Source organism: Mesorhizobium sp. M1406, from assembly GCF_040317555.1.
Classification (GTDB): Bacteria; Pseudomonadota; Alphaproteobacteria; order Rhizobiales; family Rhizobiaceae; genus Mesorhizobium.
On sequence record NZ_JAMYKW010000005.1, the window covers coordinates 54,161 to 111,408 of the forward strand.

The 57,248-nt window shown below is 62.0% G+C and carries 50 protein-coding genes and 1 pseudogene (2 of these 51 running past the window's edge); 19 read left to right on the forward strand and 32 right to left on the reverse strand.

Going from position 1 to position 57,248, the window contains the following annotated elements:
- The 7 genes from NKH03_RS06730 to NKH03_RS06760 all read right to left on the reverse strand — a co-directional run.
- On the reverse strand, positions 1–5 hold the 5' portion of the coding sequence (locus NKH03_RS06730) for a helix-turn-helix domain-containing protein (protein ID WP_095521503.1). 256 nt of this gene lie to the left of the window's left edge; 5 of the gene's 261 nt are visible here — the first part of the coding sequence; its start codon is at positions 3–5; its stop codon lies beyond the left edge, outside the window.
- A 193-nt stretch (positions 6–198) separates the two neighbouring features.
- Entirely contained in the window at positions 199–525 is a 327-nt protein-coding gene (locus NKH03_RS06735; RefSeq protein ID WP_352967754.1) for a DUF736 domain-containing protein, read from the reverse strand.
- 572 nt (positions 526–1,097) lie between these two features.
- A complete protein-coding gene (locus NKH03_RS06740; RefSeq protein ID WP_352967756.1) occupies positions 1,098–1,541 on the reverse strand; it encodes a hypothetical protein in 444 nt (147 codons plus the stop codon).
- A 210-nt stretch (positions 1,542–1,751) separates the two neighbouring features.
- Positions 1,752–2,684 carry a DUF2493 domain-containing protein gene (locus NKH03_RS06745; protein ID WP_352967757.1) on the reverse strand — a complete coding sequence of 311 codons (933 nt, stop codon included), beginning with the start codon at positions 2,682–2,684 and terminating at the stop codon, positions 1,752–1,754.
- A gap of 355 nt (positions 2,685–3,039) precedes the next feature.
- Positions 3,040–4,077, reverse strand: a complete 1,038-nt coding sequence (locus NKH03_RS06750; RefSeq protein WP_352967759.1) for a DUF7146 domain-containing protein — start codon at positions 4,075–4,077, stop codon at positions 3,040–3,042.
- A 64-nt stretch (positions 4,078–4,141) separates the two neighbouring features.
- Positions 4,142–6,229 carry a ParB/RepB/Spo0J family partition protein gene (locus tag NKH03_RS06755; RefSeq protein WP_352967760.1) on the reverse strand — a complete coding sequence of 696 codons (2,088 nt, stop codon included), beginning with the start codon at positions 6,227–6,229 and terminating at the stop codon, positions 4,142–4,144.
- 166 nt (positions 6,230–6,395) lie between these two features.
- Positions 6,396–7,592, reverse strand: coding sequence for a DUF932 domain-containing protein (locus NKH03_RS06760; protein ID WP_352967762.1), 1,197 nt, complete (start codon positions 7,590–7,592; stop codon positions 6,396–6,398).
- Positions 7,593–7,848: 256 nt separating this feature from the next.
- Here NKH03_RS06760 and NKH03_RS06765 point away from each other — a divergent pair, with 256 nt between their 5' ends.
- Complete coding sequence (locus tag NKH03_RS06765) at positions 7,849–8,442, forward strand: SOS response-associated peptidase (protein WP_352967763.1); 594 nt, start codon at positions 7,849–7,851, stop codon at positions 8,440–8,442.
- 153 nt (positions 8,443–8,595) lie between these two features.
- Here NKH03_RS06765 and NKH03_RS06770 read toward each other — a convergent pair whose 3' ends face one another.
- From NKH03_RS06770 to NKH03_RS06790, 5 genes are all read right to left on the reverse strand, one after another.
- Positions 8,596–9,438, reverse strand: coding sequence for a hypothetical protein (locus tag NKH03_RS06770; protein WP_352967764.1), 843 nt, complete (start codon positions 9,436–9,438; stop codon positions 8,596–8,598).
- Positions 9,439–9,494: 56 nt separating this feature from the next.
- Positions 9,495–12,884 carry a hypothetical protein gene (locus tag NKH03_RS06775; protein WP_352967766.1) on the reverse strand — a complete coding sequence of 1,130 codons (3,390 nt, stop codon included), beginning with the start codon at positions 12,882–12,884 and terminating at the stop codon, positions 9,495–9,497.
- A 271-nt stretch (positions 12,885–13,155) separates the two neighbouring features.
- The gene (locus NKH03_RS06780) at positions 13,156–16,422 is read right to left on the reverse strand and encodes an error-prone DNA polymerase (protein ID WP_352967767.1); all 3,267 of its coding nucleotides are present in this window, start codon (positions 16,420–16,422) and stop codon (positions 13,156–13,158) included.
- On the reverse strand, positions 16,419–17,939 hold the full coding sequence (locus NKH03_RS06785) for a Y-family DNA polymerase (protein ID WP_352967769.1): 1,521 nt from the start codon (positions 17,937–17,939) through the stop codon (positions 16,419–16,421). The genes NKH03_RS06780 and NKH03_RS06785 overlap by 4 nt, the downstream gene beginning before the upstream one ends.
- On the reverse strand, positions 17,854–18,615 hold the full coding sequence (locus tag NKH03_RS06790) for an ImuA family protein (protein ID WP_352967771.1): 762 nt from the start codon (positions 18,613–18,615) through the stop codon (positions 17,854–17,856). Before NKH03_RS06790 ends, NKH03_RS06785 begins: the two co-directional genes overlap by 86 nt.
- A gap of 266 nt (positions 18,616–18,881) precedes the next feature.
- Here NKH03_RS06790 and dinB point away from each other — a divergent pair, with 266 nt between their 5' ends.
- Positions 18,882–19,922: a DNA polymerase IV gene (gene dinB, locus NKH03_RS06795; RefSeq protein ID WP_502913492.1), complete on the forward strand. Its 1,041-nt coding sequence runs from the start codon at positions 18,882–18,884 to the stop codon at positions 19,920–19,922.
- A gap of 12 nt (positions 19,923–19,934) precedes the next feature.
- Here dinB and ligD read toward each other — a convergent pair whose 3' ends face one another.
- The gene (gene ligD, locus NKH03_RS06800) at positions 19,935–21,872 is read right to left on the reverse strand and encodes a DNA ligase D (RefSeq protein WP_352967772.1); all 1,938 of its coding nucleotides are present in this window, start codon (positions 21,870–21,872) and stop codon (positions 19,935–19,937) included.
- Positions 21,873–22,003: 131 nt separating this feature from the next.
- On the opposite strand from ligD, the gene NKH03_RS06805 reads away from it, so the two are divergent.
- From NKH03_RS06805 to NKH03_RS06845, 9 genes are all read left to right on the forward strand, one after another.
- Positions 22,004–22,189: a DUF3606 domain-containing protein gene (locus tag NKH03_RS06805; protein ID WP_352967774.1), complete on the forward strand. Its 186-nt coding sequence runs from the start codon at positions 22,004–22,006 to the stop codon at positions 22,187–22,189.
- 19 nt (positions 22,190–22,208) lie between these two features.
- On the forward strand, positions 22,209–22,985 hold the full coding sequence (gene xth / locus NKH03_RS06810) for an exodeoxyribonuclease III (RefSeq protein ID WP_352967776.1): 777 nt from the start codon (positions 22,209–22,211) through the stop codon (positions 22,983–22,985).
- A gap of 347 nt (positions 22,986–23,332) precedes the next feature.
- A complete protein-coding gene (locus NKH03_RS06815; RefSeq protein ID WP_352967777.1) occupies positions 23,333–23,581 on the forward strand; it encodes a helix-turn-helix domain-containing protein in 249 nt (82 codons plus the stop codon).
- 16 nt (positions 23,582–23,597) lie between these two features.
- Positions 23,598–24,014, forward strand: coding sequence for a very short patch repair endonuclease (locus tag NKH03_RS06820; protein ID WP_352967778.1), 417 nt, complete (start codon positions 23,598–23,600; stop codon positions 24,012–24,014).
- The gene (locus NKH03_RS06825; RefSeq protein ID WP_352967779.1) at positions 24,001–25,494 is read left to right on the forward strand and encodes a DNA cytosine methyltransferase; all 1,494 of its coding nucleotides are present in this window, start codon (positions 24,001–24,003) and stop codon (positions 25,492–25,494) included. Before NKH03_RS06820 ends, NKH03_RS06825 begins: the two co-directional genes overlap by 14 nt.
- Positions 25,491–27,032, forward strand: a complete 1,542-nt coding sequence (locus NKH03_RS06830) for an ATP-binding protein (protein WP_352967780.1) — start codon at positions 25,491–25,493, stop codon at positions 27,030–27,032. The genes NKH03_RS06825 and NKH03_RS06830 overlap by 4 nt, the downstream gene beginning before the upstream one ends.
- A gap of 1 nt (position 27,033) precedes the next feature.
- Complete coding sequence (locus NKH03_RS06835) at positions 27,034–29,928, forward strand: Z1 domain-containing protein (protein ID WP_352967906.1); 2,895 nt, start codon at positions 27,034–27,036, stop codon at positions 29,926–29,928.
- Positions 29,925–30,926 (forward strand): PD-(D/E)XK motif protein, encoded by a 1,002-nt coding sequence (locus NKH03_RS06840; RefSeq protein ID WP_352967781.1) that lies wholly within the window; start codon positions 29,925–29,927, stop codon positions 30,924–30,926. The genes NKH03_RS06835 and NKH03_RS06840 overlap by 4 nt, the downstream gene beginning before the upstream one ends.
- Entirely contained in the window at positions 30,866–32,989 is a 2,124-nt protein-coding gene (locus tag NKH03_RS06845; RefSeq protein ID WP_352967782.1) for an AIPR family protein, read from the forward strand. Before NKH03_RS06840 ends, NKH03_RS06845 begins: the two co-directional genes overlap by 61 nt.
- A 20-nt stretch (positions 32,990–33,009) precedes the next feature.
- On the opposite strand, the gene NKH03_RS06850 is transcribed toward NKH03_RS06845, so the two are convergent.
- The 3 genes from NKH03_RS06850 to NKH03_RS06860 form a co-directional block, all read right to left on the reverse strand.
- On the reverse strand, positions 33,010–35,652 hold the full coding sequence (locus NKH03_RS06850; protein WP_352967783.1) for a hypothetical protein: 2,643 nt from the start codon (positions 35,650–35,652) through the stop codon (positions 33,010–33,012).
- Positions 35,653–35,714: 62 nt separating this feature from the next.
- Positions 35,715–36,527, reverse strand: coding sequence for a hypothetical protein (locus tag NKH03_RS06855; RefSeq protein WP_352967785.1), 813 nt, complete (start codon positions 36,525–36,527; stop codon positions 35,715–35,717).
- A gap of 418 nt (positions 36,528–36,945) precedes the next feature.
- Complete coding sequence (locus NKH03_RS06860; protein ID WP_352967786.1) at positions 36,946–38,016, reverse strand: site-specific integrase; 1,071 nt, start codon at positions 38,014–38,016, stop codon at positions 36,946–36,948.
- Positions 38,017–38,171: 155 nt separating this feature from the next.
- Here NKH03_RS06860 and dusA point away from each other — a divergent pair, with 155 nt between their 5' ends.
- The gene (gene dusA, locus NKH03_RS06865) at positions 38,172–39,164 is read left to right on the forward strand and encodes a tRNA dihydrouridine(20/20a) synthase DusA (RefSeq protein WP_352967908.1); all 993 of its coding nucleotides are present in this window, start codon (positions 38,172–38,174) and stop codon (positions 39,162–39,164) included.
- Positions 39,165–39,180: 16 nt separating this feature from the next.
- Here dusA and NKH03_RS06870 read toward each other — a convergent pair whose 3' ends face one another.
- Both NKH03_RS06870 and NKH03_RS06875 read right to left on the reverse strand, forming a co-directional pair.
- Entirely contained in the window at positions 39,181–39,885 is a 705-nt protein-coding gene (locus tag NKH03_RS06870; RefSeq protein WP_352967787.1) for a TIGR02281 family clan AA aspartic protease, read from the reverse strand.
- A 7-nt stretch (positions 39,886–39,892) separates the two neighbouring features.
- A complete protein-coding gene (locus tag NKH03_RS06875) occupies positions 39,893–40,126 on the reverse strand; it encodes a DUF1289 domain-containing protein (protein ID WP_352967789.1) in 234 nt (77 codons plus the stop codon).
- 196 nt (positions 40,127–40,322) lie between these two features.
- Here NKH03_RS06875 and NKH03_RS06880 point away from each other — a divergent pair, with 196 nt between their 5' ends.
- Positions 40,323–41,321 carry a nicotinate-nucleotide--dimethylbenzimidazole phosphoribosyltransferase gene (locus NKH03_RS06880; RefSeq protein ID WP_352967909.1) on the forward strand — a complete coding sequence of 333 codons (999 nt, stop codon included), beginning with the start codon at positions 40,323–40,325 and terminating at the stop codon, positions 41,319–41,321.
- Positions 41,322–41,355: 34 nt separating this feature from the next.
- Here NKH03_RS06880 and NKH03_RS06885 read toward each other — a convergent pair whose 3' ends face one another.
- On the reverse strand, positions 41,356–42,879 hold the full coding sequence (locus NKH03_RS06885; protein WP_352967790.1) for a sensor histidine kinase: 1,524 nt from the start codon (positions 42,877–42,879) through the stop codon (positions 41,356–41,358).
- Positions 42,880–42,953: 74 nt separating this feature from the next.
- Between NKH03_RS06885 and NKH03_RS06890 the strand changes: the two genes are divergently transcribed.
- From NKH03_RS06890 to NKH03_RS06905, 4 genes are all read left to right on the forward strand, one after another.
- On the forward strand, positions 42,954–43,574 hold the full coding sequence (locus tag NKH03_RS06890) for a thermonuclease family protein (RefSeq protein WP_352967791.1): 621 nt from the start codon (positions 42,954–42,956) through the stop codon (positions 43,572–43,574).
- 44 nt (positions 43,575–43,618) lie between these two features.
- Entirely contained in the window at positions 43,619–44,230 is a 612-nt protein-coding gene (locus NKH03_RS06895; protein WP_352967792.1) for a glutathione S-transferase, read from the forward strand.
- Positions 44,170–44,850 carry a uracil-DNA glycosylase family protein gene (locus NKH03_RS06900; protein WP_352967793.1) on the forward strand — a complete coding sequence of 227 codons (681 nt, stop codon included), beginning with the start codon at positions 44,170–44,172 and terminating at the stop codon, positions 44,848–44,850. Before NKH03_RS06895 ends, NKH03_RS06900 begins: the two co-directional genes overlap by 61 nt.
- A gap of 205 nt (positions 44,851–45,055) precedes the next feature.
- Positions 45,056–45,547 carry an Lrp/AsnC family transcriptional regulator gene (locus NKH03_RS06905; RefSeq protein WP_006205209.1) on the forward strand — a complete coding sequence of 164 codons (492 nt, stop codon included), beginning with the start codon at positions 45,056–45,058 and terminating at the stop codon, positions 45,545–45,547.
- A 27-nt stretch (positions 45,548–45,574) separates the two neighbouring features.
- Here NKH03_RS06905 and NKH03_RS06910 read toward each other — a convergent pair whose 3' ends face one another.
- Entirely contained in the window at positions 45,575–46,141 is a 567-nt protein-coding gene (locus NKH03_RS06910) for a DUF3299 domain-containing protein (protein WP_352967794.1), read from the reverse strand.
- A 310-nt stretch (positions 46,142–46,451) separates the two neighbouring features.
- Here NKH03_RS06910 and NKH03_RS06915 point away from each other — a divergent pair, with 310 nt between their 5' ends.
- Positions 46,452–47,804, forward strand: coding sequence for a DUF7986 domain-containing protein (locus tag NKH03_RS06915; RefSeq protein WP_352967796.1), 1,353 nt, complete (start codon positions 46,452–46,454; stop codon positions 47,802–47,804).
- 39 nt (positions 47,805–47,843) lie between these two features.
- On the opposite strand, the gene NKH03_RS06920 is transcribed toward NKH03_RS06915, so the two are convergent.
- From NKH03_RS06920 to moaA, 12 genes and pseudogenes are all read right to left on the reverse strand, one after another.
- Complete coding sequence (locus NKH03_RS06920) at positions 47,844–48,425, reverse strand: GNAT family N-acetyltransferase (protein WP_352967797.1); 582 nt, start codon at positions 48,423–48,425, stop codon at positions 47,844–47,846.
- On the reverse strand, positions 48,385–49,089 hold the full coding sequence (locus NKH03_RS06925; RefSeq protein WP_352967910.1) for a DNA alkylation repair protein: 705 nt from the start codon (positions 49,087–49,089) through the stop codon (positions 48,385–48,387). Before NKH03_RS06925 ends, NKH03_RS06920 begins: the two co-directional genes overlap by 41 nt.
- A 12-nt stretch (positions 49,090–49,101) precedes the next feature.
- Positions 49,102–49,971, reverse strand: coding sequence for an NAD(P)-dependent oxidoreductase (locus NKH03_RS06930; protein ID WP_352967799.1), 870 nt, complete (start codon positions 49,969–49,971; stop codon positions 49,102–49,104).
- Positions 49,972–50,082: 111 nt separating this feature from the next.
- Positions 50,083–50,904: an ABC transporter permease gene (locus tag NKH03_RS06935; protein WP_352967800.1), complete on the reverse strand. Its 822-nt coding sequence runs from the start codon at positions 50,902–50,904 to the stop codon at positions 50,083–50,085.
- Positions 50,901–51,620, reverse strand: coding sequence for an ABC transporter permease (locus NKH03_RS06940; RefSeq protein WP_352873070.1), 720 nt, complete (start codon positions 51,618–51,620; stop codon positions 50,901–50,903). The genes NKH03_RS06935 and NKH03_RS06940 overlap by 4 nt, the downstream gene beginning before the upstream one ends.
- 80 nt (positions 51,621–51,700) lie before the next feature.
- On the reverse strand, positions 51,701–52,486 hold the full coding sequence (locus NKH03_RS06945) for an ABC transporter substrate-binding protein (protein ID WP_023759175.1): 786 nt from the start codon (positions 52,484–52,486) through the stop codon (positions 51,701–51,703).
- A gap of 156 nt (positions 52,487–52,642) precedes the next feature.
- Positions 52,643–53,152, reverse strand: a complete 510-nt coding sequence (gene mobB, locus NKH03_RS06950; protein ID WP_352967911.1) for a molybdopterin-guanine dinucleotide biosynthesis protein B — start codon at positions 53,150–53,152, stop codon at positions 52,643–52,645.
- 9 nt (positions 53,153–53,161) lie between these two features.
- Positions 53,162–53,728 (reverse strand): annotated as a pseudogene (mobA, locus tag NKH03_RS06955) (molybdenum cofactor guanylyltransferase MobA); the annotation flags it as partial.
- Entirely contained in the window at positions 53,628–54,650 is a 1,023-nt protein-coding gene (locus NKH03_RS06960) for a DMT family transporter (RefSeq protein ID WP_352967801.1), read from the reverse strand. The pseudogene mobA and the gene NKH03_RS06960, both read right to left, overlap by 101 nt.
- Positions 54,651–54,772: 122 nt before the next feature.
- Entirely contained in the window at positions 54,773–55,132 is a 360-nt protein-coding gene (locus tag NKH03_RS06965) for a hypothetical protein (RefSeq protein ID WP_352873068.1), read from the reverse strand.
- Positions 55,133–55,284: 152 nt separating this feature from the next.
- Positions 55,285–55,758: a hypothetical protein gene (locus NKH03_RS06970; RefSeq protein ID WP_352873067.1), complete on the reverse strand. Its 474-nt coding sequence runs from the start codon at positions 55,756–55,758 to the stop codon at positions 55,285–55,287.
- Between the two features lie 57 nt (positions 55,759–55,815).
- Positions 55,816–56,811: a GTP 3',8-cyclase MoaA gene (moaA, locus tag NKH03_RS06975; protein WP_352873066.1), complete on the reverse strand. Its 996-nt coding sequence runs from the start codon at positions 56,809–56,811 to the stop codon at positions 55,816–55,818.
- Between the two features lie 200 nt (positions 56,812–57,011).
- Here moaA and NKH03_RS06980 point away from each other — a divergent pair, with 200 nt between their 5' ends.
- Positions 57,012–57,248, forward strand: partial view of a gamma-butyrobetaine hydroxylase family protein gene (locus NKH03_RS06980; protein WP_352967803.1) — the 5' portion only. 117 nt of this gene lie beyond the right edge of the window; only the first 237 of its 354 coding nucleotides appear in the window; the start codon lies at positions 57,012–57,014; the stop codon falls past the right edge of the window.

Below are 57,248 nucleotides of genomic sequence, written 5' to 3' on the forward strand. Positions count from 1 at the left end.
ATCATGCACTCGATCACCGCCATAAGGCGCGGCGCAGAAGCCAGAACTACGACTATAATAGTCGCTCTAAGACCGATTGCCACCCATAATCGTCAGCTCAAGGCGTTTCCGAAAGCGGACTTCATGCCGACTGATTCGGTCGTTCTTGGCCTAAGTGGGCCCCGCCCGGCCTAGTCGGGCGGGGCACTTGGCCCTTGCTCAGTCGCCATTGCGGCGGGTCGGGCGGGACCAGATGAGGCTGTAACCCTCGCCTTCCTCGTCGTCGAAGAGGTTGGCGTAAATCGGGGCGGTGAACGAGGGATCGTCGAGCTTGAGGCCTAGGTAGGCGCGGCCCTCGTTGGACTGCTTGCTCCAGGCGGCCCCGATCTCGATCCGGCCGACGAACACGCGGTGGCTGGGAGCATTCTCGCCGCTGGCGCGGGCGTCTGGAGCGATGCGGACGTTCTTGGCCTGAAGGGAAAGGGTGACGATCTCGCCGCTGAACTCGTTGGTGCCGGACTTCTTGAAGGTGCCGATGGTGGCCATGGTAGTTCTCCTTGGTTTCTTGCTCGAGCCCGCACCATTGCGGTCTCGATGGCGATCGGCCGGCCGGAGGCGATCGGCGGCGCACCCCGCAGGCGCTCCGACAGCAAAGGAGAACTATCTTGTCTCGCGAGGAATCCCGGCGCAGCCGGGAGGGGAAGATAGTTTGACGGCGCTGTTGCGCCTTAGGCGATCGAGGCGAAGCCGGCCTTCGGCCAGATCAAGCCATAAGAGAGACCGTATTGGAGCGGTCGTACGGGCAGAACACGGCAAGGAGAACGCGGCTGGCGCCGGCACCATCCGGTTCGGACCACAGGCTCAGCGCGCCCCGCTCTCTTCCCGGGATCAGTATGAATGTCAGCTGTCTCGTCGCTCCGGCAGTGCAGGAACGTCCCAACCATTTGTCGCCCAGATGGCTATGCCGGGACCGGGGGGCTACTGGACTGGGCTCCACAGGTGTTTCGCTCTCCGGCTCGCATGCTCGTGCTGAGAACTCACCCCCAATCCAGTAGCAACCCATTGCCGATGGAAGGCGAAGCCACGGGCCTGGTCTGGTCCCGACCACACCCATGCGGTCACGAGGCACTCGCAACGCCCCGTCCGGCTGGTCCGGGCGGGGCCATCATGGTCAGGCGCATGAACGCGGTGACGCCGACCGCCGCCGCTCCGCCGACAGCGAAAGCGAACTGCCAGGTGTCAGAGGGCATTGTGAGCTTCACGATGCCTAAGGTCGCGTGATAGCCGGCGACGACCGCGGGGGCGACGAAGGCAAGGACGACAACGAGTTTTGTCCAGGCGGGTCGCGCGACGAGGAGCAGGAGTTGGAAGAGCCCGAAGGTTATCGCAGCAGCCATGGCGCCGACGATGACGGCGCCAAGGATGCCAGCTCCGGTGTCATGGGCCCAGGTGCCGATGGCCATGCCGGCGAACAGCGGCAGCGCGAATACGGCGAGATTGAACAACAGCCAGCACAGCGCGGCTATACCGGCAAGTGTGGCGAGAATGGCGATGATGATCATGGTGGTGATCTCCGTGCAGAGTTTGGACGGGACGCGCCAACCACCACCACCACGGCGCAGACATCAGTCTAGACCAATTCGCCCGATCAGGGGAGCCTTGATTGCTTAAGGAAGATGGTGGTTGTTGTAATCGCGGGGCATCGGGCCGCCGGTGACGAGGCCTGCGGAATCGCCGGGTCGAGTGCGGCACCCGCGATCGTAAGGTGGCGCTCATGCGCCACCCCGATCGCGGAAATCATACGCGTTGATGCCGAGCTTCCTCGCCTTGTCGGCGAAGTTATCCTGGATGCCGGTACCAGGAAACACGATGACGCCGATCGGAAGGATATCGAGGATCGCATCGTTTCGCTTGAACGGCGCTGCCCGGCCATGCTTGTCCCAGTCCGGGGCGAATCCGACCTGAGGAACCTTGCGATTGTCGGCCCATTTTGCTGCAATCAGTTCCGCGCCCTTTGGCGACTTGCCGTGGATCAGCACCATGTCGGGGTGCTTGGCGTGGACCCTGTCAAGCGCGTCCCAGACGAGGTGGTAGTCGTTGAAATCGAGGCCGCCGGTCAAGGCGATCTTAGGACCGGCGGGCAGCATTACCTCGGTATCGGCCTTGCGCCGCGCGGCGAGGAAATCGCGGCTGTCGATCATTGCCGCGGTCAGATGCCGGTGGTTGACCATCGATCCGGTGCGCGGACGCCAGGCCGAGCCGGTGTGCTGCTCATAGTGTTCGGAAGCTTGGTCCCGCATCAATTCGAAGGCGTCGCGCCGCTCGATCATGGTCTGGCCCTGAGCGGTGAGGTTTTCGAGTTCGACCGCTTTGATCTCGGTGCCGTCCTGTTCCCGCTGCATGCGGCGCTGGGCCTGCTCGTTGTCATCCAATTGTCGCTCGATCCGCAGCACGGCGCGGTGGAAGACATTGGTGACGGACCAGAGCAGATCGTCGAGGTCGGGCTCGAGGCGTGTGTCGCCGAGAGTGGCGATGAGGGCATCGAAGATGTCCGCAACGGCTCCGGAGACATGGTTGCCGTCGGGAAGTGGTCGCGGATCGGGCTCGTCGGCGTAAGGGCGCCAGCCATAGAGCTGGAGTTCGGTGAGGACGTGATCGGTGGGCGACGCTGCGTGGTGCGGTTCGGACTCGTCGTGTGCGCTCATGGGATACTCCCGTCGGTGGGACCGCGACCCTCGCGGCCTTCATGGCGACGAAAGCTCACGGGCGGGATGGCCCGGCACCCGGAGCGACGCGGAGGGCCGGAGCGGCCGCGGAGGATGGCAGAGGCCGACTATTTTGCATCGCGATGGAAAGGCGGCAGATCCGGGGTCCCTGCGCGACTTGTCGCGTGGGGTGGTCAGCCGCCGCCGGAAAATAGTCGGCCGGCGCCATTGCCTGGCCGGACCGTTTGTGGGCCCGATCGCCCTCTCGAAGGCCGGGTCGTGGCTCACTCCGGCGGTGGATCCGGTTCGCGTGACACCGGCCCCATGACCGCACTGCGCCGCGCTCCATCCCGGCTCAGGCCACACGTTCGAGGAAACGATAGCGATCCCGGCGAACGAGCTGGTCCGCGATCGATTTGCGAAGCGTGGCGAGGCCCAAGCAGCGGAGATCCTCGTTGAAGTCCTCCATCCTCGGCGAGAGGACGATCGCCTCGATCCCGGCATCGGTCGCCCGCTCGATCAGGTTGTCGCGGGCACCGTCACCGGCGGAATCGTTGTCGCGGATGATGTAGAGGCGGTTCAGCGTCGGCGGGAACAGGATGGCAGCGAGATGCGCCGCCGAGAGAGCTGCCGCCATGGCCATGTCGGGCAGGGCACATCTCAGCGAAAGCGTGGTCTCGATGCCTTCGCCCGCTGCCATGACGTTGCCGGGCACTCCGAAGCGGACGGCGTTGCCCAACAGATCGCCCATGGCCCGGCGCGGTGTGTCGACGGGTGCCTTGCCCAGACCGTCCGGCGCAAGCCAGGTGCGGTGCGCGCCGGTCAGCCGCCCATCGAGACTAGTGACCGAACCGATCATCGCCGGCCAGGTTTCGGTCGGTCCATCGTCGTCAGGGCGATAGTAGCAGCGCGGATGAAACCGGAGCGATCCGGTTCCGTGCAAAGTCGTAATGCCACGTTGACGGAGATACGTTTCCACGATGGTGCCGCTGATCGGCCGCGACATGCCAAACAGCCGGCGGGCGGCCTCCGTCGACCCAGCCGGCGAACGTGCACGCTGAGGGGCTGAAGGCTCCGGAGGCGTTGGGTCATGCGACAGACCGAGGAAGCCCCGGGCTTCCTTGGCGACATCTGCGAAATTTTTTAGGCCAAGCGCCTCGCGCACCACATCGAGCAGATCGCCATGCTCGCCGGTAGCGGCGTCGGTCCAGCGTCCGGCCGAACCTCTTGCGGCGTCTACAAGTCGGACGAACATGGAGCGACCAGGTGTGTTGCGCACATCGCCAACAGTCCAATAGTTCCCTTGGCGGCGGCCATTGGAGAGATAATACCGGCAGACCGCCTCGGCACGGTCGGCGAGGTGGCGTGCCAGTTCATGCGGCGGTTCGCGCATGGTGACCTCCTTCAAAAAGAAAGGCCCGCCGTTGCCGGCGGGCCAGTTGTAGGGTCATGGGAGGCTATTCGGCGGCGTTAGTCATTGCCGCGACATCGTCATCATCGGCGATGCCGTCGTCATCGGCCATGGCCGTTTCGTCCGCCACATCCGCCGTTTCTACGACGGGCAGTTCCACGTCCGACATGTCAGCGACTGTCTCTCGGCCCGGCGTACGGAGCGGCTCGGGCAACCAGCCCGCGCCGTTGAGCAGCGTGGTCGCTTCTGTTGCCATGTCGCCCTTCTTGAGATGGGCGATCCGGTCGGCAGCGCGCTGACCCTTCGCTTCGGCAACAGCCTGAAGGATGCGCGCCTTGGTGACGCGACCGAGAAAGGCGTCGACGGTCGGCTTCCAGCGTGCGGCCATGTCGAGATCGACGGCCTGGGCCAACTGATCGGCATGGGCGAGGGCCCGCGGCCGACGGTTCCAGGCTTCGCTGACAGCATTGACCGAGAGGCTGACGACATGGGCGAACAAGGCGGCGCGGCTGTCACTGTCCCAGTCGCCAAGTGCGTCCCAGAGCTCAGCCGAGTCCTTCGGCAGGGTATTCGTCCAACTCTCATGCCTGGCCCGGATCGCGTCGGCGGAGACGCTATCATTCAGGCCCGGCGCCTGGGCGCCGAAGCTGACAGTCTTGAGGTCCAGCTCAAGGCAGCTATCTGAGCCATACTGGTAGAAGACCTTGAGCGTCAGGGCATGCAGCGCTGCGCGGAAGGCGACATCTGGATGCTCGCCGAGGGCGTGCCGGAGACCAAGCGTCCGGTGCGCCGTCAGTTCCGTCGTCAGACGGTCCGAGATAGGCGAAAGACCCTCGTCTTCTTCTGGCTCGGCCATGGCGTCGCTGTTGGCATCGTGATCGCCATCGGCATCGCCGCCGCCTGTCTCTCCCTCACCCGTTGCGCCATCGGGGGCGTTCTCGGGTTCGGCTGGTGCTTCATCCTCGGGCCGGACATAACCGCGATCGACGCGCAGACGGCCATCGCTAGCGATGCTGATGAAGGCACCGGCGCGCGTGATTTCTTCGGCAAAGGATAGCGGCCGTTCGTCGAATGCCTCGAGCGCGGTCTCGAGCTCGCCCAGCCGCTCGTCGACCTCGTCGGGCAGTTCGTCCGCGCCTTCATGCTCCGAAACAAGACGATCGAACTCGACCTTGAGCGCGTCGCGCGTGGCTTCTTCCTCGGCCGTGAGCGGCACGGGTTCACCATGGAGTCGCCGCAGCCCATAGGTGTGGCCATATGCGAAGTCGGGCGCGACTTCGGTCCACTTCCAGCCCTCGGCAGCGATGGCCTCGGATTCTACCTTCAGCTTGTCGGCCACCATCTGATCGACGACGGCGACATCCCGCAGCCAGCCGCCATCATCGCCCTCGAAGAGGTCGCGCAGCACGGTGCCGCCCGCCTCGACATAGGCGTCGATGCCGATGAACTGCGCCCGCTTGTCAGTGGCACGGACGGCGCCCTCGGTCAGCATACGCCGGATGGCATAGGCCGATTTGTCGTAGGAGGTTTTCAGGCGTTCGAAGACCTGTTCCTGGCGCGCATGGTCGCCCGACACGGTGAACGCTTCGAGCTGGGCGAGCGTCATGCCGTCTTCGGCATAGATATCAAGCAGCACTGGAGAGACCGAAGCGAGCTTCAAGCGCTGCTTGACGACGTTCACCGAGACGAAGAAGGTCGCAGCGATTTCCTCCTCGGCCTGGCCCTTTTCGCGCAGGGTGAGGAACGCACGGAACTGGTCGAGCGGGTGGAGCGGCGCGCGCTGAACGTTCTCGGCCAGAGAGTCCTCCTCGGCAATGCCGCCCTCGCGGACGACACAGGGGACTGGGGCGGTTTTGGCCAGGCGCTTCTGTTTGACGAGCAGTTCCAGCGCCCGGAAACGCCTGCCGCCGGCCGGCACCTCGAACATGCCGGTCTCCGTGTCGTTTTCATCAGCGACAGCGCGAACGGTGAGGCCCTGAAGGATGCCGCGCCGGGCGATGTCTTCCGCCAGTTCCTCGACCGAAACGCCGGCCTTGATGCGCCGGACGTTCGACTGGCTCAGCACGAGCTGGTTGAAGGGAATGTCGCGCGAGGGCGAAAGGGTGATCGTGGGCTTCTTCTTGGCAGTAGCCATGGGGATTTACTCCGCGACGGGCGGTCGGGAGCCTTTCTCTCGACCTCCAACCCGTCACGAAGATCGGCGCCGCCCTCCCACTCTGAGGACGGCGCCGCAAAACCCGACTATCCGGGAAGGCACAGAGCCGGAGACACGGAAATCCGCATCGCCGGCTTTGCTGAATTCAGGCGGCCCGGTCGAGCAGCTTCTTGGCCTTGCCCTCCAGGTCGAGCCGGGCATCCTGGTGCGGCTTGTCCCGCGCGACGGCGGTGATGCCCTGCACAAAGTCGAAGAGGCTCGCGGGCTTGCGACCTTCTTCGGCGAGCACGGTCTCGATGATCTTTGCTGTGTCCGCCTTGGAGAAGCCGCGCTTGCGGAGAAACTCCGTTCGCTCGTCATCGCTGCGAGCGACGATCTTCTCCCGCGCTGCGCGGATGCCGTTGACGAAGGGCATCGGCGAGGAGTTGGCGAAGCGGGTCAGCGCCGGCGCCGCCTGGTGCGCGAAACGCGAGGCGGCATATTTGGAATGGCGGATGGTGATCTCCTCGAAATCCTCGACGCCCCAAAGATTGCGGTTCTGGCACACGGCACGGAGATAGAAGCTGGCAATGCCAAGCGTCTTCGCCCCGACCTCGGAGTTCCAGCAGTAGAAGCCCCGGAAATAGAGGTCGGGCGAGCCATCAGGCAGTCTGCCTGCCTCGATCGGGTTGAGGTCGTCGACGAGGAAGAGGAACACCTCGCGATCCGAAGCATAGAGCGTGGTGGTGTCCGAGGTGATGTCGACACGGGGATTGTAGATGCCGGTCGACCAATCCAGCACGCCGGGGATCTTCCACCGCGTGTCGCCGGTGCCATTGCCGGCGATCTTCTGCACCGCGGCGACCAATTCGTGGTCATAGATGCGACCATAATCCGGGCCGGTGACGGCGCGGAGTTCGACGCGACCGTCCTCGACTTCAAGCGTCTTGATCTGCTCGGCGCGGTGCGCGGTCAGGCCATATTGCAGATTGATGCCGGCGAGCGGTGCAGGAAGCTGGCGCAGGTAGGTTGCCGGGGCGCCCACGATGCCTGCGAGTTGACCAAAGCTCCAATGCGTCGGTGCCACCGGCCGGTCCGCACCCGGAAGCACCAGGGCAAGCCTCTCCGCGTCGTCGCGCCTCGCCTCGATCCGGATCGCTGCGCTTTCGACAGTTCGGGTCCGGCTGCGCTCGGACCGCCCGTGCACCGACGCCATCAACTCGGACAGGGACAGGTAGCGTTCGTCGGCCGGACGGTTGAACCACTCCGAGGAAACACGCCCGATGCGCTCGCCGCGGCTCGCATCCACCCTGTAGCCGCCGGGTGCGTCACGACCGGCATCGATAGTCACTGAATTGTTCATGGGAATTCTCCATGACGGGCGCCGGAAGCCTCTCTCCCAGCCCTTCGCCGTCATGGCCCTCCAAACCGCCCTCTCACTCTCCCGGCGCGCAAGGCCTGTACGGAGCAGGGGGCTACCCACTGTCGGCGCCGGACCGCGTTAGGGATGGAAGCCCGAAGGGTGAAGACCCGCAGAGCGGAGCTTCAGCGCCAGCCGAGAGCCCGGCCGAAGGGACGCCCATCTCGACTCATTTGCGTTTCGCGATAGAGTGCGCGGCATGTGCAATGCCTACGAACAGCATGTGAAATGGGTCGAATACGTCCAGATGATGCAGGCGCTCGAGCTTGGCATCCCGACGCAACAGACCGAACTCGATCTGCCGGAAAGCGACGACATCCGGATCAACGACATGGCCCCCGTGATGCGCGCTGCCGGCAACGGCATTGAGCTGGTGCCCATGAATTTCAGCTTCCCACCTTCCAATCCGAAGGGTGGCCCAGTCTTCAACTACCGCTCTGACGGAAGGCATTTCGACAAGAGCAACCGATGCCTCATTCCCGCATCGGCCTTCTTCGAATTCACGGGCAAGAAGTACCCGAAAGCAAAACATCGGTTCACGCTGAACGATGCACCATTCATGGCGATCGCCGGCATATGGCGCGAAGGCGCAGATGGCTCCAGCCCGGCCTTCGCCATGCTGACCACCGAACCTGGTCCCGACATTGTTACTTATCATGACCGCCAGGTGGTAGTTCTGCGTCCCACCGACTGGGCGCACTGGATCTACCGGACGAAGACAGAAGGCGAACTGCTGCGCCCCCTACCGGAGGGCTCACTCGCGGTTGAAACCGTTCGACAGGGATCGGACTAGGACGGCGTGGGTAGGCCAAAGGCCGGAATGGGGCTCATTCCGCCCGGCAGCTTTCGTGCCCATTCCGGCCATTGGCGATCACGCGAGGGCAGCTTTTTGGCCCACGTGGACGTGGCTAATGCCTCCAACTAGCTCGATGCAACGCTGTGGACGCTAGTCCTGCGGTATGTCGGGCGGCGGCTCATCCCCGGGATCCGACATCAGCTCGTAGGGCAGGGCCTTCGTGAAGCGGCCCAGGCTGCCGAGGATCGCGAACACCCTGTCGGGGAGCGCATCGATCACCTGGTCCCGCAGGAAACAAATCCAGGGTTCATGGTCGGTCGTCGACCAGACGAAATACTGGTCCCAGCCACGCTCCGCGATCAGGGCCACGAACGTCTGGCGCTGCGGGATCGACCATTCGAAACCGCCATGGAACATCCGGTTCCGGTAGCTGAGCAGAGCGACGATCCAGTCGAGGTCATCAGGGCGAAGGTGAGCAGAGACTCCGGTGGCGTCACAAAGCTGTGGCAGGCCGGAAACGATGTCGACGCCGGCATCACTTTTGCCGAAGTACCATTGGACGTTCCATCTTTCTGGATTGTCCTTGGCCCGGCGCCAGCGCTTGTGATCGGGCGGCGCGATGCCCTTGGCGACGTATTTATCGCCCAAGGCGCGGAAGGCCTGCGCGAAAATAGTCTCGAGCGTCGGGACGATCATGCCGACGGCAGATAGGCTGATTGCTGCGTCGCTATATGTCGACCGCCACATCGCATCGACATGCTCATCGACAACATGATCGTGGTACGGGCCCTGGTAGGTTCGGGCTTCTTCCTCCAGTTCCTTGATGTTGGTGCTGACATGGTCGGCAGATCGTCGGTGCTCTCTCAGGACAGCCCTGATCGCCTCGAGTTGGGCATCCCAGTCGATCGTCGACACGAGACGGTAGAGGTAGTCACGATCATCGAGCAGGTTTTCGAGGCCAGTCTTGAGGCGCTCCGGGTCGGTCGTCATCATCCCTCCAGGTGCAGATCGCTGTGGTGAGCGGTCGCCGCTCCACCGCTGACCGGCCGCTATTCCGCCGCCTTCGGCAACAAGTCGAGACAGCTCGTATCTCCGGCCACCGTCAGGAAATTGATGGCGTCGACCACATTGGAGACTGCCCGCGTGTCGCCGGTCGACAGGCCGGCGACAAAGATTGCTCGCAGGTTTTGCGACCTCACGCCGAGCTCCATCATATCGAGGTGACGGTTCTTGATCAGCGTCGAGATGGTTTCCACGGCCCGGTGTGGGAGCGGGGAGCTGAATTCCGCGATCCGATCCACGAGATGAAAGGTCTGGCCTGGCCCATATCCGGCATTCGACGCCGCGATGGTCTGCTGCATGAGCCAGTCGGGGTCGAGGCCCCGTTGGTAGTAGAATTGGCCGATCGCGCCGATCTCATTCTGAAAGACCGTGCTTTGGGCCGAGGGCTCTGAAGCAGCCAGCAGCCTTCGATCCCAATAGCTCTGCGCTCGAAGGCGCCTCTCCCCTTCGGGCAATGCCAGCTGGGTGCCCAGAAACCACATCGCCTTCCGCCGCGCCTCGATCGGGGCGTCATTCCAGAACTGGGCATAGACGTCTTCAGGGAGGGCATCGACGATGTAGAGGATCACTAGGTAGTGCGTGAACCTCTCGGTGAGATGATCTCGATCGGCACCCGGCACGTTTTCGGCCAGGCGTTGAATCTCGTTCCGATAGCAATCGCTCATTTGAGTGGCTAGCCAGGAAAGGGGACCCGTGCCCATCTGGATGTGCGACAACCATACCGCGTCGCGCAGCTGCGCATCGGGTGTCTCGAAGAAATTCGTTGCATTGGCCTCGAGGAAGTTGGCCGCGAAGTAGCTGAGCCAACCGAGGTAGCGCCCGATGACCGCCCGCGGTATTCGCCCGTCGGCACCGCTCCGGGCGACCTCGGCGTCTAGAATGCTCTTGATCTCCGGCAGAGCGGTGAGAGCGTTGCCCGGATCCTTGCCGACCGCCGTTTCCGGGTTTTTGCTCAGCCAGAAGATGAGCTGAATGCAAAGCTCCAGGGCGGCGCCGCGCGACGTGGACGTGGCGGCGAAATAGACTTGCCGGCGGTAGGTCTCCTCGAAGCTCTCAGAGTCCGCCGGCGACGAGCTCTCGTAGAAGGAGAGGACTTGGGCCCGGACCTCGGATTCGAGGCCAAAGCTGATGCCTTCCTTGCCCAGTTGGAGCCCGACGGAGATCAGTTCGATTGCGGCCTTGCGGGTCCACGACCAGTCGGCGTCATGGCCCTCGCCTTCGTTTCCGGTCAGACCCACGCGAGACACAAGCGTTCCGGTAAGCGCGATGATGCCTCCCCAGCTGACCGCGTTCTTGTTCCGGACGACGGTCGTCAGGGACTCGATGATCCTGCGGATATAGATTGCGGGGACGCCTGAGAATGTGGCGGCCCCTTCGGAGAAGGCCAAGGCATTCTGCTCGGCAGCCTGCCGCAATTGCTGGCTGAGAGCGGTCACCGTGACCTTCTGCGCCTGGGGGGAGGGTCGCCAGTCGGTGAGGAACGAGACGATGTCCTCGATCGAACGGTTCGCGAGGTCGGCCGCGACCGCTGGACTGATATCGGGCTCATGCAACTCGTTCAGCCACGCATCGGGGTCACCGTGACGCTCGACCTCTTGCTGACGGTCCTTGGGAAGCACCTGGCGCCAATGCCATTGCACCTCCCGCAGCACTGATGCCCTGAAGTGGTTTCGTTCCTCATCATTAGGCTCTCGCCCGGTGCTTTTCTTGAACCGCTCCTGCCAGCTCGGCTCGTGCTTTGACGGGACTTTGTCGACCGCCCCCAAGATCCTGGCCTGGGTCTCGTCGGGCAAGCGGTCGAACCAGGCGGCCGCCAGCTCCCCGTACTCCATACTGCACCACGTCTCGCCGATCAGGTCGGCGTCATCGAGACTCGAGGTGGCGAGTGAGGGTGCAGCTGCGGGATCGAGGGAAAGGACGTGGAGCCGCAAACGGGTGAGCAACCGCGAAGGATATTTCGAGATTTCGGCGACGATTGCCTCTAGTCGGTCAGGGTGTGCCGAGGAGATGAGCCGCGCCGATCGGACGATCTCGCCGACCAATGCATCGATGATGCCGTGCTTGGGGCCATGCTCGGAGATGGTCCTACACATGTGGTGGGAATAGTCGCCTGGGGGATCGTCGCTCACCCGTCGTTCGATGCGCAGCGCGGCATCCAGCATCTGGCACAGCACTCCGACAAGGTCGCTGCCCAACCCGGCAGCGCATGCGCGAACATCCTGTGGCAGGAAGTGCTCGAACATGTGCTGGCCGAACAGGGTCGTGGCCCTGCCGTCATCGGGAATGATCCGGTAGAGCGAGCCGAAGAGGCCGAGAGCGGCCTCGTGGCGATCCGCTTTGACGAGATTTTCGAGGATCGTATGGACGGCTGACGAATGGGGCAGTCGCGTGTCTTGGCCGAGCCAGCCCTTTACGATCTCGATGAGGCCCTCGGCCTCGCCGGCTGGCAGGGCTACAATCGCCTCCGCGCCATGCCAATGCACATCCTGGTCTTCGGATCCACCGACTGCACGCAGCGCGGCGACCACCCTCGCTCGAACTGCGGGATCGCTCGAAGCCGCCATCCTCACAAGGTATCGCCCTGCGGGCCAATGCTGCAGGCGCAGCCCGTCATCTATGTCATCGAGGCCGACCCACGACGCGGCGAGCAGCCGGTGCTCGGCAAGGGGATCGAGCCAGTCCGCGGAGTGGATACGCTCGAAGAAGTAGGACAGCAGCGGGAGCGCGCCGGGAATCTCACGCGACAGGGCCTGCACTGCCGCCTTTCGGTCCGGCATTGCGAGAAGCTCGTCGAGGCGTCGGATATAGGCCGAGTACTTGCCCTGCAGCGCGACCATAAGGCCCCGAACTGCCGTGTCGAAAGGCGCCTGCCATTCCGAACGGAACTGAGCGTCCACTTCCAGCGACTGATGCAGTTCTCGCCCGTAATGTGCCTTTGCGTGCGCGGCCATCACGGACTTCCAGGATCGAGCAACATCGCCGTCGGGAGCGAGGCCCAAGGTGGCGCAGATTCGTTCGATCTGTTCGCGATGGCTGTGCTTGGGCGCCAGGGTTGTGACCGCTCGATCTGCCGCCTGTTGGATGTATCCAAGTGACCGCAGCGCGGCGCCGGCCTGGTCGAGACGATTTTGCGCCTCGGGCGAAACCGTTACCGTCAGGTCGGCAGGAGTTGCAAGAAGTTGCCGAAGGATCGCATCGATCTCGCGCATGGCGTGGCCCGCCAGCGGCACCGATACGCGAAGGGGCAGGGTGCCGGCCGCGAGCCGGCAAAAGTCGACGTACCGATCCGCGGTCCGCTTTCCCAGCAGGCGCTGCAGAAGAGAGGCAGTATGGCGCTGCTCCTCGGACATGTCGGGTAAAGCGAGTTCTTCGACCATTCCCGCCTGTCCCGCCCCCGATCGAATTCTTCCTGGCCCGGAAGCTAAGGTCACCGTTTTGGCAGGCGCCATCTCAACTAAGTCGACGATCGGTAGGCCGGTCAACTCGCCGTCGCGGTGATCATGGCTGCGAAACGGTTTTCCGGTACTTTAACTGACCTTACCGGATGCGGGTCGGAGTACAAGGCGGGGGTGATCGAACGTCGGCTTATGGCGTAAGGCCGCCTGCCGCCGCTTTTGCGGTTGCAGCTGGGCACGGACGATGCGAGCGCTATCGAAAGTCGCGTGTCTTCACCTTGATCGGCTCAACCTGCAGCGTTGGATCGACGAGGTCCCCTGGCCGCAGGCCCTTCGGCAAGCTTCGCGGATCGATCCCTGGTCCACCGTGATGGGCTTCATCCCCTCGCCCATGCGGAAGTGGAAAGGGCGCCTCTCGGTTGCCGACGCTGGCGAGTTCACCCGAAAGATCGGTGAGGGAATGGGCGACGAGATGCACCACTTCGCCCTCGCGCTGAATCTTGCCCCGGACAGCGAGCATCGACGACGAGAGCAGCACGCGGCGAAACTTCTCGAACACCTTGACCCAGACCACGACATTGGCGGCGCCGGTCCCGTCTTCCATGGTCAGGAACATGACGCCCTTGGCCGAGCCGGGTCGCTGGCGGACGAGGACCAGGCCGGCGGCTTCCAGCCAGCGGCCATCACGCGCCTGCATCGCCTCGGTGCAGGTGACGATGCGGCGCCGCGCGAGGTCGGCACGGAGGAACGAGAGAGGATGGTTGCGCAGGGTGAGGCCGACATGACCATAGTCCTCGACGACTTCCCGGCCGGCTGTCATCGGCCGCAGCGCCAGAACGGGTTCGTGGATCTCGGACACCGTCTGCCTCTCGCGGGCAGACGCCGCTGCGAAGAGCGGCAGGGGTTCATCCCGCAGCCCCTTGAGCGCCCATAGTGCCTCGCGGCGCGCCAGACCCAGATCGGGACGGAAGGCATCAGCCTCAGCGAGTTGGACAAGCGATGCGGCCGGCACGCCGGCGCGGTGCCAAAGATCGTCGATGGACGCGAAGGGCTCGTCGGTCCGGGCCGCAACGATCGCGGCGGCGTCGGCATTCGCTAGCCCTTTGACCAGGCGCAGGCCGAGGCGGACGGCGAAGCGTCCATCCTCGCCAATCGGCTCCAGCGCGCAGTCCCACCGGCTGGCATTAATGCAGACGGGCCGGATTTCGACGCCATGGGCCTGGGCATCCCGCACGATCTGGGCCGGCAGATAGAAGCCCATTGGCTGGGAATTGAGCAGTGCGCAGCAGAAGACATCGGGATGGTGGCATTTCATCCAACTCGAAGCATAGGCGATGAGCGCGAAGCTGGCGGCATGGCTCTCGGGAAAGCCGTAGCTGCCAAAGCCTTCGAGCTGCTTGAAGGTGGTTGCCGCGAATTCCGGCGTATAGCCATTGGCGATCATGCCACCGATCAGCTTGTCGCGGAACTTGCTGACGCCGCCCGTGTGCTTGAAGGTCGCCATGGCACGGCGCAATTGGTCGGCCTCGCCGGCGGAAAAGCCGGCGCAGACCATGGCCACCTGCATGGCCTGCTCCTGGAACAGGGGAACGCCCAAGGTCTTGCCGAGCACGCGCTCGAGCTCGGGGGTCGGGAACTCGACCCGCTCCTTGCCCTCCCGGCGTCGCAGATAAGGATGGACCATGTCGCCCTGGATCGGGCCGGGGCGCACGATGGCCACCTCGACGACGAGGTCATAGAAGGTGCGCGGCTTGATGCGCGGCAGCATCGACATCTGGGCGCGACTCTCGATCTGGAAGACCCCGATCGTGTCCGCCTTGCGGATCATGGCATAGGTCGCAGGGTCTTCAGCCGGGATGGTGGCTAGGTCGAGGGTCATGCCCTTGTGCTCGGCCAGCAGATCGAAGCTGCGCTTCATGCAGGTGAGCATGCCGAGCGCCAGGACGTCGACCTTCATGAATTTGAGGATGTCGATATCGTCCTTGTCCCACTCGATGACCTGGCGGTCGACCATGCGGGCCGGCTCGATCGGCACCAGATCGTCGAGCCGGTCATTGGTCAGAACGAAGCCACCTGGATGCTGCGACAGATGGCGTGGCGTACCCTCGAGTTGCTGGGCGAGTTCGAGCGTCAGCCGCAGCCGGCGATCGGCGAGGTTGAGATTGAGATCTTGGGCGCGCTTCTCGTCGATGCCCTCGTCGTGGCCCCAGACCTGCGAGGAGAGCAGCTTGGTGAGGTCCTCGGGCAGACCGAGCGCCTTGCCGATATCGCGGACAGCGCCCTTGGTATGATAGCGCACCACCGTCGAGCAGAGCGCGCTGTGGTCGCGGCCGTAGGTCTCGTAGACCCACTGCATGACGATCTCGCGCCGCTCATGCTCGAAATCGACGTCGATGTCGGGTGGCTCGTTGCGCTCCTGCGAGACGAAGCGCTCGAAGAGGAGATTGTTGCGCTCGGGATCGATGCTGGTAATGCCCAGCACGTAGCAGACGGCCGAGTTGGCGGCCGAGCCTCTGCCTTGGCACAGGATGTCCTTGCTGCGCGCGAACTGCACGATAGCGTTTACAGTCAGGAAGTAGGGGGCGTATTGCAGGATCTCGATCAGGCGGAGTTCGTGCTTGATGAGCGCCACGACCTTATCCGGCACGCCTTCGGGATAGCGCCGGTCCGCGCCTTCCCAGGTGAGTTGTTCGAGCGCCTGCTGCGCCGTCAGGCCGGGCAACTTCTTCTCCTCCGGATACTGGTAGGCGAGTTCGTCGAGGGAGAAGCGGCACTGGCGCGCAATTTCGACCGTGCGAGCGAGGGCTTCTGGGTAGCGCGCAAACAGGCGCGCCATTTCCTCAGGCGGCTTGAGATAGCGGTCGGCATGGCGCTCGCGCCGGAATCCCAACTCGTCGATCGTGATGTTGTGGCGAATAGCGGTTACCACGTCCTGCAAAATGCGCCGGCCGGGTTCGTGGAAGAGAACGTCGTTAGTCACCACCGTCGGCACGTGCATTTGGGTGGCGAGGTTGGAAAGTTCGTGCAGCCGGACCTGGTCGTTGGGCCGGCGGCGCAAGGTCAGGGCCAGGTAGGCGCGATCGCTGAAGGTTTCCCGCAGGCGACGCAGTTGCAGGGCACAGGTGTCATCGGCTCGATTGGGGACGAAAACGGCGATCAGGCCCTCGGCATAGTCGGCCAGGTCGCTCCATTCGAGGTGGCACTTTGCTTTGCCGCCGCGTTTCTTGCCCAGGGTCAGCAGGCGGCAGAGCCGGGAATAGGCGGCCCGGTCGGTGGGATAGACGAGCAGCGACATGCCGTCGACGAGATCAAGGCGACAGCCGACGATGAGCCTGACGCCGGTGTCCTTGGCGGCCTGATGGGCCCGCACGATGCCGGCTAGAGAATTGCGGTCGACTACGGCCAGGGTCTCAATGCCGAGCGCCGCCGCCTGGGCGAACAGGTCGTCGCAAGAGCTGGCGCCGCGCAGGAATGAGAAATGGCTGGTTACCTGCAATTCGGCATAGCGCGGGGCGGTCATGCGAAGACCCCATGCAGGAACCATTTGTGCGAGCCGGTCCCGGGATCCTCGCCGTCGCCGGCGCGGTAGATCCAGAAGCGCTCGCCTGACTCGTCCTCCACCTGGAAATAGTCGCGCACCGCGATCAGTTCGGCATCGCGCTGCCACCATTCGCCGAACACGCGTTCGGGACCGTCAGCGCGGGTGACGCGGCGACGGACGCCGCGCCAACTGAACCAGACCGGCGGATGGTCGGGCAGCAGGGCCATCGTCTCAATGGGTTCGGGGTGGGTCAGCAGACGCGGTGGGCGAGGCCAGTCACCCGGCCAACTCGATCCGTCGTCCGGAGCATTCGGCGCGATGCGGCGGACTGAGCGTTCGGGAACGTCACTCTCGACCGGGGCAAAGCGGTAGAGCCGCTGCTCGCCAATACGGTTGGCCAGCACGTCGATGAGATCGGTGATGTCGGGCTCCGGCTCCTCGACCAGTGAGGAGATGATCTGCTTGGCTCCGAAGGGTTCGGCGAGCGTCGCGGCCAGGGTCATCAGTTCGATGCCGAAACCGGGATCGACAGTTTCGATCCGGTCGGTCAGGAGACGGGTCAGACGTTTGACATCGCGCACGGGCACGGCGGTGCCGACGCGAATGGCCTCGATGCGGTTGTCGACGCGGTGCAACAGCAGGTCCAACCGGCGGGCGCCGAGCCCCTTGGCCTCAAGCGCCTCGCAGAGGGTTGCGACGAGCTTGCCGGTATAGCGGGCTATGGTTTCGGCGGCGCCGATCGGCTCGCCGAAGGCCCGGCGAACCTCGATGAGTTCGGGAGAGCGGGCGGGCTCGAAGGGTTCGCTGCGCCGCCCCATGGCCTGGTCCAGGCGACGGCCGAGTTCGGGCCCGAAGCGAAGGGTGAGAGAGGCGCGCGGCGCCGCCTCGATTTCGCCCACCCGCTCGAAGCCGAGCGTGAGCAGGCCTTCGACGATATCGTGGGGAAGCCGCAGGGCGCCGATCGGAAGACCGCGCATAATTGCCGGGGCTTGCCCTACTGGCGCGATGAAGGTCGGCCGGGCGAGGAAGCGCGCGCAGGCATGAGCGGCCCCCCAGGTGTCCGCGACGGCGGCACGTGCCTCGATGCCGGAGCCTGCCATGCGCGACACCAGCCCCTCAAGCATCGTGTCCTCCCCGCCATGCAGATGGTCGGCACCCGTGGTGTCGATGATGATGCCATCTGGCGGATCGGCGGCGACGATTGGCGCATAGCGCAGCGACCAGAGCGCCATTCTATCGAGTGCCTCGGCATCGCCGGCAGCATCCAGGTCGAAGCTCTGCAGGTTGGGCACCAGCACCTGGGCCTTGCTCGCCGGCATGCCCACGCGCAGGCCGGCCGCGCGTGCCGCCGCATCGGCGGCCAGCACGAGCCGCCGGTTTCCCTGCCGGCCGAGCATGATGACCGGGGTTTCAGCCGATGGCGCGGACTGGCCCATTGCGCGCCTTAGGCGATCGGTCGGCCAGGTCGGAAAATAGAGCGAGACGACCCTTGTCATCGCAGGCTTCCACTTCAAAGTCGGCGCTTTCTCCAGCCCGTGCGCGGATCAGTTCGAGCTGCCAGCGAGCGCGGCCGACGCCTGGAACCGGCAAGGGACGGGAGGGGAGCGCGGTGACCCGCCAGCGGGTGACCGCGGCGGTTGGTTGTCCAAAATCGGTCGCCTCGGTTTGTCGTCGCCAACGGCGGATGGCGATGCCGATGGCGCCGGAGGCTTCGGCGGCGAGTTGCAGTCGGCGGGAGGCGGTCATGGAGAGGCGTGCCAGTTCGGCAACGACGGCGCCTAGACCACCATGGCGAAGGCCTTCTTCGAAGCAGGCGAGCACGGAAGCTTCGTCGCCGGCCTCGACATAGACGACACGGCCGGGCAGCAGCCCAGCCTGCGCGAGGGCAGGGGCGAAGAGATCCTGCCGGGTGACGCACCAGAGCACCTTCCCTTTGGTGCGGGCGGCAATCCCGGCGGTAAAGAGCGCCGCCGCGGCGCCATCGATCGCTCCGTTACGGCCGCCGGCAACCTCGTGCAGAGCCCCGAGCGCCAGCCCGCCTCCCGGCAAGACCTTGTCGATCGTGGAAAGGCCGAATGGCAGTGTGGCACGGTTGCGCGCCGGCCCGCCTTCGAGGCGCGCGATTCGCTCGCGAAGCGCGGCGATAGCAGGGCTGGCGGCCGGCTGACCCATGAACGAAACACTCTCAAACTGTCTTCCCAATGGATTTCGGGGCTGATATGTTCCTTATTTGTTCTCTTTGGTGTCCGAGAGTCAATCGGAGTCGTTGCGCCGCTCTGAGAGTTGATCCCAGACTGCCCTTGATCGAGAAGCGGTCTATCTTGATATGCCGCAGGTGATGCAGGGACGGCGAAGTGGGCGAGCGAAGCGACAGGGACCAACAAGTTGATGCGCCGGGGGAAGGGACGGCCATCCTTCGCAAGATCATCCATGTTGACATGGATGCCTTCTTCGCCTCGGTCGAACAGCGCGACAATCCGGACCTGCGCGGTAAGCCAATGGCAGTCGGGGGCTCGGCGGCGCGCGGTGTGGTGGCGGCTGCGAGCTACGAGGCCAGAAAGTTCGGGGTGCGATCGGCCATGCCCTCGATTACCGCGAAGCGAAAATGCCCAGAGTTGATCTTCGTGCCGCCGCGCTTTGACGCCTACCGGGCCGTCTCCCAGCAGATCCACGCGATCTTCGCCGAGCACACGCCACTCATTGAACCGCTCTCACTCGACGAGGCCTATCTCGACGTCACCGACAATCTGCAGGGCATCGCGGTCGCCACGACGATCGCGGAAATGATCCGCGCGAAAATCAAGTCCGAAACCGGCCTGACGGCCTCGGCCGGCGTCAGCTACAACAAATTCCTGGCCAAGCTCGCCTCCGGCCAGAACAAGCCCGATGGGCTGTTCGTCATCACTCCGAGGCAGGGCCCCGCCTTTGTCGAGGCCTTGCCCGTGCGGAAATTTCATGGTGTTGGCCCGGCGACCGCTGACAAAATGGCTCGCCTCGGCATCGAGACCGGCGCCGACCTGCGCGCACAGAGCTTGGCGTTCCTGGAGGAGAAGTTCGGGAAGGCGGGTCCGTACTACTATTGGATCGCCCGCGGCATCGACGAACGCCCGGTGCGGGCCGACCGCGAGCGCAAGTCCGTTGGAGCCGAGGACACCTTCGCGAGCGATTTGTACGATCTCGAAAGTGCCCGCAAGGAGCTGGCGCCGTTGGTCGCCAAGGTCTGGCGGTATTGCGAGGCAAGATCGATCCAGGGTCGCACGGTGACATTGAAGGTGAAATTCGCCGACTTCCAGCAGATCACGCGCAGCCGCACGATTGGGGGTGTCATCGAGGGCGAAGCCGACCTGGCGACCGTCAGCGGCACCCTCCTCGATCTGGTATTTCCTGTCAGCAAGGGGATCCGCCTGCTCGGGGTGACACTTTCAAATCTAACCGGAACGCGAACCGAGGCCGATCGGCAGATGTCGCTGACGATCTAGGACTGGCTGCAGCTATCGGACTGCTTTTCGGATCCGCTCTGTCAGCGTTTGTTCGACATCGAAATAGCCGTCCCAGGCGTCGGACTCCTGAGCCCGGGCGGCGGCAGCGAAAACGTCAAACGCGCTGGCACTCTTGAAGGTCGGCAGTTCATCCCAAGTGACGGGTACGGCGCACGACGCACCGGATCGCGCTCGGGTCGACCACGGGCAAATTGCCGTGGCGCCCTGTCCGTTGCGCAAATAGTCGATGAACATGCGGCCTTTGCGTCTGGCCTTGCTCATGTTTGCCACGAAGCGGGACGGATCCGTTCGGGCCAGCAGTTCGGCGAAGTCCTGGCAAAAGCCCTTCACCGCTTCCCAGTCGGCCTCGGGAACGAGTGGCACGACCACATGCACGCCCTTGCCACCGGACAGCAGCGGCCAGGATTGAAGGCCGAGTGCCTCTAGAACGCCGCGGATGTCGATCGCGGCCTGCTTGACGTCACCAAAGCCCAGGCCCTCGTCGGGGTCGATGTCGAAGATTATCCGGTGCGGCAACTCAGGCTGCTGGCGCAGGCTTCCCCAGACGTGGAACTCGAGCACGTTCATCTGGACGCCGGCGATCAGCCCGGCCAGGTCGTCGACCCAAAGAATGCGGCTCTCCTTGCCGGACATCTTCTCCAACTGGCCGTCATGGATGGCCTTGGGCATGCCAGGCAGCTTGTGCTTCTGAAAAAAGGTCTGCTGCAGATCGCCGTCGGTATCGCGCACGAGCGAAAGTGGCCGATCCTGGATGTGCGGCAACATCTTCTCGGCGACCGCGGCGTAGTAGGCGGCGAGCGTCGCCTTTGTCACCGCAGTGCCGGGATACATCAGCTTGTCGGGATGGGTCAGGTTAACGCCAACAGCGCGGGCGATCTCCTTGCCCATAGCGGGATCGAGATTGGCCGTGGCGGTGGTCGCGACGGTCTTGGGCATTTCCATCACCACCTGGTCGGCGCGCTTGTCTTCGCGCATACCTTGAAAGCTCGGGTGACGCAGGCCGCCGTCCGGTGTCACCTCGGAATAGGTGACCTCGGCAACGAGTTCGGGTTTTACCCAGCGGGCGCGTCGCGCAATGTCGCGGGGCACGGAGACGAAGGCGGGTTTGTCCAGCGGCCGCTTCTCCAACTGCGCGAGAATGGATTTGCGCATCGCCTCGGTGAATCCGGTGCCGACGCGGCCGCGGTACATCAGCTTGCCGTTTTCGTAGGTGCCGAGGATCAGCGAGGCCATGCCACGGCCGGTGTCGCTTGGGCGGTAGCCGCCGACCACGAATTCCTGTCGTTTCGTGCACTTGATCTTGAGCCAACTGGCAGTGCGGTCGCCGACATAGCGACTGTCCGCGCGCTTGGCGATGATGCCCTCATGGCCGCCGGCGCACATGGTGTCGAAGACCCTTTTGCCGTTGTCAGCGATATGGCTGGAAAACTGCAGGCTGTCGTCCGGGTCCCTCTCGCCCAAGAGGTCCGCAAGCCGGTCCTTCCGCTCGAGCAGCGGCCGGCTGGACAGATCCTCGCCGTTCAATTCCAATAAGTCGAAGGCGTAGAATTTGAGCGGCATGCCCGCGGCAATCCCGGTTTTCAGCATAGAAAAGTTAGTGCGGCCCTGGCTGTCGATGGCCACGATCTCGCCGTCTATCAGCGCGGAGCCGCTGGTGAGGGCCTGAAGCGGTGGCAGGATCACCTTGAACTGGCGGGTCCAGTCGTGGCCGTTGCGGGTGTAGACGACAACCTCCGAGCCCGAGATGGCGACCTGGGCGCGATAGCCGTCGAACTTCATTTCGAAGAGCCACTTAGCTCCAACCGGAATGTCGTCGGTCAGGGTACAGAGCTGGAAGGCGCGAAACTTGGGGATCGGGTATCGAGGGGTAGATTCTGAGTCCCTGCGCCGTGTGCGCTTTTTGCTGGCGGTGGCCTCTACGGCCGACATGCGGAACTCGAATACATGGTGCCATTCAATACTCTGTCCTGGGATTCAGTTCCACACAGCGCTTCGGTGGATTGAACCGGAAGAGTCCAGCGGCGTTGTTGAGGACTAGAACGCAATCCTTGGAGGAAGAAATGGCTACTACTACTCAAACAACTCGTGGGCGCAGCCAGGACCGCGCAAAGGTCGCTGGCGGGCAGGACCATGAGGTGAAATACGAGGCGGGCAAGACTGGGGCCAGCAAGGCCGAGGTCAAGTCGGCCGTGAAATCGGTCGGCAACAGTCGCAAGAAGGTCGAGGACAAGCTCGGAACGAAGTGAGCCACGGCCGCGAGGGCTGATGGTTCGCATCGCCACTTTTAATGTCAACGGCGTCAATGGTCGGCTGCCCGTGCTCCTCAAATGGCTCACGGCTACCGACCACGACATCGTCTGCCTCCAGGAACTGAAAACGTCCGATGAGAAGTTTCCAGTCGACGCGATCCGCGAGGCGGGATACGGCGCGATCTGGCATGGTCAGAAATCCTACAACGGAGTGGCCATTCTAGCTCGAGGGGCTGACCCGGTTGAACGCCGGCGCGGCCTGCCGGGCGATCCTGATGATACCCACAGCCGCTACATCGAAGCCGAGGTGGACGGGCTCATTGTAGGCTGTCTCTACCTGCCGAATGGGAATCCGGCGCCTGGTCCCAAGTTCGACTACAAGCTGCGCTGGTTTGACCGCCTGATCAGTTACGGCCAAGTCCTGCTCGAACAGGGCGCACCGACTGTGTTGTGCGGAGATTACAATGTCGTCCCCACCCCAATTGACGCTGTTGCGCCGCGGCGATGGCTCGGCGATGCGGTTTACTTCCCCGAGAGCCGGCAGGCCTATGCCGAGATGCTTGGTGATGGGTGGATCGATGCGCTTCGGCGCATCCATCCGGAGAAGGGCGTCTACACCTATTGGAATTTCTCCTTCGGTGGCGGCTACGACAGGAGCTCGGGGCTGCGTATGGACCATCTCCTCGTGAGTCCATCGTTGGCTCTGCGGGTCCGCGGCGCCGGGGTGGATGTCGACGTGAGAGGGTGGGAGAAGCCAAGCGATCACGCGCCGGCCTGGATCGAACTCGAGTAGACCCTGATTCCTTGGAATATCGCGGAAAGTCCGCGGTTTTGGATCGCGCTAGGTATTCCGAGGTCATCCCCGTTCAGACCACGGGTCAAAATTTTGCACCGGCGCCTATCGGCCGAGCGATCATCACTCTCTCATTGGCAGTGCCACTCAGCCGTCAAATGGCTGCGTTGGTCCGGGCAATGACCAAGTTGGAGATAGGGCAGAGCGAGTTCACGTATGCAAAGATCCTCAAGCCGCTTTCCACAGGTTGCTGACAATGATATGTTCTTCATTTGTTCTCGGACGACTGACGCTCCGTTGCGACCTACGGCTAGGCCGTATACACAGTGCGGGGGAGGTGATGCGTATTGAAAAAGTCAGATAATTTGCCGCCTGCGGGCTCGGACCACCTCGATGCACGCGACCTCCGCCTGGCAAAGGGCATGACCCAGCAAGCTTTTGCCGACACGTTCGGATTCACAGTCGGCGCTTTAAGGGACTGGGAGCAAGGGAGAAAGCGTCCGGAGCGTTCGGCCAGAATCTTGCTGGCTGTTATTCAGGCTGCCCCGGAGGCCGTCGCAGCAGCAGTCGCAAAGGCTGGATCGTTCCGCAAATGATTCCGATGAAGTCACCATGGACATAGTATCTCCTCAAAGACGATCAGCGATGATGTCGGGGATAAAGGGGTGCAACACCCGACCCGAACTCGCTGTCAGACGCGCGGCGCACCGGCTCGGATTGCGATTTCGGCTATATCGCAAGGATTTACCAGGAACGCCGGATCTTGTGTTTCCTGGCCGCCGCAAAGTCGTCTTCGTTCACGGGTGCTTTTGGCATCGCCACGCAGGATGCAAATATGCGTATACGCCGAAGTCCAATCTTGAGTTCTGGCTTAACAAACTTCAGAATAATGTGAAGCGAGATCTCCATATGAGGCGGCAGCTAGAATCCGGGGGGTGGACGGTTATTGTTATCTGGGAGTGTGAAACAAAGGACGAGGCGAAACTCGTCGAGATTCTAAGCAGGCAGGTCCGCAATGTTGCCGGTTGAACGCGACGCCATTCGTCGCGCCAAGGCAGAGCGGCTGCGCAGTGGTGAATCCGCTCGTGTGCTTGAAATTTGCTCGGGTTGCGGCGGACTTTCGCTTGGGCTGGCATCAGCAGGATTCGCGCTCTCAGCTCACATCGAAATTGATGCAGAAGCCGCTGCAAGCTACGCGCTCAATTTCGGCGGTGACCGCAAGAGTGATGACCCGTGGGCGTTGCCACGTGACATGGTGCGCTGCTCGGCCAGTGATCTGGTCGAGGAACTCGGCCTGGGCGTGCCGACTGCCTCTGCCTTCGACGTTCTGGCAGCAGGACTGCCGTGTCAGGCATTTGCCCGGATCGGCAGATCGAAGCTGCGCGCGGTGGCGGGCAGGGACGACGCGTTCCAGACCGACCCGCGCGCTGCGCTTTATCGCCGCTTCCTTGACTATGTGAGCGACACTCAACCTCTTGCCATCGTTATCGAGAATGTGCCGGACATTCTGAATTTCGCGGGGCACAACGTTCCCGAAGAAATCTGTGACACGCTTGAGGCTGCTGGCTATCGGACTGCCTACACCATCCTCAATGCGGCCTATTTCGGCGTACCTCAGGTGCGCGAGCGGCTATTCATCATCGCTATCGCCAAGACGCTCGATGTCGATCCGATCTTTCCTGAGCCAACCCATTTTCTTGAACTGCCTAGAGGCTACGAGCACTCACGCCGAGTGGCACTCAAGCACGTCCAACAGGATAGTCCGCACTTTCACGAAGTTCACAAACCTTCTGACGAGTTGCCCGGCGCCGTTGGCGTTCGGGCGGCGCTCGGCGATCTGCCACGGATTACGGAACACCTAACGGATCCCCGTGCAATGCGCCGGCGCAAGATCGATGAGGTGCTGCCATATCGTCAGCCCAAGGCCGGATTGTCGGATTACGCTGATACCATGCGGAACTGGCCCGGGTTCGCAACGCAGGCAGGTTCTGGTGGCCATCTCGTGCGCATCACGCCACGGGACTTTCCAATCTTCCGCTCCTTGCCGCACGGGGCAGACTATCCGCACGCGCGTCAACTTGCCGAAACGATGTTTGAGGATGCAGCGCGCATAAGGGGCTTTGGGCCGGAAGACGTAGGATCGGAAGCGTGGGAGCTGCTGCGCCAGTCGATTGTCCCACCATACGATCCTGGCAAGTTTCCCAACAAGTGGTGGAAGCTGGAGCCGCTCAAGCCGTCGCGGACCCTCACCGCGCATATTGGCAAGGATACCTATTCCCATATTCACTATGACAGTCACCAGAGCCGGACGATCTCGGTTCGTGAAGCGGCCAGGCTGCAATCATTCCCCGACGGGTTCCGATTTGCGGGCGCGATGAATGCGGCCTTCCGGCAAATCGGAAACGCGGTACCGCCGATTCTCGGTCGAGCCGTCGCCGAGGCCCTCAAGCAGCAAATCGAGACCGGTGTTGCGGCGCTGGATCATCCGAGCGGCCTCGAAGCCGCATGACAGTGCCCGAGGCCGAAACAGACGAGGACTTTGACTATGCCCCGCCTGGCGCGAGCGCGATGCTCGAGTCCCTGCGGGGGATCGGCTACTCGCCTGCTGCGGCCATTGCCGACGTTATTGACAACAGTATTGCGGCGGCGGCGAGCCGAGTTCGGATCGATTTTCTCTGGCGTGGGCCGAACTCGATCGTACGCATCAGCGATGACGGCAGGGGAATGGACCGGGCGGCGCTGATTCAGGCAATGCGGCCCGCAGGCCGCCATCCGCTGGAGGCTCGGGAACCCGAAGATTTGGGTCGGTTCGGCCTCGGATTGAAAACTGCGTCGCTCTCGCAGGGGAGCCTGCTGGCGGTTGCATCGCGTGTGGAGGGCGGCGAGGTTGAAACCCGATATTGGGATTTGGCGCATGTCGCCGCCGTGGATGCATGGCAGTTGTTGCGCGGGGTACCAGAAGAGATCGCGGATGACGCGCAACTCCTTGACGACCGGCCCAAGGGCACCGTCGTCGTCATCGCGCGCCTCGACCGGATGCTCGGTCGCGAGCTGACTGACGACGCTACCGATCGGCAGCGGTTTCATTCTCTGGCGCAGACTGTTGAACGCCACCTCTCAATGACCTTCCACCGCTACCTTGAAGGTCCGATCCCGCGGCTGACGATTACTTTCAATGGCGATGATGATGCACAGAAGGTGATCCCCTGGGATCCTTTCATTTCGTATCATAAGGCGACGGCGCCGACCCCGGTGGAGACAATCAGTCATAGCGGTGGGTCGATCGAGGTCCAGGGCTTCGTGCTTCCCCACCGCGACCGCATGAGCAGCGCCGAATTCAGCAAGGCGGAAGGACCGTCTGGCTGGCAGGGGCATGAAGGTTTTTTCGTCTATCGGGGTCAACGCTTGCTGGTGCCAGGCGGCTGGCTCGGACTTGGCCCGGGTCGTGGCTGGGCGCAGAACGGCATCCATCGACTTGCCCGTATTCGCCTGGACCTGCCGACCAGCGGTGATCAGGACTGGAAGGTCGATATCCGCAAATCGTCGGCAATACCGCCGCCATCGCTCCGCAAGCGGCTACAGGCACTGGCTGAGAATGTGCGACGTGACGCACGAGAGATTTTTGCGCAGCGGGCGGGAGCTGGTACCCGAAAGCAGCGTGAGCAACTGGTCCGGGCATGGGAGCCCGTTCACACAAGCCGCGGTGTCTCTTATCGCGTGGACCGTTCGCATCCGTCGGTCCGTCATGCCCTTGATGCGGTGGGCGACAAGCGCCGCATCGTCGAAGAAATGCTCGCGGTGATCGAAGCGACGGTTCCCGTGCAACGGATATGGATTGATGTCAGCGAGACCGCCGATTCGACAGCACCGAAGACAGCCTCGACGCTGTCAACGGATGAGGCTGCTGCGCTCGCGTCGCTTTACCAGCACATGAGGACCAGTCTGAAGCTTGGTGCCGATGAGGCGCGCGCTCGACTTATGATGCTGGAGCCGTTTTCGGCATATCCGGATGCGGTCGGAAAGCTGCCGGAAGAGGTCGTTGGCTAAGATGACCATTAATCCCGACTTCCAGCTTGAACTCGTCCAGATGGCGCAGCTCAGGCTATCTCAGCGCGCTGGGGTTACCCCTCTGTCGCGTGACGAAATCGGTGCCACCCTTGATCGGCTTCTCGCGGCCTTTCCGGAGTGGCGCGGGGGCACTTCTCGCGACCTCGCCATCGCGCAACTTGGTACGATTTTCAGCACGTTCATAGGCGACGAGTCGGTGCTTAGCGCCGATGACGGCCATCTGCCTTGGCTGAACCAGCGCCGTGACGACATCAAATGGAAATTCTGGGAACGCTACCGTAGCTTTCTGATCCGCCGGCAACTCCCCCAGCCCGCGATCAACTCGCTCAATCGCATCACCGATCGTATCCTTGATCTGTGCGGCGACCCCGCGGTCGAGGGAAAGTTCGACAGACGGGGCATGGTCGTGGGCGACGTCCAGTCGGGTAAGACCGCCAACTATACCGGCCTCATCTGCAAGGCGACTGACGCCGGCTACAAAGTTATCATCGTCCTGACCGGTCTTAACAACAATCTGCGGAGTCAGACGCAGATCCGCCTCGATGAGGGGTTTATCGGGAAGATTAGCGTTCCGATCGGAGAAACAGATTCAAGGATCATAGGAACTGGCCAGATCGACCCTTCGGCAATCGTTGATTGGGCTACCAATCGCACCGAAAAGGGCGATTTCAACTGGAAAGCGATGTCCCACTTCGGCGTTCACCCCGGCGGGCGTCCATTGCTGCTGGTGGTCAAGAAGAATGCGAGCGTTTTGAACGGCGTCCTGGAATGGATTCGACTGACTGCTAACTCCAATGATCAGGGTCGGCCTCGCTTTACCGGCATGCCACTTCTCGTCATAGACGATGAGGCCGACAATGCGTCCGTTGACACGCGCCAGCAGGGTTTCAACGATGGCGTCGCCGATGTCGACCACAAGCCGACCGCTATCAACGCCAAGATCAGGCAGATCGTCAGCAGCTTCGATCAGGTTTCCTATGTCGGCTACACGGCTACTCCATTCGCGAATATTTTCATTCATCCTGACGCCGAGACGGGCAGGGAATTCCAAGATCTTTTCCCGCGCAACTTCATCGTCAATATGCCAACACCGGACAATTATGTCGGCGCCGCCCGAATCTTCGGGGGTATCCGTGAAGACGATGAAGATATTGAACTAGCGGAAGTCGGGATTCCCGAACTTATCGTTCCAGTCGATGATCATGCAGCGAGCGACTCACGTCGCGAGACGCAGGGCTGGATGCCACCCGTTCACAAGGTCTTCCATGTCCCTCTCGTCGATGGGGAAGATACCGTTCCTGAATCATTGTTGACTGCAATGCGCAGCTTCGCACTCGTCGTCGCAGCGCGTCGCGAACGTGGCCAGGGACGCGATCACAACAGCATGTTGATTCACGTAACACGGTTCCAGGCCGTGCAGAAGCGCGTATTGGCGCAGGTGCAGGAGACACTTGATACCCTGGCAAATGCCGTTCGGTACGGCGGTGCGGCTGGTCTTGCACCGTTCAAGGACCTTTGGGAGCGTGAGTTCGATCCTGTGACTCGCGGGTTGGCCCTGGATGACTGCCCGCCAGTGGCCTGGTCAGCAATTGAGGTTGCGTTGCGCGCGACTATCAACTCGATCAGCGTGCGGGAGATCAATGGCAGCTCGGCAGACGTACTCGACTATGACCTGAACAAGAATCAGGGGCTGAATGTCATTGCCATCGGCGGCGACAAGCTGGCGCGCGGTCTGACGCTTGAAGGACTGTCGATCACCTATTTTCTGCGCGGATCGACGATGTATGACACCCTCATGCAGATGGGGCGCTGGTTCGGCTATCGGCCAGGCTATCTCGATTTGTGCCGACTGTTCACGACCCAGGATCACATTGACTGGTACGGTCACATCGCTCAGGCGAGTGACGAACTCCGGCGAGAGTTCGACCGGATGGAGGCGATCGGCGCCGATCCGGTGCAATTCGGTCTGCGCGTCCGGAGCCATCCAAGCCTCACGGTCACGTCCCGCGCGAAGATGCGCCACGGAACTGAGTTGCAGGTGTCTTTCGCGGGCGACGTTTCGGAAACGACCGTTTTCTCAACGAACCAGCAAATTCTGGAACAGAACAGGACGGCCGCTGCAGATTTTCTCGGAAGGCTCGCTATCGATGGGATCAGCCATACACCAGATCCGGAGCAGGCGCGGCCCGGTGGCCGAACAAACCGATGGAAGGGCTCGCACCTCTGGAGCAACGTACCGGCGGGTCACGTCCTGACCTTTCTAGACATGTTCTCAACCCATGAAGATGCAGCACGGGCAAATGCTCCTGTGCTGGCCAGATATATCCGGCAACAGAACCAGCGTGCCGAACTCGCCGAATGGAATGTCCTGCTTGTCGGAGGCGATGGCGAAGAAACAAGCTTTGGCGCCTGGACCGTAAATACGGTGATCCGTCAACCGAAGGGCGGATATGGGGCGGATCCCGGCACTCCGAGAGTTATCAAGCCCGGAGAGCGCTTCGTAATCCGTCGGCTGCTCAATCCGCGTGACGAAGCGGTCGACCTAGGCGCGGACTCCTATGAAGCCGCCATGGCTGACACGCTCGCAGCGCCGCCGAAGCGTAAGAGCAAGACAGACAAGCTCCCTGAAGCGCCCTCTGGCGTCTTTCTCCGCAAATATCGCCCCGCCAAGCGCGGCCTACTGCTTCTTTATCCGCTCGCCCGCAGGCAGAAGCTTGAGCATTTTGGCCGCGAAGTCGATCATCAATTCCTTCCTCGCGAACCGGCTCCAATGGGTTTAGGCATTAGTTTTCCCGCAAGCGCAAATGCCAAGTCTGTCAGTTATGTTGTCAATAGCATCTACGGCGCCGGCGACGATGACGATGGTGACGCATGAGCCCGATCGACGAGGTCTGGGCCGCCTTGCGTGCCGAAAATAGACCCGAGCCAGGCTGGCATCTCAGGCGGATCCATACCGAGGCTCCCTGCGAGATCCTGGCCGGGATCCATCAGCCTGACCGTGTCCCCGGACTGATATTCGAAGTCGACGCGTCGGCTTTCCCGTCCGGCATCCGCGTGCCGCAATCCTCAGGTTTCCGTGTGGACACGTCCCTGATAGGACACAGTCACACTGGGCGCGTACGGATCGCGCTGTCACTCGCGCAGGCAGCCTATGCGACCGTATTTTCGGTCCTCTGTTCGGACACTGCAGGGTGTGCCGCAGCGCAGACCGATGAGCGGGCGGCGCTCACCAGCGCAATCGGACGACTTCATGTCTGGCAGGCTTTTATGGCCAAGCATGGTCCCGATGGTCTGTCGGAAAATGCTGTCATTGGCCTGATGGGGGAACTCCACATTCTGGTCGAGCACGTGGTTCCGGTTCTGGGTGTCGGCGATGCACTCAGCAGCTGGGCTGGACCGCGCGGAGAGCCCAACGATTTCAGCTTTCCCGGGGGTTATCTGGAGGTCAAAGCGACTGCACGCCAAGCTCCAAACGCTCTGACAATATCGAATGCCGATCAGCTGGACGTTGCCCGGGGCAAAATTCTGCTGGCGCATGTGCGCTTCCGTCCTTCGCCAGAAGGCCTGACGTTGCCCGGAATCGTTGCGAAAATACGATCGTGGCTTGCGAGCGAAGCGCCCGCGGCCATTCCGGAGTTCGCGTCACTGCTGCTGGCTGCTGGCTACGTCGAAGCGCATCAGGAAAACTACACCTTGCGGCTCGTTCCAGAAGGTCTCCAGCTCTTCGAGGTTGGAGATGATTTTCCACACATCCGGCGAAGTGAGCTTCGACCTGGGGTTCTTGATTGCACTTATCCAGTCGATCTTGGCGCATGTGCGCGCTGGGCCGCCCCGCCGGTGGCGCTCTCCTCTCTCATTCGGCCTGTATCCTGATGGCGGAGGACCGGGACCTTTTGCAATTCGCGGGCGAGCTCCAGTCAGAGATCGCCGACCGCGCGCTGGGCGACATGGAAGCGGGCGAGTTCACCGAGAACGCCTTTGTGGACGTAATCTCCGAGCACCTTGCCGAAATCGGCATGATCGAAAATCCGGTGACGTGTTTCTTCCCAGCCAAGGTGGGCACCGGAATTGTGAAGGTAAGCGGTTACGCCATCCCCGACGATGGCGAGCGGATCGATATTTTGGTCGCCATCTTCAGCGGCACGGCAACGCCGGCAAGCATAACGACGGCGGATATGACACGCATTGCCGGACAAGGCGCACGCGCGCTCCTCGCGGCCAGTCGCAACATTCATCTCGAGCTCGAGACGGCAAACGACCGCTTTGCGATGATGCAGCGGATTTCGGAACTGTTGGTCGCGGGCACGAAGCAGGCACGCGTGATCGTCATCAGCGACGGCCTGTTCGCAGCACGTGGACTGGAACCGACGAATGTTGCAGGCGTCGAGGTCAGCTTCGAGATCTACGACATCCGCCGCCTCATGCGGACTATGCGCACCGGGCAGACGCGCGAGGTCATAGACATCGATCTCGCCGCACTGGGCATGCAGCCCATACCCTGTGTTGCAATGCCAGCCGGGACTGAACCCTACGAGACTTATCTCGCCATATTCTCGGGCGAGACGCTGTACGAGCTGTATGAGGCCTACGGACCGCGGATCCTGGAGTATAACGTCCGCGCCTTTCTGCAGGCGACCGGCAAGGTCAACAGGGGAATCCGGGACACGATTCGCGATCAGCCCGGCTACTTCATGGCCTATAATAACGGCATTTCGGTCACGGCAGATGAAGTGCGAACCGAGCGGATCGGCGGCGTCACTGTCATCACCGGCTTCATGGGGATGCAGATCGTCAACGGCGGTCAGACGACCGCTTCGATACACCGCGCCCGGAAGCGCGATCGCCTAGATCTGTCTCGCGTCCATGTGCCAGCCAAGGTGACCCGCCTTCCGCCCGAAAGCGTCGAGGAGATGGTCCCGCAGATCTCGCGCTACGCCAACACCCAGAACGTCATCCAGGAAGCTGACTTCTCATCCAACGAGCCCTTCCATATCGCGATGGAACGCCTGTCCAAAGACATCTGGGCACCCGGCGAGAGGACGCGCTGGTTTTATGAACGCTCGCGCGGTCAGTACCAGACCGCAATGAGCATTGACGGGTCGACAGAGGCGCGCTTACGCGCATTTCGTGAAAGGACGCCGCCGGCAAACCGAATCTCAAAGACTGATCTCGCCAGGTTCCTGAATAGCTGGAGCAGGCTGCCTCATATCGTCAGCGGCGGTGTGCAAAAAAACTTCATCGCCTTCATGCGACGCATCCGCGACGCGCGGGGGAATAAATGGGAACCGGAAGAGGCTTTCTATCGTGACGCTATCGCTCAGGCCATCCTGTTTCTCGCCGCACAACGGGTCGTCCGCCGCGAGGGGTTTCCAGCCTACCGGATCAACATCACGACCTATCTCGTGTCCTATCTATCTCATCGCACTGGAGGTCGGTTGCGCCTCGATCTCATCTGGCAACGCCAGTCGATCGGAGACGATCTGCAAGCGCTCATGAGGGTCTGGTCGCATGCCATCGACCGGCAGATTCAGGCTAGCGCGGCAGGCAAGAACGTGACCGAGTGGGCCAAGAAGGAGGCATGCTGGATCGGTGTTCGTCAGCTTGATCTTCCAATCGAAGGTGTCTTGCCTGAGGAATGGGGCAGTGACGACACGACATTATCCCCTGAGGAGATGCCATCTACGGGCGATGACCATGCCTCGTCAGCGGCCTGCATGCGCCTGTCGGCTGAGCAATGGTTCGCACTTCATCTTTGGGGCACCCGAACCGGCAATCTCGCCAAGTGGCAGACGGGGATCGCCCACACGCTCAGCAGTTATGCCGGCCGCGGCTGGGAACGTGCCCCAACCGCAAAACAGGCGAAGCATGGGGTGCGGATACTTGAAATCGCTGCCGAACATGGCTTCGAAAGTGGCGCCGGCGGTTCGGACGAATAGCAGGGCGTTGACTGCAGCGATCAGTCGAGTTCGGCGTTCATTTGCTGCAAGCGGCGCAGGATAACGACGTCGTCAGCGTCCCCCGGCAGTCCATAGAAATCCAGAATCACTTGGTTGAGTTGGGCCATCGCGGGGAGTGTGTCTGTTACCCGATGTGCGGCTTTCCAACCGCTCGGTGGATGACTGGCAACCGCGCGTTCGATGTGGTGGTTTACCTCCCGCGTCAGCTCTTCCAAGCGGGACTGAGCAGCGCCCTGGGCGACAAGTGCCACAGCGCTTTCCTCCTGAATAATTCGGAACGGCGGCACAATTGGGAAGCCGCCAAAGGTGTTCACCACGGAAAACCTCGCCATCCAGCTACTGGCCGGCGGCAACGTCGCGCGCGCCCACACGGCGAACACGCGCGAGCGGAACAGCGTCGGCACCGCCAGATCGCCGTCGATGACGAAGAGGTCCTGCACTGGTACCTCATCATCACGCATCTCGACCACCACCACCGGGACGGCGCCGTCGACAATCGCATACCGTTGAAAGCCGCGAGGCGGGGCCGTCCAACATCTGACAAGGTCCGCCGATCGCTTCAAGGGGCGCGCAGCAAGTTTCGTCCTGCTGTCCAGCTCCAGAAGATCCCGCAAACGGCTGGCGCCTGCTTGATCGCCAAGCACAAAGTCACGGGTCAGAAGAAGATCGCTATTTGGCTCACCATACGGCCTCGTGGCCGAACGCATGGGCCGTAGGTTCGTTCGTGCAGATTGCCGATCAGCCTGGGGTAGCCCATCCAGCCATTCCGAACTCAGATCGTAACTGATGCGGATCACGTCGCGCTGATCAACGCCGCGAGCAGCGAGACGCCGATGGATCGCATGCGAGCGCACGGGTCCGATATCTACCTCATCTGGGAATGTCACGGGCCGCTCGACGTCCGCGAGCCTTCGCAGGGTGGCGGTGTCCGTATAGCGCGCGACACGCCAGCCCGCTCTGCTGGCGGTTTCGATCACATCAAGCGTAGGCGTTTCTCCGGTTACCACCAAATTGAATGGGGTAGAGGCCGCATTTGCGACAGTAAAGGTAGTGCTATAGTCGGGCATCGACAGCGCACTGCTGACGGGGGAGTTGTCGACTTGCGATTGCTCCAGACGGAAACCTGCGCGCGCCGGTGCGCCTCGCCGTGAACTGAATATGGGGGCCAGAACCCTCGCGGCGAATTCGGGAAAGCGATTTCCGCGCCTGCGGCCTTCAACCAGAACCTGGCTTTCGATCTCGTAGCTGTGGACGTCTCGGGGGTTGATGCGAGCCGAGAACAGGATGGCCGGGTCGCTTCGCTTTGGATCGCCAGACACCCAGCTCACCTCTGAGCCCAGCCGCAAGTTGCCGGGCCCGTCAAGCAGGGTCTCACTGTCGCCGGCTTTGGGCATGAGGCCTACAGCCAGGACGGGAGTAGGCTCGCCCCCAGGCCGGTCCATAAGCTCCCGCCGGACGACGGGTGAACGGCACGCGACGATGGCAAGCGCGATCACGTCGGCGATCCGACGGTCGAATGAGCGCTTGGATTTGCCCCACCAGAAGGGCGATCTCGCAATTGCAGAGTCGAGGATGGCATGGCTTTCGCTAGGGAGGCGAGAACCTTTCGCGCCTATGTCGAACAATCTTGACGGATGGTTGGCCGGAAGTGCAGGGGCAACAACGATCAGTGCGCCTTCGGCGGCCTGCCGGCGGACGAAGGCATCCAGATCAGGCAGCATTTCTGGCTCCTGATCGTCTTCATCCAGGACGATTACGATAACATCCGCAATGAACCCGGTACGGGAGAGCAAGTCGCGCCATTCGCGTGCACTCGCCGCGACGTGTATATGACTCCCAGATGGCAGCATGTCGCCTTCGCCGCGCCTCAAATGGCTTGCGATCTCTCGAGCACGCCGTCCATCAGCGATGATCAACGCTTCGGTCTGTGCAGGAGGGGTAGCGGGCTTCGGGGGCGGCCCGGGCGGGTCGTCGGTCAACCCTTCCGGCTTTTGCTCCACGACAGCCGATGCGTCCGACGACAGCGGAGTCAGTTCCGCTCCGAGCAATGTTGCCAGCTTCGCGATGCCATCGAATGCCTGCTGGAAGGGCTCCTTTTCCAACAGTGCGCGGGCAAAGATGCCAGGCAGATCGATGGAAAGAACCCCTGGGGTGCGTTCGACAACAGCCACTGCTTGTGACGCGGTCAGGGCATGCTCTCTCCCAACAAGTACCCGACGAATCGCCGTCTCCAGCAGTTGGCGTACGAACTGTCGCCGCCAGCCACGCGCCCGTACACCTCCAAACTTCTCTTGGACAAAATCGAAGGCGACGGGAGCAAGCCGGACTACCTCGTCCCGTCCGGCATGTACCGCCAATTCGAGCAGGCTGAGCGGCGCTCTGGATTCGAGGTCGCCCTGAACGGGAACTAGATCATCCCACAGCTGTTCGGGTGTCCCGACATATGCGACGTCGTTCCAGAGGAATACGTCGTGCCAAGCGTCGCCCACATCAAGCGCGATCGATTCCCCATGTGGAAGCCTACGTTGTTCATCGAGATCGACCGGCTCAAACTCGGCGATCCGGCCCTGATGATCACCAGCGACAGACGATCTTGCGATGTAGAGCGTGTTCGCACCCTCGCTCTGGCCAAAGAGCGGCATGGCAAAACCATGCCCTGTGCATCCATAGTGCCCAACAAGCCGAAGACTGAGAGGGTCGTTGTTCATAGCTGGTGACACGTGGCGAGATGTTCGCGCACGAGCCGGTTGATCTCGACGTGGAAATCAGCCGGTGCACGGTTCGGCCGCCATTGGTAGGTTTCCCACGTCACGCCAGCCACCGTTAGCTTCTCGATCATTTCGGTGTTCTTGCCATTGGGATCCTCGAGAAACTGATACGGAAGGATCGCAAATTTGACGTCACTGAGTCGCACGTGCTGATCAAATGCAAGTTCGATGGCTGAGGCGCGTCGATCGGGACGGTTGCTGCCGGCGGATGCAAGCCGTGAAATCTTTGCGAACGTCTGAGGGCCGATATCCCAATCGGGAATCGACTTGGTGAAGTCCGGCTTCAGTTTGCCGTCGTAGTAGTCTGCTGGGCTGCCGAACGCCCAGGAGATGTGATCATTCACGGCTTGGAGTGTCTCCTCGAGGGCATAATCCTCAAGGTAATATGAGGGGCTGGCTCCCTCGTCGAATGCACCTGCAAGAGCTCCACCGGTGTCGAAGGGGTAAACGTGAAACGGGGCTCCGAGATTCTGGGTGCTGACTAGAAACACAAACGGAAAGTAGTCGAGGATGGACTTTTTGTCCTCGGCCCCACGCAACTTGTACGCTGGACGCATCGCGAAGAAATAGACCAAGTGACGATCGAAAACGGTGCAGCGCCGAGTTTCTATCTGACCAGCCCGGATAATTTCCCGGGCCGCGCCGACCGCAGTGACGTGCACTAGATAAAATTCGGCTGACGCTGCATGCGTGCGATCCCGCAGTCGTTGATTGGGGTCGCCGCTTGTTCGCCGTGTGAGTACTGCCAAGTGTCCCCGCCTGCCTTCAAGATATGCCCGCATACGATCCGTCGGTGTCTCTGTGCCATCCTGTTGATCGAACGGTGACCGTGTCCTGCTACACTATATATTTCAATCCGTTGCGCGGCGATTGCGGTGCTCTGGATGCTTCCAGAAGCGCTCGGCGTAAGCAGAGCGGCGTTTTGGACCGCAGAGCAATATCAATTCGTTCTGCACTGACCTGCGACGCTTAAAACTCTTCTAGCTCCTCGCGCGAAGGCCGTCCAACGAGAGAGGGTGGCGGACCGAGCTCGTGACGGTATAAATTTCGGGAGGCTGAGTCATGGCCGGCGTGGTCCAGCGTAGAGGCGGCAGCGCGGCCACGCTGAGGTGGCGGAATGCCTTACGTGGGACAATCGGCGCGCTCACGGCTAAAACCTCATCGACTTCATCTATTGCTGATAGCCAGTTGCAGGCCGCGCCAGTCCGCATACTTGTCGCCAGCTTCGCGAATGTGGGTGTAGCGCTTGAGGCTGACCCATGACCGGTGTCCACTGACTGTGGCAACCTTGGGAATGCTCCAGCCCATCTCGAATAGCCGAGAAACCCCTTCGTGCCGCAGATCGTGGAAGCGCAGATCGTCGATACCGAGCAGCTTACATGCCCGCGTGAAATTGGCGGTGATGGCATCGGGTGAGTAGGGGAAGATTTCCGGCTTGGTTTTGGGCATGCTTTCAATGACCTGAATAGCCTCGTCTGGCAGATCGACCCAGGTATCGTTTCCGATCTTCTCGCCCGGGTGTTTCATATCGCGCACAAGCACACGCTTGTGTTGTTTTTCAAAGTCATCCCATGTGATTTGCGTGATTTCTGCTTGCCGCCGGGTCGAGAAGAGCGCGAACACAATGACCTTGTGCATCGGCACGGCTTGAGGAACTTTCTTTCGCCGATCGACGAAATGAGCCAGAAGTTTGTCGAGTTCTTCCAGCGTTGGCCGTCGGTCGCGCTGAACAGAGCGCGAGATGATGCCCATGCGGCGGGCGACTACAATCGCGTCCCTCATCTCGCGATCATTCAATCCATAATCCCACATCGGCCGCGCGATAGCGAAGATGGCCGCGAGGTGGCTGGCGTAATTGCCGACCGTCTGAGGCTGGCTTGTCAGCGACTGCAGGAACTCGATGATATCCTTCGACTTGATGGTGGAGCAGGGCATGTCGGCGATGGGATAGTTCTTGATTGCTCTGAGAACCTGAGCTTTCGTCCGGCCAATCTCCTTCAGAGACTCTTCGGTGTACCGGTCAATGGCTTTTGCCAGCGGGGGGTCCGCCGCCTTGTACTCATTGATCACGCCTGGTTTCGCGAGTTCGCGCTCGCGCTTTTTGATCCACGACGTCGCGGTCGGACGCCTGTCAAAAGTTTCCGTCTCGTGATAGGCGAAACCATCGCGCATGACCCGCACGCGCGCCATATAGGCAGCGCTGCCGTCCTTGCGCTTGCGCTCGGTGATAGTGCCCATGGTGGAATCCTCGTTTGGTACACGAGATTTCATTTGGTACATTGTACCAAATCAGGTGTCAAAATCGACGAACTTGGTACATGAACACAGGAAATGACACAAGAGTGGCTGAGAACGACAGGGCGTAAGTAGTGGAAAAAGAAAGGAAATCGCAGATTGGCGTAGCTCGCCGGTTCTCGGTTGCGCCGATGATGGACTGGACTGACCGGCATTGCCGGTTCTTCCATCGCCAGTTGACGAGCCACGCGCTGCTCTACACAGAGATGGTGGTGGCCGACGCCGTCATCCATGGTGCGCGTGAGCGACTTCTCGGCTTCGATGAGACGGAACACCCGGTTGCCCTGCAGCTCGGCGGTTCGGATCCACGCAAGCTTGTCGAAGCGGCGCGCATCGGCGAGGCCTTTGGCTATGACGAGATCAATCTCAATGTCGGCTGTCCGTCGGACCGTGTTCAGTCGGGTACGTTCGGCGCCTGCCTGATGAAGGCGCCCGACCTCGTCGCCGCCTGTGTCGCGGCTATGAAAGCGGCGGTGACAATTCCCGTCACCGTCAAATGCCGCATCGGCGTCGACGAGCAGGATCCGGAGCCGGCCCTCGATGCGCTGGCGGATGGTGTTTTCGATGCCGGCGCCGACGCGCTGTGGGTGCATGCGCGCAAGGCGTGGCTGGAAGGGCTGAGTCCCAAGGAAAACCGTGACATCCCGCCGCTCGATTATGGCCGCGTCTATCGGCTGAAGGCCAGAAAACGCAACGAATTCATCGGCATCAATGGCGGCATTCAATCGATCGAAGAGGCGCGGGAGCATCTCGATCATGTCGACGGCGCCATGCTTGGCCGCGCCGCCTACCACACGCCCGGCATTCTGGCCGACGTCGATGCCGCCTTCTACGGCGCCAAGCCCGGGGCGTTCGATTTCGCGGCGCTGATCGATATCATGGCGGACTATGCGGCACGTCATATCGAGCAGGGCGGGCGGCTTGGCCACGTCACGCGCCATATGATCGGGCTGTTCCACGGACTGCCCGGTGCGCGCCGCTACCGCCAGATCCTGTCCACCGACGCGACCCGGCCCGGCGCCGGACAAGATGTGCTGAAGACGGCTTTCGCGGCGGTCGAACTCAGTGGAGTGGCGGCCGAAGCGGCCTGAGTCTGGGAGCCGGAGCTCAATCCCTGAGGATCATGCGGTCGCCGCGCACATCGAAGCCCGACAGCGAGCCGATGAAATTCATGCCAAGCAGGCTTTGGCTGAGCATACCGGGTGCGGCGATCATCACCGGCATGTCCCTGCGCATGATGCCGCCGATCGCAATCTGATCGGTTTTCACGGCCGCCGCGCGTGCCACGCCGTTGGCGGTCGAAACCGAAATGGTGTAGTGGAGCGCCGCTGGATTGAATCCGGCGGCCTGCGCGTCTTCGGACGTCAGGACGGTGCTGGTCGCGCCGGTATCGACAATGGCTCGAACCGGGTTGCCGTTGATCAGGATACGCGCTTCGAAATGGCCGTTGTCCGCCTTGTCGAGCGTCACCGTGGCGTGACCGTCTTCGACGCCGAGCGCCAGCGGGCTGCCGGGAACCAGGCCTGCCGTCACGCGGCTGGCGACATCCTGCAGTTCATAGCGGTATTGATAGCCGGCGATCAGCGCGAGCACGATGGCCGCCCAGGCGCCGAGGTTGCGGGCCATGGCGCCCAATGGCCGGCCCGAGCGAAGCAGGCCGGCGCCGATCAGGGCGCCAAAGGCACCGAGCCAGATCAGCCGGCTGAAATCGTAATTCTCGACGCCGAGCGTGCTTCCGGCGGAATCGTTGAGCATGAGCAGGACTGCTCCCACCCCGATCGCAGCCATCAGGATCCAGAACAGCCGGCTCATTAGCACCTCACGAAAGCGCGTCGCGTTCGCGCGCCATGCGGGTGCGGCGCGTTTCCCGGCGCGGCCGGCGCTCGATCGTTTCCAGCCGGGCCGGCAATTCGGCCATGACGCCGCAGCGCGTTTCCGGCGTCATCCCGATCCAGGCGCCGATTTCCTCACGCGTGCGACCGCACCCGAAACAGAAGCCGGTTTTCATGTCGATCGAACAGACCAGGATGCACGGGGATTCGATGGCCGTCATGACTTTCTCTTGAGGTTCCGTCCGGAATCCTCGCTCCATCTCCACATGGTGCAACCGCGGAGCCAATGCAAGCCCTCGCGATTGCGCCCTTCGCGGCCAGCTTTGCGGCAATTTCAGGACCATGATCCAGGAGGTTGTGCCGACGACGCAAGGCGGCTATGCCGCTCACCTACTCCAGGGAATGATCGCCAACGAGATGACCAGCGCGCTGCCTTTCGACGATTTCCGCAACCTGCTGGCCAAACTGCCGGCGGCCGACACGACAGCCGAGGCCCGCGTGCGCACGCTGTTCGCCAAGGCCGACAAATCAGGCAATTCGCTCGGCCGCATCGAGGACATCGCCGCGTGGCTGGCGGCCTGGAGCGGGCGAGCTCCGCCAGCCGTGACAAGACCGCTGATGGCGGTCTTTGCCGGCAATCATGGCGCCACGCGCCACGGCATTTCGCCGCGCCCGGTGGCGGCGACCGCCAACGCGGTCGAACTTTGCGCGGCCGGAGGTGCTGCGATCAACCAGATCTGCATTGCCAACGATCTCGGGCTGAAGGTCTTCGATCTTGCCCTGCACATTCCGACCGCCGACATCACCTGTCATGCCGCGCTCGACGAGCGCGGCTGCGCCGCCACCATGGCCTTCGGCATGGAAGCGATCGCCGGCGGTGCCGATCTGCTTTGCCTTGGCGATCTCGGCGTCGGCAACTCCACGGTCGCCGCAGCTCTGTTTGCGGCGCTGTTCGGGGGCAGGGGCGTCGACTGGGTCGGCGCGGGGTCGGGCGCAAATGCGACGATGCAGGCACGCAAGGCAGACGTGGTCGATGCGGCGCTGGCCTTTCACGCCGGCCACCTCGGCGACCCGCTCGAGGTGCTGCGCCGGGTCGGCGGTCGTGAGTTCGCGGCGATTGCCGGCGCCATCCTTGCCGCGCGCATGCAGAAGATCCCGGTGCTGCTCGACGGGCTCGCCGCGACGGCCGCCGCGGCGGTGCTGCAAGCCGCCAATTCCGCCGCGCTCGACCATTGCCTGCTGGCCAGTCTGTCGCCAGAGCCCGCACACGCCCGGGCTGCTCAACGCCTCGGCCTGCGCCCGTTGCTTGATTTTGGCATCAGCCATGGCGAAGGGGCAGGGGCCGCCCTTGCCGCGGGTCTGGTCAAGGCCGCCGCGCTGACCAGCTCGGGCATGGCGGCTGCGGTGCGCAGCTAAGAAACCGGCACATTGCATCTCGACAGCTTTCGACTTATCGCCGCCGAGCTGCTGCTACCGTCGCGGTCGGCAGCGCCGGCAATTCCTCCATTACCCGGCTCAGCGGGAATATGGCGATCGCCTCTGTCCCTTCGCGCAGCTTGGAATGAAGTTCGAACTCGCCGCCATGCATGGCGAGCAGCCCTTGCACGATCGGCAGGCCAAGGCCGGTTCCTTGCTCGGCGCTCTTGATGGCGATCGAGCCTTGGCCGAAGGCGGAAAGCACAATCGGAATCTCGTCTTCCGGTATGCCGGGCCCATTGTCCTTGATCGAAATGTACTGCCCGCCGCCCGCCGTCCAGCCGACGCGAACACGAATTTCGCCTCCGGTGGCGGTGAACTTGATGGCATTCGACAGAAGGTTGAGCGTGATCTGCCGCACCGCCCGCTCATCGGCGAACAAGCGTGGCAATTCATGCTCGAAATCCTGGATGACGCGTATATCCTTATTGCGCGCCCTCAGCTCCATCATGTGGCAGCAATCCTCGACGATACCGAGCAGCATCAAGGGCTCTTCATTGAGCTGGTAGCGGCCAGCCTCGATGCGCGACAGGTCGAGGATCTCATTGATCAGGTCGAGCAGATGCTGGCCGGATTCGTGCACGTCGTGGGCGTAGTCACGATAGGTGGGGTTGCTCATCGGTCCCAGCACCTCGTTCGACATCACCTCGGAAAAACCGAGAATGGCATTGAGCGGTGTGCGCAGTTCGTGGCTCATCGAAGCAAGGAACCGCGATTTCGCCAGATTGGCGTCTTCCGCCCGGCGTCGCGCCTCGTCCGACATCGATTTCGCTGTCTCCAGTTCGGCGACCAACGCATCCTTTTCGGAGCGGAACGACAGCATCATGAGGGACGAGCGGTTGAGGTGACGGGCGACATAGGCGAAGAAGGGCAGCGACACGACCAGCAGCCCGGCCATGATCACCTCAATCGGCATCCACAGTTTGACGCCGCCATAGGCGTAGAGCGCCACCGGAACGGCAAACGTCGCCAACAGCGCTCCGCGCAGGGACGAGGTCATCACCGCGGTCGCCGCCATGGCGAACAGCAGCACCACGGCCTTGACGATGTGGAGCGGGTCGACCTCGCAGACGTTGCAGCCAAGCCAGACGAACCATGCCCAGCCTAGACCGCACAAGAAATGGCCAATCAGGAATTCTCGTCGTGTTTGCAAAGGGTTGGGCTCGGAAGCTTCAGTACGCTCGATGCGCCGCGCCATGAAGGCGACGATGGTGTAGCAGGTCAGCGTGAACAGCGCCCAGAGGCCGATCTCGTTGCCGACGCCGGCCAGCCGGCCACCCGCCGCGATCACCAGAACGAGAAGCGGGACGGCGATTGCGCCGCTGGTCATCGCCCGGGCGTGGAGTTTCAGAAGTTCGCGATCGAAATCGGGATTGCCGGCCTGCTGCGAAAGACGGTCACGCGTCTTGCGCACCGCGCGTGCCACATCGCTGTTGCGATGAGGTTTCCTGCGGTCCACAATGAACTTGTCCGCTGTGTTCGAGCGTTGCAAGGGCATCAAAACTTCAATTATGCGAGCAGCGGTTTCCAAGTGTTAAGCTACGTTCGAATGATTAACCAACCGTTTGCCATATGAGCCGCCCGTGGTCGCCAAGGCGGCGCCGGCCATACTTTGCGCGACCCCGAAGCCTGTGGCGCCGGCTGGTCGATTACGGGCTTACCGCCATCATTCTCGGGCTGCTGATCCTGCTGGCGGCCCGCCTCGACCGCGTGGAAACCCGCAAGACGGAAGGTGCGGCTATCATCAATGACGGCGATTCGATCACGCTTGGTGCCGAGCGCATCCGCATGCGCGGCATCGATGCTCCGGAATATACGCAGACCTGCCGCAGGAATGGCGCCGACTATCCCTGCGGCACGCTTGCGCGCCAGTCGCTGGTGCGCCTGATCGCCGGCAAGCCAGTCTCCTGTACCGGCTGGCAGCGTGACCGCTATGGCCGGCTGCTCGGCAACTGCACCGCCGGCGGCAAGGACCTCAACCGGGCGCAGGTGGAAGCGGGCTGGGCGGTTGCCTATGGCGACTTCGAGAGCGAGGAAGCCATCGCGCGCGCAGGAAAGGCAGGCATCTGGGCGGGAACGTTCGACCAGCCGCAGGACTGGCGCGACAGCCATCACGGCGAAGTCGTCGAGAGGAAACATGGTACGCTGGCGTCAATCGGCGACGCCGCGCGCGAGATTTTTCGCTTCTGGTGATCCGCATCCTGTAACTGGACCGCGAACGAAATGGGAGGATGGAGATGAAGCTCTTCGACGGTGGCCGGGCGCCCAATCCACGACGGGTCCGCGTTTTCCTGGCCGAGAAAGGCATTATGGTTCCGCAGGTAGCCGTCGACATGGGTGCTCTCGAGCACAGACAACAGGCGATCAGCTCTCGCAACCCTTTGCAACGCCTGCCGGTGCTGGAGCTCGACGACGGCACCATCATCACCGAATCCGTCGCCATCTGCCGCTATTTCGAGGAACTGCATCCCGAGCCAGCCCTATTCGGTCGTGGCGCACTCGGCAAGGCGCAGGTCGAGATGTGGCAGCGACGGATGGAGTTCAATCTGCTCAGCTGCGTCGCGCAGGCGTTTCGCCACATCCATCCGGCCATGAAGGAATGGGAAATCCCGCAGATCCCCGAATGGGGCGAGGCCAACAAGCCGAAGGCCGTGCAGTTCCTTAAATTGTTGGACGTTGAGTTGGGCAATCGAGAATTCATCGCCGGTGACAGCTATTCGATCGCCGACATCACCGGGCTTATCGCCGTCGATTTCATGAAGCCGGCACGCATCAGGGTACCGGATGAATGCACCAATGTGCTGCGCTGGCACCAGGCCGTCTCCAGCCGTCCGAGCGCATCAGCCTGAACATGACTGTCGAACTCGACTGCCTCACCGCCAAGATTCGCGCTTGCCGCATCTGCGTGGAAAACCCTGTCGGCAAGCCGTTGCCGCACGAACCTCGTCCGGTGCTGCGACCCTCGACCAGCGCCCGTATCCTGATCGCCAGCCAGGCGCCGGGGACCAAGGTGCATCTATCGGGGATGCCGTTCACCGATGCCTCCGGCGACCGCTTGCGCAGTTGGCTGGGCGTGACAAGCGACGAATTCTACGACATCGAAAAGTTCGCCATCGTGCCGATGGGCTTTTGCTTTCCCGGTCAGGACGCCAAGGGCGGAGACCTGCCGCCGAGGCGTGAATGCGCGCCGGCCTGGCGCGCGCCCTTGATGGCTCTGATGCCACGGATCGACTTGGTGCTGACGATCGGCATCTATGCACAGTCTTGGCACATGGGTGCCGAGCGCCGGCCCTCGTTGACGCAAACGGTGATGGACTGGCGGGCCCTCTGGGAGAATTCCATCGGCCCGAAAGTGCTGCCGCTGCCGCATCCGTCATGGCGCAACACCGGCTGGCTAAAGAAGAATCCCTGGTTTGAAATGGATTTGCTGCCTTTCCTGCGGTCGGAAATCCACTATCGCCTTGGTTGACCTTTCGGCAAGAAATCACTCGTTTTTCGCCCTATTGGCAGAATTTCTTTCTTGTGAAAGGTCGAAATAGGGGGGAATATAGCCAATCTATTCCCAAGCGCGTCGCGCCCGAGGGCACGCAACGCGCTTTGAATTTTTGTTTTACGCATGTCGTTATCCCAAAACCGCTACGCACTTTTGGGCGACATGCACCAGGGAGCACTCGATGGATCGCCTCGATAGAAAAATTCTCCGCCTGTTGCAGGAGGACGCGACACTCGCGGTCGCCGATGTCGCCAAGAAAGTCGGGCTGTCGACGACGCCTTGCTGGCGGCGCATCCAGAAGCTCGAGGAAGAGGGCGTCATCAAGCGGCGTGTCGCCATTCTCGACCATGAAAAGGTCAATGTGCGCGTCACCGTCTTCGTGTCGATCCGCACCAATTCGCATAGCCATGAGTGGCTGCGGCGCTTCTCGGAAGTCATCCAGGAGTTTCCCGAGGTGGTCGAGTTCTACCGCATGAGCGGCGACGTCGACTATCTCCTGCGCGTCGTGGTGCCGGACATCGCCGCCTATGATGCGTTCTACAAGCGGCTGATCGCCAAGATCGAAATCCGTGACGTGTCGTCGTCCTTCGCCATGGAGCAGATCAAGTACACCACCGAAATCCCGCTCGACTACATGGTGCTGGACAAGGAGTCGGGCGCAAATGCCGCTTGAACTGGACCTTGCGCAAGGTTGTCCCGCTTAGTCTTTCTTTTTGTTGAGGAAACTCCAGGGCGAATTTACTGGCAGCGTGACTGTGTCCGGCACGCTGTCGGCAGCGACGACCTCCGCCTTGCGGACGCTGTAGCCCGATTGGACGACGCTGACACCGTCGAGAATGAACAGCTGGCTCTTCTCCATCTCCGGCTTCAGCGCACCGGTGACGGCGACCGGCTGATACGCTTCCGACATCTTGTAGGGGTGAGCAGGCGTGACCAGTACGATCTGGTTGGGCGGCGGCGTCGGCATGTGGCTGCAGGCACCCGTCCACGGCACCAGCAGGAACTGATAGACAAGGTCGCCGTCGCGATCGACGGGCAATGCATAGCCGGCCAACTGAATGCTTCTGTCCTGCAGATCGAGGGACAGCGTCTCGCCGTGGTCCGGCAATTTTGCCGCGATCATCGGCAGCCCGACATTTTCGGCGGCTGCTTGCGCAGCCGGGCGCAGATCCTTCCAGAATATATGCGCGGTCTCGGCCGAGGCCTGGCCGATGGAAACGGCAAATGCCGCAGCCAGGATCGCACCTGATTTCAAGCGATTGTTCATGGACTCCATTCTTCGCCAACCTGCTGCCCGGATCGAGTCAAACCGTCGTGATTCGAGAGCATTTTTGCAGATGCCGGATCGCACTGTACCTCAATCCACACTTTCGCTCTTGCGCGCAATTCGAGCGCCGCTGTGAGGGTGGTGCGCTATAGGGGTCTCGCAGCGACCTCGCGGGGAGCATGACACGAATAAATGCTTGGGAAAGCGCCGAAAGTGCCTTGCCCGGTCGCGACAGCGGAGCAAAAAATAGAGCGGCCATAGCCGGCCGCATACGTTCGTCCACGACCTCGCCAGAACATGGAGAAGTACCATGCCAACCAGCGATGATCTCAAAGGGCTGATGAAATTCCTTACCCGTGTGGAATGGCGCGGATGTTTCGAAGAGGTGCTTGACGATCATCTTGGCCCCGTCCTCGATGCCTGCGACATGGATTTCGAAGACCTCATCGAAATCCTCGGCGAGGTCTGGGCAATGACCGTTTGGGGCTGCGCCTTCGAGGACTTTCTCACCCAAGACTTCGAGGGTGAACCCGGCAACATGGTCGATGACTATGTCAAGCGTCGAGGCTGGAAGGAAAACGCCCGATCCAAGGCTTATATGATGGCGTTACGGACCTCCGTCATGAGCCTATACGAAGTAAGCAACGTCGTGCCTGGACAATCTCTTGCGGCGCGTGACCTTATCCGCGGAGGTGAACCCATCACAGTTAGCGAGGGCACAGCCACGAAGACGTTGAAACAGTGGAACAGGATTGCTGCGCGGGTCGTGCCTGTCATGGGGAAGAACGTTCTTGCGGGCGGCGTTTTGCCGTTCACCCCGCAAGCCGCGGAGACGCTGTTCGATGTGCTGTGGGGCACGTTCGGCAAAAAAAATGCAAAGAAACTACCTGCCTTGAAGAATGAAGAGCTGCAGGCGGCAGCGTCCATGTTCACTCTGTCCTGGTTGTACGACACCCTCAACAGGGCGATGACCAGGCCATTGCTGCGAAACAATCATGGCGACGATATCGTTTTCCACGATGTCTGCTTCCCCTTGGCATCCGGGGCGATACAGCGGGATATCGCTGCCCGGTTGAACAGCATTCCGGGCATGTGGCAGGAAAATGTGAAATTCTGGAACTGGCTGGAAGAGACGCCGGGAAACAGGGACAACCCAAAGAGGGGGAACGCAGCTACTCTCGACGCCACGATGGACGACGGTTTGAGCGTGTTGGGCAATGTCGAGCTGACGGGTCCTTTCCTGAAACTGTCCACCAATTCCGCTGCGCGAGCAACAAAGGGGACGGCCCTGATCCGGCAGGCCCTTGGCGATCTTGTCCAGACGCCTCTTACCGATATCCGTACTGTCGAGCAGATGACGGCCGCGCGGCCGGGCAATCATACCGAAAAGCAATCGAGTCTGCCGCCCGAAGTCATCAAACAAGGCGTTCATGAGTTCTTGGATCGGCACTATCTTGAAACGCTGGACCTGCCGGTCGCAATGCTGGGAAATAAAACACCGCGTCAGGCCGTCAAAACCGCCGCTGGTCGCCAGAAGGTCGTCGAGTGGCTCAAATACCTGGAAAACCAAACCGTCAAGCAGCCGGACCCAACCGATCCCATGGCCACCTACAATTTCGAATGGGTTTGGAAAGAACTCGGCGTTCACGACCTGCGTCGATAGCCCGATGCGCTTTCAATTCGAACGCATCTCATTCCAGCGTCAACGCTCGAGCCGCATCACATGTCTGCGAGATCCGGCCATCCCGGTCTCGTTGAAACCGCGCGCCGCAAACATGTCGCGAAAGCCCATGAAGCTGTAGCTCGGCGACGCCTGATCGACCGGATAAGCCTCGATCGTGCTGGCGCCCTTGGCAAAGGCGTGATCTATGGCCGCGTCGAGCAGTGCGGCAGCCAGCCCACCGCTGCGCATAGCCCTTGGCACGTAAAAGCAGACGATCGACCAGATATCCGTCTCGCTATCGTCTTGCTGCCGGGAAAGCCTGCGATAGGTCTGGCGTGGCGCGACCGAGCACCAACCGACGGTCTTGCCGTAAATATGGGCGAGAATGCCGACCGGCGTGCCGGCACCGACAAGCGCCATCATGGCCCGTTTCTTCTTGTCGTTCTGGACATGCTCGCGGCTGGGCAGATGGCGCCAGGCCATGCACCAGCAATATTTCGGCGCGCCCGGCTGTTCGAACAGGTTTTCGAAATCGGCGCGTGTCGAGCGCGTCACTTCCGTGAAGCTGATTTTGCGTCCTTCAGCTCTTCCTGGCGGCGAGGCGCTCGATCGTCCTGGCATCCGATAGTTCCTTCACCGCATCCTTGCCGATCCAGCGCGCGGTCTTGTCGGTTGACATGGCAAGCTTCCGCGCCACGGCAAGGGCAGGAGCATGCAGGCTCACCGATCGCTTGCCGATTTGCCGCAGCGCCCAGTTGACCGCCTTCCTGACGAAGTTGCGAGGATCACTTGCATGGGCCTTGATCAGCGGCAGATAGGACAGGAACGTCTCGTCCGGTTCCTTCTTCAAATGCACCGCCGCCCATGCCAGCATGGCGAAGGCGGTCCGACGGACGAATTCGCGCTCGTCATGGGCGAACTCTTCAATCAGCTGGCGCCAGAACGGCGTATCAGCGAACAGGTCCGAGACAGTGTCGACGACCTCCCAAGAATCGAAGTCGCCAGCCCAGCGGCGGCACTGTTCGATGGTGATCTTTTTCGGCTCGCCGGTGAACGCCGCCACAAGCCGCGCCTCGCGAATACCGGTGTCCCACAGCATCAGACCCCGTTCGTTGTTGCGCTTCAGCTTGCGGGCGAGCGGCCGCAGGTCCGAATTGCCGACGCCGAGCGCCGTCGCGATGTTGATGCCGAACCGCGCCATGCCGGCTCGATTCTCCGCGGTGCCGATTGCCCTGAGGTGGGCGACGATCTCGTCTGCGGTCCAGTCTGGATCGGGCAGAGGCATCGCCATAAAAGCCTATTTTTCCAGCCGCGCCAGCAGCGAGGACGTATCCCAGCGCTTACCGCCCATTGCCTGCACGTCCTTGTAAAACTGATCGACAAGCGCGGTCACCGGCAATTTGGCACCGTTGCGGTCGGCTTCCGCCAGGCAGATGCCAAGGTCCTTGCGCATCCAATCGACCGCGAAGCCGAAATCATACTTGCCGGCATTCATCGTCTTGTGGCGGTTCTCCATCTGCCAGGAACCGGCCGCGCCCTTGGAGATGACCTCGATCACCTTCTCGATGTCGAGCCCGGCCTTCTTGCCGAAATGGATGCCTTCGGCCAGCCCCTGCACGAGGCCGGCGATGGTGATCTGGTTGATCATCTTGGTGAGCTGACCAGCGCCGGCCGACCCCATCAGGCCAACCATGCGGGCAAAAGCGTCGATGACAGGCCTGGCCCTGTCGAAAGCGTCCTGCTCACCACCGACCATGACGGTCAGTACGCCATTCTCGGCGCCGGCCTGGCCGCCGGAGACCGGTGCATCGAGGAACGAAAAGCCGCGCGCTTGCGCCTCCGCCGCCAGTTCGCGTGCGACCTCGGCCGAGGCCGTGGTGTTGTCGATGAAGACCGACCCCTTCTTCATCGATGTGAAGGCGCCTTCGGGACCCGTGGTCACCGAGCGCAAATCGTCGTCATTGCCAACGCAGGAGAAGACAAAATCCTTGCCCTCGGCTGCCTGCGCCGGCGTCGCCGCGAGGCTGCCGCCATGCTGGCCGACCCACTGCTCTGCCTTGGCCTTGGTGCGGTTGTAGACCGTGACGTCGTGGCCACCCTTGTTCCTCAAGTGCCCGGCCATCGGATAGCCCATCACGCCAAGACCGAGAAATGCCACAGATGCCATGAGCTTGCCCTTCAGAATGGAAACGAAATTTGCCGCGAAAGCTCTAGGCTCTGCGCTCAATTCGTCAAGACGCGTGTGACCAGATCGACTGGTGCAGCCAATTGAAAATGATCAGCGTTTCAGGTGAACGGTGATCCGGCGCTCGATCCATTCAACGCCATGGCGCAGGATCTCGACCATCACAAGATAGACGAGAGCGACCCAGATATAGGCCTGAATGTCGAACGAGTTGGCGAAGGCGAGCTTTGCATTGCCCATCAGATCATAGACCGTGATGATGGCGACGATGGCGGACGCCTTGACCATCAGGATCAGTTCGTTGCCATACGGCCGCAAGGCGACGATCAAGGCTTGCGGCAGGATGATCTTGCGCAATGTCTGCAGTTTGTGCAGGCCGAGCGATGCTGCCCCTTCCCATTGCCCGCGAGGCACGCTCTCGATGGCGCCGCGCAGGATTTCGGCCTGGTAGGCGGCGGTGTTGAGCGCAAAGGCAAAGACGCCGCAATTGAACGCGTCCTTGAAAAAGTCCCAGAGGCCGACCGACTGGAGTTCGACCCTGAACGAGCCCAATCCATAGTAGACTAGGTAGGTCTGAACCAGCAGCGGCGTGCCGCGGAAGAAATAGACATAGCAATAGGCGAGGCCGGACAGGATCCGGTTGCTGGACATGCGCCCATAAGCGACAGGCACCGAAAGTATCGCGCCGAGCACCATCGATATGGAAACCAGCGAGAGCGTTACCCCAAGCCCTTGCAAATAGGCCGGCGCATATTTGGCGAAGAAATCGGCGTTCCAGGCAACGACCAGATAGCTGACGATGCCTGCGCCGAATAGAATCCACAGGCAGACCAGCGCATAACCGGCGATACGCCTGCGCGGCCAACCCCGCGCCTGGGGCGGCGGCCGTTCGACCATGGCGGCTGTGGCGCTCATCGCTGCGCCTCCCGCCGGCCAAGCGAGCGCAGAATTGCGCCGGTGGCGAAGGACGACACGACGGCAAGGCCAAGAAAGACCAGGGAGGCCACGCCGAAGAACAGGAAAGCGTGCTTGGTGACGCGGGCGGCAATGCTGGCATTGCGCAGCGTCTCGGCGAGGCCGACGACCGATACGAGCGACGTGTCCTTGAGCAGGCTGAGCCAGCAATTCTCCAGTCCGGGAAACGCGATGCGCAGCAGCTGCGGCACGATCACCTTGCGCATGGTCAGCCAGTTGGAAAGCCCGATGGCGTAGCCGCCCTCGTACTGGCCCTTCGGTATGGCGCGGAAGGCCGAAAGGAAAACCTCGCTGGCATAGGACGAGAAGATCAGCGCAAGCACGATCATGCCGGCGACGAAGCTGTTGACGTCGATGGTGGCGTCCGGCCAGAAATACCTGACGAGATGCTGCAGCAGTATCGGCATGCCGAAGAAGAACAGGAAAAGCGTTACCAACTCCGGCAGGCCGCGAAACACCGTGGTGTAGATATTGGCGGCAAGGCGCAGCGAAGGCTCTTCGGACTGCTTGGCGAGTGCAATGAAAAAGCCGATCGTCAATCCGATGGGCAGCGTGGCAAGCGCAAGCGCAACGGTAATCAGTGCGCCATAGGCGATATCGTCAAGCCAGCCATCGGGTCCCCAACTGAGAAGTGTCCATATGCTCTGGGCTGGCATCGACAGGTCTTATCTCCACGGCGTTCCCGAGACGAATAGAAAGACGGCGGAGAGTTCCCCGCCGTCCTCACCCTAATTTATCAGGACTCGGCGCCGTAGACGTCGAACTTGAAGTACTTGTCGTTGATTTCCTTGTATTTTCCATTGGCGCGGATGGCGTCGATGGCCGTGTTGAGCTTGTTGACCAGGTCGGTCTCGCCCTTGCGCACGGCAATGCCGGCGCCTGGCCCGAAGATCTCGACTGGTTGCGGCGACGGCTGGCCGAGGATCTTGCAGCAGGCGCCATCGGGCGAATCCAGCCACTGCTGCAGCACGACGATATCGTCCTCGATGGCGTCGAGACGACCATTGGCAAGATCTGCCTGCTCCTCGGGGCTGCTCGGATAGCCCTTGACGGTGCTGTCGGTGTAGGTTTTCGAGGCATAGTTGAAATGCGTGGTGGTGGTGGCCACGCCGATGGTCTTGCCGGCGAGATCTTCCTTGGTCACGCCTTTCAGCGTGCTGTCCTTCGGCACGGCGAGCGCTGACGGCGTGTTGTAGTATTTGTGCGAGAAGTCGACCTTCTCCAGCCGCTCTGGGGTGATCGACATCGAGGCGACGATGGCATCGAACTTGCCGGCCTGAAGGGCGGGAATGATGCCGTCCCAATCCTGGGCGACGAAGGTGCACTTGACCTTCATTTCATCACAAAGCGCCTTTGCGATGTCGATGTCGAAGCCGACGAGCTGGCCATCGGCGGTGAGGTTGTTGAATGGCGGGTAGGCGCCTTCGGTGCCGATCCTCAGGGTCTTTTCCTGGGCCTGGGCTACGCCGAGCGTCAACAGCGCGGCCGAAGCGGCGAGCGCGATACGCAGTGCAATACGCATGATAATCCTCTCTTTGTGGTCCCGGCCGTCGTTCCAAACGGCTCTGTGGGCGGTGCTTTTGGCCGCCCGCTGGCGCGATACTCCCACTCTTTCCAAGAAAAAAGCAACTGCAAAACCACAAAGGTTGGGAAGGCTATTCCGCCGCTGCGTCAGCGCTCAGCCAGCGAGCCCCGTGGTGCGCTCGATGAAGTCGGCTATCGACTTTGTATCGTCGAGATCGAACACCGGCAGGGAACCGCCTTCAGCCGCGAAATCGGCGGCGACGGCGACGATATTGGGATCACTTGCCGAAAGCGGCGTGCGGTCTTTCGCGTCCAGCCGGCGGGTTTCGATCTTGCGGTGGGCCTCGCGCTTGTAGCCCTCGACCAGCACCAGGTCGCAAGGCGCGAGCCGTGATAGAATCACCTCCAGCGTCGGCTCATCCTCACCGCGCAGCTCGTGCATCAGCGCCCAGCGGGTTCCCGAGACGATCGCGACTTCCGTGGCGCCGGCCTGCCTATGGCGGTAGCTGTCGGCACCCGGCTTGTCGATATCGAAATCGTGGTGAGCGTGTTTCACCGTCGATACTTTCCAGCCGCGCCGGACAAGTTCGGTGACCAGCTTTTCGGTCAATGTCGTCTTGCCGGAATTCTTCCAGCCGGTGATGCCGAAGACATGTCTGTTCATGATTTCATGCTGCAACAGACCTTCGGCAGCGACAAGATCATCAGGCTGGTTGATGTTGAAAAAGGGGTCGACCGGATGGCCCGCCAATGACAGAAGCGGGAATTCCACTTCGACAAAACCGTGCTGGTCGATGAAAGCCGAGACCCGCCTGTTGTCCTCATCGACCAGAAACTGCCGCAAGCCGTCGCGACAGTCTGTAGGCCAAAGCGCGAAGGTCGGGTGCCGCTTGCCGGCCGAGCAAGCGACGGCAATCGAACCTGGATTTTGATCGGTGGCGGCCGCCAGTCGCTCGACAAGGTTCATCGGCAGGAAGGGCGTGTCGCCGGCAGCGGTGACGATCGCCTCGCATGCCGTGTTGGCAGCGGCCCATTCGAGGCCGGTGAGGATTCCGGCAAGCGGCCCGGCAAAGCCGGTCACCGTGTCGGCAAGCACCGGCAGTCCAAAGCGCGAGAACCGCGCCGGATCGCCGTTGGCGCTAAGCGCGAGAGGGCCGATCTGCGGGCCAAAGCGCGAAACGACCTGGTCGAGCACGCGGCCGCTGCCGAGCGGCAACAGGGTCTTGTCGCCACCGCCCATCCGTCTCGACTGACCGCCGGCCAGAATGAGACCTGCAATATCTCGTTTCATGCCATGGAGCCTGTACGCCAGCCGCTGGGAATCGCAAGAGGCCGGAGCCGATGATGATCGTGGCACCGACGATCATCGGCAGATCGGGAATATCGGCGAAAATGAACAGGCCAAGCAGGATCGACCAGATCAGGGCCGTGTAGCGGAACGGCGCGATGAAGGAGATGTCGCCCGAGCGCATCGCCATGATGATGAACTGGTAGCCGATGAGCACCAGCACCGCGGCCAAGGCCAACAAAGCCGTGCTGTTGCCCGTCATCGGTGTCCAGCCGCCCATCGGCGACAAGAGCGCCGCGCCGACCATGGTCATGGCAAGCGCGGTGGCGGTCGAAACCAGGAGGGTCGGAATAGCCTTGGGAATGCGCTTGGTGCTGAGATCGCGCACCGCACAACAAGCGACGCTGGCCAGCGCCGACAGCGAGTAGATGCTGAACCCTTCGAAGCCAGGCCGCACGATGATCAGCACGCCGGCAAATCCGATGGCGATCGCCAGCCAGCGCCGCCAGCCGACAGCCTCGCCGAAGACAAGTGCCGCCCCCATCGTCACCGCCAGCGGCAGCGCCTGCAGCACCGCCGAAACATTGGCGATCGGCAAATGGGCGAGGGCGACGAGAAAACTCACCGTTGCGCCGGCCTCGCCGATCACGCGCATGGCCACCAGCGGCTGCAGCATCGAGCCCGGGCGAGCGAGCGCGCCGCGCTGCCAGGCAAGCAGGCCGACGAAAAGCGAAGCGAAAGCCCCACGGATCAGCATGACCTGCGCCATGTTCATCGATTGCGACGAGTATTTGGTGATGGCGTCGTTGAGCGTGAAGCCGGCCATCGCCACCATCATGAACAACGCGCCGCGAAGATTTGGAGACAGGGGCAAGACGACTACCGGTTCCGCTTTGCGGCAAGCCTGTAACAGCCGGGCATGAAACAGCAACAGCAAAGGGCTGGGCCACAGCCCTGTTTGTGGCCCAGGAGATCGCCTGCGATGGCGGCGGAAACCTACTTTTTCGGCGTCAGCACCTCGGTGCCATTGCCTTCCTTGCCGGCGATCGTCCATAGGCCGTGCAGCGAGCCGTCGTCCATCACCTTGTAGACGACGAGGCCGATATCCTTGTCCATGACATAGCCGGCGGAGAAGGCGTCATCGTTGCGCATGCAAATGCCGTCGGAAGATGAGCCGCCCGTCTCCCAGTGGATCGTGCAGGTCGTTCCGCTGGTCAGCGCGATGGTTGCCTCGCCGCCATAGGCGGAGCCGTCGAAGTTGGTGCCGGCGACCGTATAGGTTCCGCCGATCGACTGGGCGGCCGCTGGCACGGAAGCGAGGCCAAGCAGTGCAAGAGAAAGAACGAGTTTGCGCATGATGTATTCCCCCGTTGGATGAAACCGTCCCAAGCGGAAGGCTAGGCCGGAACGGACCAACGGTAAATCAGCGGAGCATTCGCGGATAAGGATTTGTTCGCGGTGTGGCCGAAATGCTCACGGTCCCGAAACGCTCATGGTCCCCCAAACTCTCATGGCTCCTTGAGACTGCCGGCGATGGCGCCGACAAGCGGGTCGTATTTCGACTTGAGGGCTGGCGGGTAGTCGATCCGGACCGTGCGGATGACGCCATCCCTGCCGAACAGGCGCCGCTCGTAAAAGATCTTTCCGCCCTTCAACCCAGACAACACCGCCCAATCCTTGCCGGACTTGCTGTAGGTGACCATGTAGCCGGCTTCGTCGCTGGCCTTCTCGGCTGCCACAAAACCCTTCGGCGTATCGTCGTCGATGTTGAGGATGCCCGAGCAGATCAGGCTGGCGCCATCGGCACTCAGCCATTCCTGTCCGTCGCCATTATCCGGCTCGGGCTGGCGATCGGTGAAGATCTCATCGGGGAACGTGCAGACGGTGCCGAAGCGCTCGTTCACATAGGTGAACGGCGCGGCGACCGCACTGGTCGCTGCAATTGCTGTGACAAACGCCAGGGATGAAGAACGTCGCCGCATGTCTCGCCTCCAAGCCAAATGACCAGGAAGGCAATCTTGCACGAATTCAGTAAAGAATCAGCCGCCCGTCACACTCATATGCCGCGACACCGATGGGCGGCTGGTGCGGCGGTCGATGATGAAGTCGTGGCCTTTCGGCTTGCGGCCGATCGCTTCGTCGATGGCGTCAGCGACCAGTTCGTTGCCTTCGGAGGCCCGCAAGGGCGCGCGCAGGTCGGCGGCGTCTTCCTGGCCGAGGCACATGTACAGCGTGCCGGTGCAGGTCAGCCGGACGCGGTTGCAGCTCTCGCAGAAATTATGCGTCATCGGCGTGATGAAGCCAAGGCGTCCGCCGGTCTCGGCGACATGGACGTAGCGGGCTGGGCCGCCCGTCTTGAAGGGAATGTCGGTCAGCGTGAACTGGCGCTCCAGCGACGCGCGCAGCAGCGACAGCGGCAAATACTGGTCCGTGCGGTCGGCATCGATCTCGCCCATCGGCATGGTTTCGATGACCGTCAGGTCCATGCCGCGGCCATGCGCCCAGCGCATCATCCCGGGCAGCTCGGCGTCGTTGAAATCCTTCAGCGCCACCGCGTTGAGCTTGACCTTCAACCCGGCCGCCTGCGCGGCATCGATGCCTTGCATTACCTTGTCGAGATGACCCCAGCGGGTGATCTTGTGGAACTTGTCGGCATCGAGCGTATCGAGCGAGACGTTGATGCGCCTGACGCCGCAATCGGCGAGTTCGGCGGCAAAGCGCGACAGTTGCGAGCCGTTGGTGGTCAACGTCAGTTCTTCCAGCGCGCCGCTTTCGAGATGCCGCGACAGCTGGCGCACCAGATGCATGATGTTCTTGCGCACCAGCGGCTCACCGCCGGTGAGGCGCAATTTCCTGACGCCCTTTTCGATGAAGACACCGCACAGCCGGTCGAGTTCTTCCAGCGACAGCAGGTCCTTCTTCGGCAGGAAGGCCATGTCCTCGGCCATGCAATAGGTGCAGCGAAAATCGCAGCGGTCGGTGACCGACACCCGGAGATAGCTGATCGTGCGACCGAAAGGGTCGATCATGTCCATGCTTCAAACGCTTCCCGTGGCCGTGAACGGCGTCGTTATATACCGCTATGTGATACGATCCAGCCGTTCATTCAAGATAGCGGCTGTAGATCGTTGGTAACATCCCTGCGCCGACATAGCATGTCGGTCGGCTTTATCAGACCTTTTCCCGTTTGACGAAGCGGCGTAGGGAAGGGGTGAATGACACGGGATCGAACAGCATGACCGCGCCGAAGGAACTCCGGGTCTCGAAGGACCGCAAACTGCTGTCCGTCACCTTTCCCGATCACCAGCCCTTCGAACTGCCGGCGGAGCTGCTGCGCGTCGCCTCGCCATCGGCCGAGGTGCAAGGCCATTCGCCCGAACAGCGGGTGACGGTTCCCGGCAAGCGCAATGTGACTATCCTGAAGATCGAGCCGGTCGGCAACTATGCCGTGCGTATCACCTTCGACGATTTC

Bases quoted from the DNA above. Each gene is read 5' to 3' on its own strand.
- NKH03_RS06785 (WP_352967769.1), bottom strand. From the start codon at position 17,939: ATGACAAGGGTCGTCTCGCTCTATTTTCCGACCTGGCCGACCGATCGC.
- NKH03_RS06965 (WP_352873068.1), bottom strand. From the start codon at position 55,132: ATGCGCAAACTCGTTCTTTCTCTTGCACTGCTTGGCCTCGCTTCCGTG.
- mobB (WP_352967911.1), bottom strand. From the start codon at position 53,152: ATGAACAGACATGTCTTCGGCATCACCGGCTGGAAGAATTCCGGCAAG.
- NKH03_RS06890 (WP_352967791.1), top strand. From the start codon at position 42,954: ATGAGCCGCCCGTGGTCGCCAAGGCGGCGCCGGCCATACTTTGCGCGA.
- NKH03_RS06845 (WP_352967782.1), top strand. From the start codon at position 30,866: ATGTGCGCGCTGGGCCGCCCCGCCGGTGGCGCTCTCCTCTCTCATTCG.
- NKH03_RS06970 (WP_352873067.1), bottom strand. From the start codon at position 55,758: ATGCGGCGACGTTCTTCATCCCTGGCGTTTGTCACAGCAATTGCAGCG.
- xth (WP_352967776.1), top strand. From the start codon at position 22,209: ATGGTTCGCATCGCCACTTTTAATGTCAACGGCGTCAATGGTCGGCTG.
- NKH03_RS06805 (WP_352967774.1), top strand. From the start codon at position 22,004: ATGGCTACTACTACTCAAACAACTCGTGGGCGCAGCCAGGACCGCGCA.
- NKH03_RS06790 (WP_352967771.1), bottom strand. From the start codon at position 18,615: ATGGGTCAGCCGGCCGCCAGCCCTGCTATCGCCGCGCTTCGCGAGCGA.
- NKH03_RS06915 (WP_352967796.1), top strand. From the start codon at position 46,452: ATGCCAACCAGCGATGATCTCAAAGGGCTGATGAAATTCCTTACCCGT.
- NKH03_RS06870 (WP_352967787.1), bottom strand. From the start codon at position 39,885: ATGAGCCGGCTGTTCTGGATCCTGATGGCTGCGATCGGGGTGGGAGCA.
- NKH03_RS06735 (WP_352967754.1), bottom strand. From the start codon at position 525: ATGGCCACCATCGGCACCTTCAAGAAGTCCGGCACCAACGAGTTCAGC.
- NKH03_RS06740 (WP_352967756.1), bottom strand. From the start codon at position 1,541: ATGATCATCATCGCCATTCTCGCCACACTTGCCGGTATAGCCGCGCTG.
- NKH03_RS06860 (WP_352967786.1), bottom strand. From the start codon at position 38,016: ATGGGCACTATCACCGAGCGCAAGCGCAAGGACGGCAGCGCTGCCTAT.
- NKH03_RS06930 (WP_352967799.1), bottom strand. From the start codon at position 49,971: ATGGCATCTGTGGCATTTCTCGGTCTTGGCGTGATGGGCTATCCGATG.
- NKH03_RS06945 (WP_023759175.1), bottom strand. From the start codon at position 52,486: ATGCGTATTGCACTGCGTATCGCGCTCGCCGCTTCGGCCGCGCTGTTG.
- NKH03_RS06935 (WP_352967800.1), bottom strand. From the start codon at position 50,904: ATGAGCGCCACAGCCGCCATGGTCGAACGGCCGCCGCCCCAGGCGCGG.
- NKH03_RS06765 (WP_352967763.1), top strand. From the start codon at position 7,849: ATGTGCAATGCCTACGAACAGCATGTGAAATGGGTCGAATACGTCCAG.
- NKH03_RS06880 (WP_352967909.1), top strand. From the start codon at position 40,323: ATGACCAGCGCGCTGCCTTTCGACGATTTCCGCAACCTGCTGGCCAAA.
- NKH03_RS06840 (WP_352967781.1), top strand. From the start codon at position 29,925: ATGAGCCCGATCGACGAGGTCTGGGCCGCCTTGCGTGCCGAAAATAGA.
- NKH03_RS06910 (WP_352967794.1), bottom strand. From the start codon at position 46,141: ATGAACAATCGCTTGAAATCAGGTGCGATCCTGGCTGCGGCATTTGCC.
- NKH03_RS06905 (WP_006205209.1), top strand. From the start codon at position 45,056: ATGGATCGCCTCGATAGAAAAATTCTCCGCCTGTTGCAGGAGGACGCG.
- NKH03_RS06760 (WP_352967762.1), bottom strand. From the start codon at position 7,592: ATGAACAATTCAGTGACTATCGATGCCGGTCGTGACGCACCCGGCGGC.
- NKH03_RS06820 (WP_352967778.1), top strand. From the start codon at position 23,598: ATGGACATAGTATCTCCTCAAAGACGATCAGCGATGATGTCGGGGATA.
- ligD (WP_352967772.1), bottom strand. From the start codon at position 21,872: ATGTCGGCCGTAGAGGCCACCGCCAGCAAAAAGCGCACACGGCGCAGG.
- NKH03_RS06850 (WP_352967783.1), bottom strand. From the start codon at position 35,652: ATGCCGCTCTTTGGCCAGAGCGAGGGTGCGAACACGCTCTACATCGCA.
- dinB (WP_502913492.1), top strand. From the start codon at position 18,882: ATGGATGCCTTCTTCGCCTCGGTCGAACAGCGCGACAATCCGGACCTG.
- NKH03_RS06875 (WP_352967789.1), bottom strand. From the start codon at position 40,126: ATGACGGCCATCGAATCCCCGTGCATCCTGGTCTGTTCGATCGACATG.
- NKH03_RS06925 (WP_352967910.1), bottom strand. From the start codon at position 49,089: ATGCCTCTGCCCGATCCAGACTGGACCGCAGACGAGATCGTCGCCCAC.
- moaA (WP_352873066.1), bottom strand. From the start codon at position 56,811: ATGGACATGATCGACCCTTTCGGTCGCACGATCAGCTATCTCCGGGTG.
- NKH03_RS06940 (WP_352873070.1), bottom strand. From the start codon at position 51,620: ATGCCAGCCCAGAGCATATGGACACTTCTCAGTTGGGGACCCGATGGC.
- NKH03_RS06895 (WP_352967792.1), top strand. From the start codon at position 43,619: ATGAAGCTCTTCGACGGTGGCCGGGCGCCCAATCCACGACGGGTCCGC.
- NKH03_RS06780 (WP_352967767.1), bottom strand. From the start codon at position 16,422: ATGACCGCCCCGCGCTATGCCGAATTGCAGGTAACCAGCCATTTCTCA.
- NKH03_RS06920 (WP_352967797.1), bottom strand. From the start codon at position 48,425: ATGCCAGGACGATCGAGCGCCTCGCCGCCAGGAAGAGCTGAAGGACGC.
- NKH03_RS06825 (WP_352967779.1), top strand. From the start codon at position 24,001: ATGTTGCCGGTTGAACGCGACGCCATTCGTCGCGCCAAGGCAGAGCGG.
- NKH03_RS06885 (WP_352967790.1), bottom strand. From the start codon at position 42,879: ATGCCCTTGCAACGCTCGAACACAGCGGACAAGTTCATTGTGGACCGC.
- NKH03_RS06830 (WP_352967780.1), top strand. From the start codon at position 25,491: ATGACAGTGCCCGAGGCCGAAACAGACGAGGACTTTGACTATGCCCCG.
- NKH03_RS06835 (WP_352967906.1), top strand. From the start codon at position 27,034: ATGACCATTAATCCCGACTTCCAGCTTGAACTCGTCCAGATGGCGCAG.
- NKH03_RS06755 (WP_352967760.1), bottom strand. From the start codon at position 6,229: ATGGCTACTGCCAAGAAGAAGCCCACGATCACCCTTTCGCCCTCGCGC.
- NKH03_RS06900 (WP_352967793.1), top strand. From the start codon at position 44,170: ATGCACCAATGTGCTGCGCTGGCACCAGGCCGTCTCCAGCCGTCCGAG.
- NKH03_RS06745 (WP_352967757.1), bottom strand. From the start codon at position 2,684: ATGAGCGCACACGACGAGTCCGAACCGCACCACGCAGCGTCGCCCACC.
- NKH03_RS06775 (WP_352967766.1), bottom strand. From the start codon at position 12,884: ATGGTCGAAGAACTCGCTTTACCCGACATGTCCGAGGAGCAGCGCCAT.
- NKH03_RS06750 (WP_352967759.1), bottom strand. From the start codon at position 4,077: ATGCGCGAACCGCCGCATGAACTGGCACGCCACCTCGCCGACCGTGCC.
- NKH03_RS06770 (WP_352967764.1), bottom strand. From the start codon at position 9,438: ATGATGACGACCGACCCGGAGCGCCTCAAGACTGGCCTCGAAAACCTG.